Raw genomic sequence first — 56,761 nt, forward strand, 5'->3', positions numbered from 1 at the left:
TTTCACGGGTCTGCTGTTCAATCCCGGCGCTCATGTCGTCACCGACTTGCCCGGCCAGATACACGGTACCGCTGTGAACGACGACCTGGCTCATGCGCTCATTGGTGAGCTGGCGCTGGATTGACATGTTTTGCGGACTCCTGGTGGTTGCCATAACGGGAAATATCGAGACCTTCGGCGCTGATCTGCGGCGTTTTCTTCGCCATCAGGTCGGCCAACAGGCGACCGGAGCCGCACGCCATGGTCCAACCGAGGGTGCCATGGCCGGTGTTGAGGAACAGGTTCTTGAACGGCGTGGCACCGACAATCGGCGTGCCGTCGGGTGTGGTCGGGCGCAGGCCGGTCCAGAACGTGGCTTCGGCCAGATCGCCGCCTTGAGGATAAAGGTCGTTGACGATCATCTCCAGGGTTTCACGCCGACGCGGGTTAAGCGACAGGTCAAAACCGGCTATTTCAGCCATGCCGCCGACGCGGATGCGGTTGTCGAAACGGGTGATGGCGACCTTGTAGGTCTCGTCGAGAATGGTCGACGTCGGCGCCATCGCCGAGTTGGTAATCGGCACCGTCAGCGAGTAGCCCTTGAGCGGGTACACCGGCGCCTTGATCCCCAGCGGCTTGAGCAGCTTCGGCGAGTAGCTGCCGAGGGCCAGCACGTAGCGGTCGGCGGTCTCCAGCTTGCCGTCGATCCATACGCCGTTGATGCGGTCGCCGGCGTAGTCGAGGCGCTGGATGTCCTGTTCGAAGCGAAAATCCACACCCAACTGCTTGCACATGTCGGCCAGGCGGGTAGTGAACATCTGGCAGTCGCCGGTCTGGTCGTTGGGCAGGCGCAGGGCACCGGCGAGGATATCGGTGACGCTGGCCAGGGCCGGCTCAACACGGGCGATACCGGCGCGGTCGAGCAGTTCGAACGGCACGCCGGACTCTTTCAACACGGCGATGTCCTTGGCGGCGCCATCCAACTGGGCCTGGGTACGGAACAACTGGGTAGTCCCGAGGCTGCGGCCTTCGTAGGCGATGCCGGTTTCAGCACGCAGCTCATCAAGGCAGTCACGGCTGTACTCGGACAGGCGCACCATGCGCTCCTTGTTCACCGCATAACGGCTGGCGGTGCAGTTGCGCAGCATCTGCGCCATCCACAGGTATTGGTCAATATCCGCCGTGGCCTTGATCGCCAACGGCGCGTGGCGTTGCAGCAACCACTTGATGGCCTTGAGGGGCACGCCCGGCGCGGCCCATGGCGAAGCGTAGCCTGGGGACACCTGGCCGGCGTTGGCGAAACTGGTTTCCATGGCAGCAGCGGGCTGACGGTCGACCACAACCACTTCAAAGCCGGCCCGCGCCAAATAGTAGGCACTGGTCACCCCAATGACACCGCTACCCAAGACCAGAACGCGCATTTTTATACCCTCATCGCGGGCTTGGCCGCTGACGTGTGTTATTCGAGCAATGATGGGCGCAGTATAAAAAGCAATCGCCAGTGCATTTCACTATATAAATGCCTATATTTGGCGACAATTCTCGGCAAAAACCCTTTTGACAGAGGCGTATCCCCTATGCGTACCAACACCCAGACCAAGCGGGAGCTGGACAAGATCGACCGCAACATCCTGCGCATCCTGCAAACCGACGGGCGAATTTCGTTCACCGAGCTGGGGGAAAAGGTCGGGCTGTCCACCACGCCGTGTACAGAGCGGGTGCGGCGGCTGGAGCGCGAGGGGATCATCATGGGTTACAACGCGCGGCTCAATCCCCAGCATTTGAAGGGAAGTTTGCTGGTATTTGTCGAGATCAGCCTCGATTACAAATCCGGCGACACCTTTGAGGAGTTCCGCCGCGCCGTGCTGAAACTGCCCCATGTGCTGGAATGCCACCTGGTCTCGGGGGACTTCGACTATCTGGTGAAAGCGCGGATTTCCGAGATGGCCTCGTACCGCAAATTGCTCGGCGACATCCTGCTCAAGTTGCCCCATGTGCGGGAATCGAAGAGCTATATCGTGATGGAAGAGGTCAAGGAGAGCCTCAACCTGCCTATTCCCGATTAAACCAGCACCTGCCGAGTGCTCGCCATGTATTCATGGATCTGCTTTTCCACCCGTGGATGAATCAGCTCTACGGGCCCCCGCCCATTGGGGCATGGCAAGGTCTTCGTGGTGCCGAACAGCCGACAGATCAGCGGCCGTTCGTCATACACGGTGCAGCCGTTGGGCCCCAGGTGCACACAGTTCAGCTCGTCCATCGCCGCGTCCTGCTCGGCAGCGGTCTTGCGTGGCAGGCGCGACATTTCCTCGGGCGAAGTGGTGACCGGCCCACAGCAGTCGTGGCAGCCGGGGACGCACTCGAACGAAGGAATCTGACGGCGAAGCGCACTGATTTTCTGACTGTTGCAACTCATCGAAACAGGTACCGAACGGCGAATAGAGGTGGATTCTGAAGCAAAACGCCCCGCGCAGACAGCTTCGTCCGACCGCTGTATCCTGCGTCAAATTTTCCAAACAGGGATGCTCCCCATGACCGCCAGCGCCCGGCACACCGCTTCCTACTACGCCGCCAGCAGCGTGCCGCAACCCGATTACCCGGCGTTGACGGGCGAAGTAGGCGCGGACGTGTGCGTGATCGGCGGCGGTTTCTCCGGCCTCAATACGGCCCTGGAGCTGGCTGAGCGCGGCTTCAGCGTGGTGCTGCTGGAGGCGCGCAAGATCGCCTGGGGCGCCAGCGGGCGCAATGGCGGCCAGTTGATTCGCGGCGTCGGTCATGGCCTGGAGCAGTTCACCAACGTGATCGGCACCGATGGCGTGCGCCAGATGAAGCTGATGGGCCTGGAAGCCGTGGAGATCGTGCGTGAACGTGTCGAACGCTACCAGATCCCCTGCGACCTGACCTGGGGCTACTGCGACCTGGCCAACAAGCCTCGCGACCTGCAAGGCCTTGCCGAAGACGCCGAAGAACTGCGCAGCCTGGGCTATCCCCACGAAGTGCGCCTGCTGCAGGCGAGCGACATGGGCAGCGTCATCGGCTCCGACCGCTATGTGGGCGGCATGATCGACATGGGGTCCGGCCACCTGCATCCATTGAACCTGGCTCTCGGCGAAGCCGCCGCCGCGCAGCAATGGGGTGTGCAGTTGTTCGAACAGTCGCAAGTTACGCGCATCGACTACGGCCCCGAGGTCAAGGTGCACACCGCCCACGGCACTGTGCGCGCCAAGACCCTGGTCCTGGCTTGCAATGCCTACCTCAATGGACTGAATCCGCAGTTGAGCGGCAAGGTGCTGCCCGCCGGCAGCTACATCATCGCCACCGAACCGTTGAGCCAGGCCCAAGCCGCCAACCTGCTACCGCAGAACATGGCCGTGTGTGACCAGCGCGTGACGGTGGATTACTTCCGGCTGTCCGCCGACCGTCGCCTGTTATTCGGCGGCGCCTGCCACTACTCCGGACGCGACCCCAAGGACATCGGCGCCTACATGCGGCCAAAGATGCTGCAGGTGTTCCCACAGCTGGCCGACGTGAAGATCGATTACCAATGGGGCGGCATGATCGGCATCGGCGCCAACCGCCTGCCGCAGATCGGCCGCCTGGCGGACCAGCCCAACGTGTATTACGCCCAGGCCTACGCAGGCCACGGCCTCAACGCCACGCACCTGGCGGGCAAGCTGCTGGCCGAAGCCATCAGTGGCCAGCAGCAGGGACGTTTCGACCTGTTCGCCCAGGTGCCGCACATCACCTTCCCCGGCGGCAAGCACCTGCGCTCGCCGCTACTGGCCTTGGGAATGCTCTGGCACCGCCTCAAAGAGCTGGTCTGATCAATCGCGCCAGAAGGGTTTCAAGCCTTCCTGGCGGGCCTGCTCTGCGCTCAACCCCACGTCGCGCAATTGCTCGCCGGTCAAGTGCAGCAAGGCCTTGCGTGTATGGCGGCGGTGCCAGAACAGGCTCCAGCGGCTGATCTCGCGCGGCGACGTCGCCCGCTCTTGCCCAGCCTGCAATTCCTGACTGTGTAACGTCAGCCGCACATCGCTCATGCCGTTCATTTTGCTGCCCCTCATTTGCCTGTTGCCATGAGTGGCTAGAATGAGCGAGTAGGCAAAACCATTACAGATTCAACTCACCTTTATTAAATCCATACAGATACTGCCCGTGTGCGGCTGAATCCTGTATTTTCCCTCTATCTGTACTGGTCACCTGGAGCGACCGCCATGACGCTTTACGTCAACCTCGCCGAATTGCTGGGCACGCGTATCGAACAGGGGTTCTATCGCCCTGGCGATCGACTGCCGTCCGTACGCGCCTTGAGCGTGGAGCACGGGGTCAGCCTGAGCACCGTGCAGCAGGCGTATCGACTGCTGGAAGACAATGGCCTGGCGATGCCCAAGCCCAAGTCCGGCTACTTTGTACCGGTAGGTCGGGAGTTGCCGGCACTGCCGGAGGTCGGCCGCCCGGCTCAGCGCCCGGTGGAAATATCGCAGTGGGACCAGGTACTGGAATTGATTCGCGCAGTCCCGCGCAAAGACGTCATACAGATGGGTCGCGGCATGCCGGATGTATTGTCGCCCACCCTCAAGCCCCTGCTGCGCAGCCTGGCGCGTGTCAGCCGGCGCCAGGATCTGCCGGGGCTGTATTACGACAATATCCTCGGCTGTATGGAACTGCGCGAGCAAATCGCCCGACTGTCATTGGATTCCGGCTGCCAACTGACGGCCGAGGACATCGTGATTACCACCGGCTGCCATGAGGCGCTGTCCGCCAGCATCCACGCCATCTGCGAGCCGGGCGATATCGTCGCGGTGGACTCGCCCAGCTTCCACGGGGCCATGCAGACCCTCAAGGGCCTGGGCATGAAAGCCCTGGAAATCCCCACCGACCCGATCACCGGCATCAGCCTCGAAGCCCTGGAACTGGCGCTGGAACAGTGGCCGATCAAGGTCATCCAGCTGACCCCCAACTGCAATAACCCCCTGGGCTATATCATGCCGGAGGCACGCAAACGCGCATTGCTGACCCTGGCCCAGCGCTTTGACGTCGCGATCATCGAAGACGATGTGTATGGCGAACTGGCCTACAGCTACCCACGCCCGCGTACCATCAAATCCTTCGACGAAGACGGTCGTGTGCTGCTGTGCAGTTCGTTCTCCAAGACCCTGGCGCCAGGCCTGCGCATTGGCTGGGTGGCTCCGGGCCGGTACCTGGAGCGGGTACTGCACATGAAGTACATCAGCACCGGCTCCACCGCCACGCAGCCGCAGATCGCAATTGCCGAGTTTCTCAAAGGGGGGCATTTCGAACCGCATTTGCGACGAATGCGCACGCAATACCAGCGTAATCGCGACCTGATGCTCGACTGGGTCAGCCGCTACTTCCCGGCCGGCACCCGCGCCAGCCGCCCCCAAGGCAGTTTCATGCTGTGGGTAGAGCTGCCGGAAGGTTTCGACACCCTCAAGCTCAACCGCGCGCTGGTGGAACAAGGCGTACAGGTGGCTGTGGGAAGCATCTTTTCCGCGTCGGGCAAGTACCGTAACTGCCTGCGCATGAACTACGCTGCCAAGCCCACCGCCCAGATTGAAGAGGCCGTGCGCAAAGTCGGCGCTGCCGCGATGAAGATGCTGGCCGAAACGGTGGACTGACCTTTCGCGAGAAATCGCCGTCATATGTCGACAACCGCCCTGACCTGGACACGACTCCCTTGATGATTCGACGGCTTTTACCGTTTTTCCTGCTGGGAGCCCTGGCCCTGAGCGGCTGCGCCACGGTGAGTACCCCGCGCATACCCAGCGACGCCCTGCCGGCCGCCCAGTCGTCGTTCGGCCGCTCGATCCAGGCCCAGGCCGCGCCTTACCAGGGCCGTTCAGGTTTTCGCCTGCTGCCCAACAGCAGCGAAGCCTTCATGGCCCGCGCCGAGCTGATCCGCAATGCCCAGACCAGCCTTGACCTGCAGTACTACATCGTCCACGACGGCATCAGCACGCGCATGCTGGTGGATGAACTGCTCAAGGCCGCCGACCGTGGCGTGCGCGTGCGCATCCTGCTGGATGACACCACCAGCGACGGCCTCGACCAGATCATCGCCACCCTCGCCGCCCACCCCAAGATCGAGATTCGCCTGTTCAACCCCCTGCACCTGGGGCGCAGCACCGGTGTGACGCGCGCCATGGGCCGCCTGTTCAACCTGTCGCTGCAACACCGGCGCATGCACAACAAGCTGTGGCTGGCGGACAACAGCGTGGCCATCGTCGGTGGGCGCAACCTGGGGGATGAGTATTTCGACGCCGAGCCCAACCTGAACTTCACCGACATCGACATGCTCAGCGTCGGGCCGGTGGCCGAGCAACTCGGGCACAGTTTCGATCAGTACTGGAACAGCGCCCTGAGCAAACCCATTGATGATTTTGTCTCCAATACGCCTTCCAAAGGTGACCTGGCCGCCGCGCGCCTGGGCCTGGAGGCGTCGCTGGCCGAATCGCGCCAGCAGAAGCACGCGCTGTACGCGCGCCTGCGCACCTACCAGACCCAGCCGCGCATGGACATCTGGCGCCGCGAACTGATCTGGGCCTGGAACCAGGCGTTGTGGGACGCACCCAGCAAGGTGCTGTCCAAGGCCGACCCGGACCCGCACCTGCTGCTGACCACGCAACTGGCCCCGGAACTGGAAGGCGTCAACCATGAACTGATGATGATCTCGGCGTACTTCGTGCCGGGACAGCCCGGCCTGGTGTACCTGACGGGGCGCGCCGACGCGGGCGTATCGGTGAGCTTGTTGACCAACTCCCTCGAAGCCACCGACGTGCCTGCCGTACATGGCGGCTACGCACCGTACCGCAAGGCGCTGCTGGAGCATGGGGTAAAACTCTACGAGCTGCGCCGCCAACCGGGTGACGGCGGCAGCGGCCCGCACCTGTTTCGTCGAGGCACGTTCCGCGGCTCGGACTCGAGCCTGCACAGCAAGGCGATGATCTTTGATCGGCAAAAATCGTTTGTCGGCTCTTTCAATTTCGACCCGCGCTCCGTGCTGTGGAACACCGAGGTCGGCGTGCTGGTGGACAGCCCCGAGCTGGCGGAACACGTGCGCAATCTCGCCCTGCAAGGCATGGCGCCGGCCCTGAGCTACGAGGCGAAACTGCAGGACGGCAACGTGGTATGGGTGACCGAGGACAACGGCCAACTGCACACCCTGACCCGTGAGCCGGGCAGTTGGTGGCGACGGTTCAATGCCTGGTTCGCCACCTCGGTCGGCCTGGAGCGCATGCTCTAGGAACAGCGAGGATCAAGCGGGCTGAGCAGCACCAAACGCGCCTTGGCGCAGCAACAGCACCACCAAACCCAAGGCCCCGGCCGCCATCAGCCACGGCAGCGCGTGCCCGCTGATCCATTGGCTGCCGGCGCCGGCCACTAGCGGGCCGATCAGGCAACCGATGCCCCACAACTGCGCGATGTGGGCATTGGCACGCACCAGCGCATCGTCACGATAACGCTCGCCGATCAGAATCAGCGACAACGTGAACAACCCGCCGGCACTGGCGCCGAACAGCACCCATATTGGCCAGATCAGCAGCGTGTGCATCAGCAACGGAACCGCCAGGCTCGATGCCAGCAACAGCAGTGCGCAACTCAAAAACAGCGTGCGTCGTGGCAGGTAATCCGCCAGCGCACCGATGGGCAGTTGCAGCATCGCGTCACCGACCACCACCGTGCTGACCATCGCCAGGGCAATTTCGGCAGTGAAGCCCTGTTGCAGGCAATACACCGGCAGCAGCGTCAGGATCATCGCCTCAAACGCGGCGAACAGCGCCACCGCCCAGGCAATCGCCGGCAGGCTCAGGCAGAAGCGCCACAGGTCCGCGAAGGTCACGCTGAACGATTCGGCACTGGGCGCACCAGAGCGACCCAGCAATGCCAACGGAGCCACCACCAGCAGGCCAACGCCGACCCAGAAACCATAGTCATGGTCGGTACCGATCAGGCCCAGCAGCAACGGGCCCGAGAGCTGGCTCAAGGCATAACTGCAGCCATACAGCGCCACCAGCCGGCCACGCCACTGCTCCACCACCAACTGGTTGATCCAGCTTTCACCGAGGATAAACACGATGGTCAGGATCACCCCGATCATCAGGCGCAACGCCAGCCATATCGGGTAGCTGGGCAGAATGGCCAGCAAACCGATGGACACCGCGCCAGCCCACAGGCACAGACGCATGAGATTCGCGGTGCCGAGCCAGGCGGCCAGACGGCTGGAGACCTTGGCGCCGAGCAATACGCCAAAGGCCGGCATGGCGGCCATTACGCCAATCGCGAAACTGCCGTAGCCCCAGCCCTCCAGGCGCAGGGAGACCAGCGGCATGCTGACGCCCAGGGCCAGGCCGACACTGAGTACCGAGGCCAGGACGGCGAAATAGGTCGCCCAACGCATTGCCACGCTCCTGTGGATAATCATGGGTTCACACAAAACAGTGTGGGAGGGGGCTTGCTCCCGATTGCGGTGGATCAGTGAGCACTGTTAGTGCCTGACACACTGCTATCGGGGGCAAGCCCCCTCCCACATTTGCCTGCGGTGTTGCTTAGAGCTTGATCCAGGTCGCCTTCAGCTCGGTGTACTTGTCGAACGCATGCAGCGACTTGTCGCGACCATTACCCGACTGCTTGAAGCCGCCAAACGGTGCGGTCATGTCGCCGCCGTCGTATTGGTTGACCCACACGCTGCCGGCACGCAGGGCCTTGGCGGTGAGGTGCGCCTTGGAAATGTCCGACGTCCACACCGCAGCGGCGAGGCCGTATTGGGTGTCGTTGGCGATCTTGATCGCTTCCTCGGCGCCGTCAAAGGTGATCACCGACAGCACTGGGCCGAAGATTTCTTCCTGGGCGATTCTCATGGCGTTGGTTACACCGTCGAAAATCGTCGGCTCGACGTAGGTGCCGCCCGTCTCTTCCAGGATGCGCTTGCCACCCGCCACCAACTTGGCGCCGTCAGTGTGGCCGGCTTCGATGTACGACAGCACGGTGTTCATCTGCTGGGTGTCCACCAGGGCACCGACGTTGGTCGCGGGGTCCAGCGGGTTGCCGGGTTTCCAGCCCTTGAGGGCCTCTATCACCAGCGGCAGGAAGGTGTCCTTGATCGAACGTTCCACCAGCAGGCGCGAACCGGCAGTGCAGACTTCACCCTGGTTGAAGGCGATGGCGCTGGCAGCGGATTCGGCGGCGGCTTGCAGGTTCGGAGCATCGGCAAAAACGATGTTCGGGCTCTTGCCGCCGGCCTCCAGCCAGACGCGCTTCATGTTCGACTCACCGGAGCGAATCAACAGTTGCTTGGCGATCTTGGTCGAACCGGTGAACACCAGTGTGTCGACGTCCATGTGCAGCGCCAGCGCATTGCCGACGGTGTGGCCGTAGCCCGGCAGCACGTTGAACACGCCTTTCGGAATACCGGCTTCAACGGCCAGGGCCGCGATGCGGATGGCGGTGAGCGGGGATTTTTCGGACGGTTTGAGGATCACCGAGTTACCGGTGGACAGCGCCGGGCCGAGTTTCCAGCAGGCCATCATCAGCGGGAAGTTCCACGGCACGATGGCACCCACCACGCCGACCGGCTCGCGGGTCACCAGACCCAACTGATCGTGCGGGGTGGCTGCGACTTCGTCGTAGATCTTGTCGATTGCCTCGCCGCTCCAGCTCAGGGCATTTGCCGCGCCGGGTACGTCAATGTTCAGGGAGTCACTGATCGGCTTGCCCATGTCCAGGGTTTCGAGCAGCGCCAGTTCTTCGGCATTGGCCTTGAGCAGCGCGGCGAAACGGATCATGGTGGCTTTGCGTTTGGCCGGCGCCAGGCGCGACCAGACACCGGAATTGAAGGTGGCGCGGGCGTTTTCTACGGCGCGCTGGGCATCGGCGGCGTCACAACTGGCAACACTGGTCAGCAGGCGGCCATCGACCGGGCTGATGCATTCGAAGGTGTCACCGGAAACAGCGGCGGTGTATTCGCCATTGATGTAGGCGCGGCCTTCGATCTTCAGATCCTTGGCGCGTTGTTCCCAGTCGGCACGGGTCAGGGTGGTCATGCGAGTGTCCTCCTCTTATTGAATACAAGGGCCAGGCGATGTCCCCCGGCAGCCTCAAAGAATGCTTGCCCGCCAGCCAGCTGTTCGGCTCAAAGGCAGCTGCCACCCTAAACCAGCGGCCAGGGATGTTTCAATATATTTGACATAACCGCGGTAAACGCCCTTGCGATGTTCATTTTAATAAACATAGACTTTGGGCTCTCCAACCGCAGGCCAGACGGGACACGCACATGAGCATCCAGGACATCGTCGATTTCAGCCAGGCCAACACCGCCCCAGACCGCTACCGCCCTGCCGCGGAAAAAATCCTCAAGGGCGATCCCGAACAAACGGTGTACAACCATTACAACAGCCCGTGCGGCCAGATGAACGCCGGGGTCTGGGAAGGAGAGGTCGGGCAGTGGCAGGTCAACTACAGCGAGCATGAGTATTGCGAGATCGTGCAGGGCGTCTCTGTATTGCGCGACGCCGAGGGCAATGCGAAGACCTTGCGTGCCGGCGACCGCTTCGTGATCCCCGCCGGCTTCAGCGGCACCTGGGAAGTGCTGGAGCCGTGCCGCAAGATCTATGTGGTGTTCGAGCAGAAGGCCTGATCAACAAACGCCAGGCAAAAAAAAGCCCGTATCGTGAGATACGGGCTTTTTCACAAGGAGGAAAATCAATTACTTGATTTTGCCTTCTTTGTAGATCACGTGCTTGCGAACGCGCGGGTCGAACATTTTCTTTTCGAGCTTGTCCGGGGTAGTACGCTTGTTCTTGTCGGTAGTGTAGAAGTGACCAGTACCGGCGCTAGAGATCATTCGAATCAATTCACGCATGATAGAGCTCCTTAGATCTTGCCAGCGGCGCGGATTTCGGCCAGCACGACAGTGATGCCACGCTTGTCGATAATACGCATGCCTTTGGCAGATACACGCAGGCGAACAAAACGTTTCTCTTCTTCAACCCAGAAGCGGTGATGCTGCAGGTTCGGCAGGAAACGACGACGGGTTTTGTTATTTGCGTGGGAAATGTTATTCCCAGTCACCGGACCCTTACCGGTAACTTGACAGACTCTCGACATGCCTCAGCCCTCTAAAACCACATGCCCAACCCGGCATGGGTTGGCCGCTTAATCTCTCAGTCATTTGGCGCCAGGCGCCGCGTTTCTTTAGGGTCTTACCGGCTACACCTACAAGCGAAGGAACCGGGCCCCTAGAAAAGAGCGCTGCTTTATACCAGAAAGACCCATGTGCAACAACAGCCCGTGTATTTTTACCGGCGTAAATCTCGGCGACAGACGCCCGAACCGTTGCCAGGAGGGGCCGCTGTAACAGCCGACCGCTCGTCGCACAGAATGATTTACAGCGCTCGCGCGCGCAGCAAAGCGCACAGCGAAACGCGCTGGGGTGCCATCAAAACAGCATTTGAGGCAAAAGCACAGGCAAAAATGGGCTAGTCATTTTTCAACCAGACCACTACGGTAGGGCTTTTCCAGACTGCACTCGCAGATGGGCCTTCGATCTGCAAAGGAAACCGAACATGCGCCTCGCTGCCCTACCGCTATTGCTAGCCCCTCTATTTATCGCGCCGCTGGCCTCTGCCGCCAGCAACTTGAGCGTCTGCACCGAGGCCAGCCCCGAAGGGTTCGATGTGGTGCAATACAACTCGCTGACCACCACCAACGCCTCGGCCGATGTGCTGATGAACCGCCTGGTGGACTACGACGCAGCCAGCGGCAAACTGGTACCCAGCCTGGCGGACAGCTGGGACGTCTCGCCGGATGGCCTGACCTATACCTTCAAGCTGCACCCGGACGTGAAATTCCATCGCACCGAGTATTTCACCCCAAGCCGCACCCTGACCGCCGAAGACGTGCGCTTCAGCTTCGAACGCATGCTCGACCCGGCCAACCCGTGGCACAAGATCGCCCAGAGCGGCTTCCCCCACGCCCAGTCCCTGCAATTGCCAACGCTGGTCAAGAAGATCGATGCCCTCGACCCACTGACCGTACGCTTTACCCTCGATCACGCCGACTCCACCTTCCTCGCGGCCCTGAGCATGGGCTTTGCCTCGATCTACCCGGCGGAATACGCCGACAAACTGCTCAAGGCCGGCACGCCGGAGAAGCTCAACAGCCAGCCGATCGGCACCGGGCCGTTCATCTTCAGCCGTTTCCAGAAAGATGCCGTAGTGCGCTACAAGGCCAACCCGGACTATTTCGCCGGCAAACCGGCTGTGGATAACTTGATCTTCGCCATTACCCCGGACGCCAACGTGCGCCTGCAGAAACTGCACCGCAACGAATGCCAGATCGCCCTGTCGCCCAAGCCCCTGGATGTGGGCGAGGCCGAAAAGGACCCCGCACTCAAGGTAGAAAAAACCGCAGCGTTCATGACCGCGTTCGTGGCCATCAACAGCCAGCACCCGCCCCTGGACAAGCCCGAGGTGCGCCAGGCCATCAACCTGGCCTTCGACAAGGGCAGCTACCTCAAGGCGGTGTTTGAAGGCACCGCCGAAGCCGCCAACGGCCCGTACCCGCCTAATACCTGGAGCTACGCCAAAGACTTGCCGGGTTATCCACAGGACCTCGCCAAGGCCAAGGCCTTGCTGGACCGTGCCGGCCTCAAGGACGGCTTCAAGACCACCCTCTGGACGCGCCCCACCGGCAGCCTGCTGAACCCTAACCCGAACCTCGGCGCGCAACTGCTGCAGGCGGACCTGGCCAAGGTGGGCATCCAGGCCGAGATCCGCGTGATCGAATGGGGCGAGCTGATTCGCCGCGCTAAAGCGGGGGAACACGACCTGCTGTTCATGGGCTGGGCCGGTGACAACGGCGACCCGGATAACTTCCTGACCCCACAGTTTTCCTGCGCGGCGGTTAAATCCGGCACCAACTTCGCCCGCTATTGCGATCCGGCGCTGGACAAGCTGATCAGCGCCGGCAAGACCACCAGCGAACAAGGTGTACGCAGCAAGCTGTACCAGCAGGCCCAGGCGCAGATCCAGCAACAGGCGCTGTGGTTGCCGCTGGCGCACCCGACGGCGTTCGCCCTGGCGCGCAAGAACGTCGAGGGCTACCAGGTGAGCCCCTTCGGGCGCCAGGATTTCTCGAAGGTCAGCGTCAAGCCCTGAGAACCAGGCCCGCCCCCAGGGGGGGGCTTACATCCACCCATATTCCGCCATCGACAACGGATCACCGTCCCCCACGATGACGTGATCCAGTACCCGCACATCCACCACTTCCAAGGCCTTTTGCAGCAGCTTGGTCAATTTTCGATCAGCCGCGCTGGGCTCCACGCTCCCGGAAGGATGGTTGTGACACAGAATCAACGCCGCTGCGTTATAGGCCAGGGCGCGCTTGACCACTTGCCGCGGGTAGACCACGGCAGCGTCGATGGTCCCCTCGGACAACACTTCGAACCCCAGCACCCGATGCTTTGAATCGAGAAACAGACAGCCGAAAACTTCATGGGGCTCATGGCGCAACAGCGACTTGAGGTAATTGCGCACGGCCACCGGGCTTTCCAGCACCGAATCGCTGCGCAGGCGCTCGGCCATATGGCGCCGGGACATTTCCAGTACCGCCTGCAACTGCGCAAACTTCGCAGGCCCCAAGCCCAACTGCTGGCTGAACACCGCCTGGCTGGCTTCCAGCAGCGGGCGCAAACCGCCAAATTGCGCCAGCAGATGGCGCGCCAGGTCCACCGCGCTCCTGCCGGTTACGCCGGTGCGCAGGAAGATCGCCAGCAATTCAGCATCGGACAGACTCGCAGCACCCCACTCCAAAAGCTTCTCTCGCGGCCGCTCTGCCGCCGGCCAATCACGAATACTCATTCCACCTCCCTGTGCATGTGCGCCGCTGTTGCGGGGCGGGCGCTGTGTTATCGTAGGCCCTCTTTTTTGCGTGCGATTTCACCTGGGGAGGGGGCATCGCAGGCGTCACTGAACCGGCTTCACTGAACTGGAAAGGCAAACCAATGCAGCGTCTGTATCGGAAACGCATCGTTCTCGGCGTCGGCGGCGGCATTGCCGCCTACAAGAGCGCAGAGCTGGTCCGCAGGCTTCTCGACCAGGGCGCCGAAGTGCGCGTGGTCATGACCCGCGGCGGCAGTGAGTTCATTACTCCGCTGACCATGCAGGCCCTGTCCGGACACCCGGTTCACCTGGACCTGCTGGACCCGGCAGCCGAAGCCGCCATGGGTCATATCGAACTGGCCAAATGGGCCGACCTGGTACTGATCGCCCCTGCCACCGCCGACCTGATCGCGCGCCTGGCGCAAGGCATCGCCGATGACCTGCTGACCACCCTGGTACTGGCCACCGACGCCACCGTCGCCATCGCCCCGGCCATGAACCAGGCCATGTGGCGTGACCCGGCGACCCAGGCCAACACCCAGCTCCTGCAAAGCCGTGGCCTCAAGGTGTTCGGCCCGGCCTCCGGCAGCCAGGCCTGCGGCGATGTCGGCATGGGCCGCATGCTCGAGGCCACCGACCTGGCATTGTGCGCCGCCGAATGCTTCCAGCACCTGGCCCTGACCGGCCGGCACGTGCTGATTACGGCAGGCCCGACCCAGGAAAACATCGACCCGGTACGCTACATCACCAACCATAGCTCAGGAAAAATGGGCTTTGCCTTGGCGGAAGCCGCGGTCGAGGCAGGCGCACGCGTTACCCTGATCACCGGTCCGGTGCACTTGCCGACTCCCGATCGCGTCACGCGAATCGACGTAGTCAGCGCCCGGGACATGCTGGCCGCCTGTGAGGCCGCCATTCCCTGTGACCTGTTTATCGCTTCGGCAGCGGTTGCAGACTACCGCCCGGAAGTCGTCGCCCCGCAAAAGCTCAAGAAAGACCCTACGAGCGGCGACGGCCTGCTCCTGCAAATGGTGCGCAACCCGGACATCCTGGCCACCATTGCCACGCGTCCGGACCGCCCGTTCAGTGTCGGCTTTGCCGCCGAGACCGAGCACCTGCTCGACTACGCCGCACGCAAACTGAAAGACAAAAACCTCGACCTGATCGTTGCCAATGATGTCGCCAACCCGAGCATCGGCTTCAACAGCGAGGAAAACGCCTGCAGCGTGATCGACCGCGAGCTGCACGCCACTCTTTTCGCCCAGACCAGCAAAGGCAAGATTGCCCGCCAACTGATCTCTTTTATCGCCCAACGGCTGAACCAGGTTTAATTTCCATGCACGCTTTGCAAGCCAAGATCCTCGACCCCCGCATCGGCACCGAATTCCCGCTGCCGGCCTACGCCACCCCAGGTTCCGCCGGCCTGGACCTGCGCGCCATGCTCAAGCAAGACACCGTCCTTGAGCCGGGCCAGACCGTCCTGATTCCCACCGGCCTGTCGATCTACGTCGGCGACCCGGGCCTGGCTGCGCTGATCCTGCCGCGCTCCGGCCTGGGCCACAAACACGGTATCGTGCTGGGTAACCTGGTAGGCCTGATCGACTCGGACTACCAAGGCGAGTTGATGGTGTCGTGCTGGAATCGTGGCCAGACGGCGTTCAACATCGCTGTCGGCGAGCGCATTGCCCAGCTTGTACTGGTGCCGGTGGTGCAGGCGCACTTCGAACTGGTGCAGGATTTTGACGAAACCCAACGCGGCGCAGGTGGCTTTGGGCATTCCGGCAGTCACTGACTACGCTGAACCTGGCCGGGCACCTTTGCCCGGCTCGATGCCCCCGCAAGGCTTTTCAGGATGAAGAATGCGCGGACTTTATCAGCGAGATTTCCCATTTGAAATCAATGCATTACGCAGAAATAAAGACAGGGGCCAAGCTCCGATGGCACTTTTGCACCACGAACTCTCTGCCGAAAACACCGTCATACCCTTCAGTTTGAGCCTGCCGGTCAGCCACATTAAGGCCAGCCTTGCCCCCTTGAGATGGAGTTTCCCCCCGCGATGAGTACCGCAGCCCGAGTAGCCCCGACATTCCCCGACAGCATCTTTCGCGCCTATGACATTCGTGGCGTAGTCCCCAAGACCCTGACCGCCGAAACCGCCTACTGGATTGGCCGCGCCATTGGTTCCCAGAGCCTGGCCCAGGACGAGCCGAACGTCTCGGTCGGTCGTGACGGTCGCCTGTCCGGTCCGGAACTGGTGGAACAACTGATCCAGGGCCTGGCCGACAGCGGCTGCCATGTCAGCGATGTGGGCCTGGTGCCCACTCCCGCGCTGTACTACGCCGCCAATGTACTGGCCGGCAAATCCGGGGTAATGCTGACCGGCAGCCATAACCCGTCGGACTACAACGGCTTCAAGATCGTCATCGCCGGCGACACCCTGGCCAACGAACAGATCCAGGCCCTGCACACCCGCCTGAAGACCAACGACCTGACCAGCGGCAAAGGCAGCATCACCAAAGTTGACATCCTGCAGCGCTACTCTGATGAAATCACCGGCGACGTCAAACTCGCACGCCGCCTCAAAGTGGTGGTGGACTGCGGCAACGGCGCGGCCGGCGTAATCGCCCCGCAGCTGCTCGAAGCCCTGAACTGCGAAGTGATCCCGCTGTTCTGCGAGGTCGATGGCAACTTCCCCAACCACCACCCGGACCCAGGCAAACCGGAAAACCTGGTGGACCTGATCGCCAAGGTCAAGGAAACCGGTGCTGACGTCGGGCTGGCCTTTGACGGCGACGGCGACCGCGTAGGCGTGGTGACCGAAACCGGCGAGATCGTATTCCCGGACCGCCTGCTGATGCTGTTCGCCCGCGATGTGGTGGCGCGCAACCCGGGTGCCGAGATCATTTTCGACGTGAAGTGCACCCGCCGCCTCACCCCGTTGATCAAGGAATATGGCGGCCGTCCGCTAATGTGGAAGACCGGTCACTCGTTGATCAAAAAGAAAATGAAGGAAACCGGCGCACTGTTGGCCGGCGAAATGAGCGGCCACGTGTTCTTCAAGGAGCGCTGGTTCGGGTTTGACGACGGCATTTACAGCGCCGCCCGTCTGCTGGAGATCCTCAGCAAGGAAAAATCCACCGCCGAAGAGCTGTTTCAGACCTTCCCGAATGATATTTCTACGCCAGAGATCAATATCCATGTGACCGAGGAGAGCAAATTCAGCATCATTGACGCACTGCACGATGCGCAATGGGGCGAAGGCGCCCACCTGACCACCATTGATGGTGTGCGAGTCGATTACGCCAAGGGCTGGGGCCTGGTTCGCGCATCCAACACCACACCGGTGCTGGTGCTGCGTTTCGAGGCGGATACCGAGGCTGAGTTGCAGCGCATCAAGGACGTGTTCCACGCCCAGTTGAAACGTGTTGCCCCTGATCTCCAATTACCGTTCTGATTTTTACCGGAGCCCTGAATGACCCTCGAACGCGAAGCCGCTGCCAACACCGCCAAGGTCCTGTCCGAAGCGTTGCCTTACATTCGACGCTACGTCGGCAAGACGCTGGTGATCAAGTACGGCGGCAATGCCATGGAAAGCGACGAGCTGAAAACCGGCTTTGCCCGCGACATCGTGTTGATGAAAGCCGTGGGGATCAACCCCGTGGTGGTCCACGGCGGCGGCCCGCAGATCGGCGACCTGCTCAAGCGCTTGTCGATCGAGAGTCACTTCATCGATGGCATGCGCGTCACTGACGCGCAGACCATGGACGTGGTGGAGATGGTCCTCGGCGGCCAGGTGAACAAAGACATCGTCAACCTGATCAACCGCCACGGCGGCAGCGCCATTGGCCTGACCGGCAAGGACGCCGAGCTGATCCGCGCGAAAAAACTGACCGTTACCCGTCAGACGCCGGAAATGACCCAGCCGGAAATCATCGATATCGGCCAGGTAGGCGAAGTGATCGGCATCAACACCGACCTGCTGAACCTGCTGGTCAAGGGCGACTTCATCCCGGTGATCGCGCCGATCGGCGTGGGTGCCAACGGTGAGTCCTACAACATCAACGCCGACCTGGTGGCGGGTAAGGTGGCCGAAGCATTGAAGGCTGAAAAGCTGATGCTGCTGACCAACATTGCCGGCCTGATGGACAAGGAAGGCAAGGTGCTGACCGGTTTGACCACTCAACAAGTGGACGAACTGATCGCCGACGGCACAATCTACGGCGGCATGCTGCCGAAGATCCGTTGCGCGCTGGAAGCGGTGCAAGGCGGCGTCGGCAGCTCGCTGATCCTGGATGGCCGGGTGCCGAATGCAATCCTGCTGGAAATCTTCACCGATACGGGTGTGGGCACGCTGATCAGTAATCGCAAGCGCCCTTAAAACGCTGAAAACAAAAAGCCCCGCTCAACCTGGTTGAGCGGGGCTTTTTTATGGTTCGGCGATTACTGAACGCCGAACTGCTCGCGATACGCCTTAACTGCCGGCAAGTGCTGCTTGAGCTGCGGATCGTCTTCCAGGAACTGCAACACCTGGTTCAGCGACACGATGCTGAGCACTGGAATACCGAAATCACGCTCCACTTCCTGGATCGCCGACAACTCACCGTTGCCACGCTCCTGGCGGTTCAGCGCGATCAGCACACCGGCGGCCTTGGCGCCGTCCTGGGACGCGATGATCTGCATCACCTCACGGATAGCCGTACCGGCCGTGATCACGTCATCGATGATCAATACATCGCCGGTAAGCGGCGCGCCCACCAGGCTGCCGCCTTCGCCATGGGCCTTGGCTTCCTTGCGGTTGAAGCACCATGGCAGATCGCGCCCATGATGTTCCGCCAGGGCCACGGCCGTTGCAGCCGCCAGGGGGATGCCCTTGTAGGCCGGGCCAAACAGCACGTCGAAGGAAATACCGCTTTCAACGATGGCTGCCGCGTAGAAACGCCCCAGCTGAGCCAGGGCCGAACCCGAGTTGAACAAGCCGGCATTGAAGAAATACGGGCTGGTGCGCCCGGACTTGAGGGTGAACTCACCGAAGCGCAAAACCCCGCGATCGATGGCAAAACGAATGAAATCGCGTTGATACGCCTGCATGAAAAAAGCCTCAGATACCACGGATTTAGCTAATTAGGTAGACGGCGTGTATCATACACGCACGCGATTTTTGGGGCCATTTATGCGGATCATCAGTGTGAACGTTAATGGTATTCAGGCTGCAGTCGAGCGTGGTTTGCTCAGTTGGCTGCAAGCTCAGAATGCCGACGTCATCTGCCTGCAGGACACCCGCGCCTCCGCCTTTGAACTGGACGACCCAGCCTTCCAACTGGATGGCTACTTCCTTTATGCCTGCGATGCCGAAGTGCCCACCCAAGGTGGCGTGGCTTTGTACTCGCGGTTGCAACCCAAGGCGGTCATCAGCGGCCTCGGCTTCGAGACAGCCGACCGCTACGGGCGCTACCTGCAAGCCGATTTCGACAAGGTCAGCATCGCGACCTTGCTGCTTCCTTCGGGGCAGAACGGCGATGAAGACTTGAACCAGAAGTTCAAGCTAATGGACGATTTCGCCCGTTACCTGGATAAACAGCGACGCAAACGTCGCGAGTACATTTACTGTGGCTCGCTGTACGTGGCGCAACAGAAGCTGGATATCAAGAACTGGCGTGACAGCCAGCAATCCCCGGGCTTCCTGGCGCCGGAACGGGCCTGGATGGACGAGATTGTCGGCAACATGGGCTATGTGGATGCGCTGCGCGAAGTCAGCCGCGAAGGCGACCAGTACAGCTGGTGGCCAGACAATGAACAGGCTGAGATGCTCAACCTGGGCTGGCGCTTCGACTACCAGTTGCTGACCCCGGGTCTGCGCCGGTTCGTGCGCAGTGCACGCCTGCCGCGCCAGCCGCGCTTCTCGCAGCACGCGCCGCTGATCGTGGACTACGACTGGACACTGACCATCTAGGGTCTTTATCCAGGCACAAAAAAACCGACATCGCTGTCGGTTTTTTTGTGGGTGTTGATTATTTGACCAGGCGCCAGGTCAAGGGATAGCGATAGGCGATCCCTTTGTTGGCTTTGATTGCGCCGATGATCGTCAGCACCACGCTTGCGATGACCAGGGCCGTCATCAGGAAAAACCCAATGACCGCGAAGGCCAGCACGATGCAAATGATCCAGGCGATGGCTACGGTGATCTGGAAATTCAGTGCCTCCTTGCCCTGGTCGTCAATGAACGGATCCACTTCTTTTTTCATCTGCCACAGGATCAGCGGCCCCACGACGCTGCCGAAGGGGAATACAAACCCCAGGAACGCAGCAAGATGGCACAACATTGCCCCCTGACGCACCTCGTAGGAAGGCGTAGGCACCGGCATTTGGCTGTCATTCATGGCGCTTCTCCTTGAGGCGTACTCAGTCAGCCAGTGCGGCGTTCTGCAGTTCGAAGATCTCAGTCATGCCTTTCTGGGCCAGGGCCAGCATGGCGTTCAGCTCGGCCGGCTGGAATGGCGCACCTTCGGCGGTGCCCTGCACTTCGATGAAACCACCGGTGCTGGTCATCACTACGTTCAGATCGGTCTCGGCAGCCGAGTCTTCCAGGTAATCCAGGTCCAGCACCGGCTCGCCCTGGTACATGCCCACCGATACGGCGGCGATCATCTGCTTCAGTGGGTCGCCGCCTTTCAGGCCGCCGCGCTTCTTGATGACTTTAAGCGCATCGACCAGCGCCACCATGGCGCCGGTGATGGACGCGGTGCGCGTACCGCCATCGGCCTGGATCACGTCGCAGTCGACGTAGAGGGTCACGTCGCCCAGCTTGGTCATATCCAGGGCCGCGCGCAGGGAGCGCCCGATCAGGCGCTGGATTTCCAGGGTACGGCCGCCTTGCTTGCCACGGCTGGCTTCACGCTGGTTACGCTCGCCGGTGGCGCGTGGCAGCATGCCATATTCGGCGGTCAGCCAACCCTGGCCCTGGCCCTTGAGGAAGCGCGGCACGCCATTTTCAACGCTGACGGTGCAGATAACCTTGGTATCGCCAAACTCGACCAGTACGGATCCCTCGGCGTGTTTGGTGTAGTTGCGGGTGATGCGGATCGAGCGGAGCTGATCGGCAACGCGACCACTTGGACGTTTCATAGGGGGTACCTGTACTGAGGACGAAAAACTGCCGAGCATTATAGAGCCGCGAGCCGATTCGGGGCACTGCTAAAAATCTGCTTACGAATGCCCAGGGTTTGGGCGCGCCCGCCCCACTGCGCTACAATCCCGCGCCTTCGCAGCCTGTCGGCTTCAATTTACCCATCAGCCCGCTTTCGCGGGACTGCATCGCGAGGTACCTCCATGGTGCACAGCATGACCGCCTTTGCCCGCGTCGAAAAAGCCGGCGCCCAAGGCACCCTGAGCTGGGAACTGCGCTCGGTCAACAGCCGCTACCTGGAGCCGCACCTGCGCCTGCCGGAATCCTTCCGCGACCTCGAAGGCGCCGTGCGTGAGGCACTGCGCCAGGGCATCTCCCGCGGCAAGCTGGAATGCACCCTGCGTTTTACCGAAGAAACCACCGGCAAGCCGCTGCAGGTAGACCGCGAGCGCGCTGCGCAACTGGTCGCCGCGGCCGAAACCGTCGCCGGCCTGATCAAGCAGCCCGCCGCACTGAACCCTCTGGAAGTGCTGGCCTGGCCCGGCGTGCTGGTGGCCGACGCCTCCGATCCGCAAGCCCTCAATGCCGAAGCCCTCGCCCTGTTCACCCAGGGATTGAAGGAACTCAAGGCTGGCCGCGAGCGTGAAGGCGCCGAACTGGCCCGACTGATCAACGAGCGCCTGACGTCGATCGAAGCAGACGTGGTCACCTTGCGCGAGCTGGTACCGCAGATGCTCGCCACCCAACGCCAGAAGGTCCTCGACCGCTTCACCGACATGAAGGCCGACCTCGACCCCGTGCGCCTGGAGCAGGAAATGGTGCTGCTCGCGCAGAAGAGCGATGTCGCCGAAGAACTGGATCGCCTGAGCACCCACATCCTCGAAGTGCGCCGGGTGCTCAAGTCCGGCGGCGCCGCTGGTCGGCGCCTGGACTTCCTGATGCAGGAACTCAACCGCGAAGCCAATACACTGGGCTCCAAGGCTTTCGATCCGCGCAGCACCACGGCGGCGGTCAACCTCAAGGTGTTGATCGAGCAGATGCGCGAACAAGTACAGAATATTGAGTAAGGCAACCTCCATGACCCATAGCACCGGCACCCTGTACATCATTTCCGCCCCTTCGGGCGCGGGCAAGAGCAGCCTGGTCAAGGCCCTGACCGACGCTGACGAGCAGATTCGCATCTCGATCTCCCACACCACCCGCGCCATGCGTCCGGGCGAGGTGAACGGCGTGCACTATCACTTCGTCGAGCGCACCGAGTTCGTCAAGATGATCGAGCATGGCGACTTCCTCGAGCGCGCCGAGGTGTTCGGCAACCTCTACGGCACCTCGCAGAGCCACCTGCAGCAGACCCTGGACGAAGGCCACGACCTGATCCTGGAAATCGACTGGCAGGGTGCCGAGCAAGTGCGCCAGCTGATGCCCAAGGCACGCTCGATCTTTATCCTGCCGCCGTCGCTCGAAGCCTTGCACCAGCGCCTGACCAACCGTGGCCAGGACAGCGACGAGATCATCGAAGGCCGCATGCGGGAAGCTGTCAGCGAAATGAGCCACTATGTCGACTACGACTACCTGATCATTAACGACGATTTTTCCCACGCGCTGGATGACCTGAAGGCGATTTTCCGCGCCAATCAGCTCCAGCAAAAGCGTCAACAGCAGCGTTTCGGCAAATTACTCGCCGAACTGCTCGGCTGATTGGCCCTTCCCAAAACCGCTGCAAGGGCTTTACATTGGCGCTTGCAGCGGTTTTGCGAGGGTCTGCGAAAAATCAGCGCTTCCCTAAACGCTGGTGATTTTTTAAACTGCTCAGTCCGCTCGCCCAACCGGGCAGCGCGCATCTTGCATTCGCTCCGAGGAATATCATGGCCCGCGTAACCGTTGAAGACTGCCTAGACCACGTGGCAAACCGCTTTGAGCTGGTCATGCTCTCTACCAAGCGTGCCCGTCAACTGGCCACTGGCGGCAAAGAGCCCCTGGTCCAGTGGGAAAACGACAAGCCTACCGTTGTAGCCCTGCGTGAAATCGCTGAAGGCCTGATGAGCTACGAGTTCATCGCCAACGCTGAAATCGTTGAAGACGAACCGTTGTTTGCAGCGTTCGAGGACGAGTCCAACGAGGCCGTCTAAGCCTATGCCTGGTCGACGTAGCACGGCGCGGGGTCACAGCCTTCGGCAGGAGTTCACACTTTGCCGAGCATAGACGCCCTCGCCGATCGCTTATCGGCCTACCTCGGCCCCGACCAGGTCAACCTGGTCCGCCGAGCGTATTTCTACGCCGAACAAGCCCACGACGGCCAACGCCGCCGAAGCGGTGAGGCGTACGTCACCCATCCCCTTGCGGTGGCGAATATCCTGGCCGACATGCACATGGACCATCAGAGCCTGATGGCCGCGATGCTGCATGACGTGATCGAAGACACCGGCATTGCCAAGGAAGCGCTCAGTGCGCAATTTGGCGAAACCGTGGCCGAACTGGTCGACGGGGTCAGCAAACTGACCCAGATGAACTTCGAGACCAAGGCCGAAGCCCAGGCGGAAAACTTCCAGAAAATGGCCATGGCCATGGCCCGGGACATCCGGGTGATCCTGGTCAAGCTGGCCGACCGGCTGCACAACATGCGCACGCTGGAAGTGCTGTCCGGCGAAAAACGCCGGCGCATCGCCAAGGAAACCCTGGAAATCTACGCGCCCATCGCCAACCGGCTGGGCATGCACGCCATTCGTATCGAGTTCGAAGACCTCGGCTTCAAGGCCATGCACCCGATGCGTTCGGCGCGCATCTACCAGGCCGTCAAGCGCGCCCGGGGCAATCGCAAGGAAATCGTCAACAAGATCGAAGAATCCCTGAGCCATTGCCTGGCGATCGACGAGATCGAGGGCGAGGTCAGCGGCCGGCAGAAGCATATCTACGGCATCTACAAGAAGATGCGCGGCAAGCGCCGGGCCTTCAACGAGATCATGGACGTGTACGCGTTCCGCATCATCGTGGACAAGGTCGATACCTGCTATCGCGTCCTCGGTGCGGTACATAATTTGTACAAACCCCTGCCGGGGCGCTTCAAGGACTACATCGCCATTCCCAAGGCCAACGGCTATCAATCGCTGCATACCACGCTGTTCGGTATGCACGGGGTGCCGATCGAGATCCAGATCCGCACCCGGGAAATGGAAGAGATGGCCAACAACGGCATCGCCGCCCATTGGCTGTACAAATCCAGCGGCGACGAGCAGCCCAAAGGCACCCATGCCCGCGCCCGCCAATGGGTCAAGGGCGTGCTGGAAATGCAGCAACGTGCCGGCAACTCCCTGGAATTCATCGAAAGCGTGAAGATCGACCTGTTCCCGGACGAGGTCTACGTGTTCACGCCCAAAGGCCGGATCATGGAGCTGCCCAAAGGCTCCACTGCGGTCGACTTTGCCTACGCGGTACACACCGACGTCGGCAACAGCTGCATTGCCTGCCGGATCAACCGGCGCCTGGCCCCGCTGTCGGAACCGCTGCAAAGCGGCTCCACTGTGGAGATCGTCAGCGCACCGGGTGCGCGCCCGAACCCGGCGTGGCTGAACTTCGTGGTTACCGGCAAGGCGCGCACACACATCCGCCACGCACTGAAACTGCAGCGCCGCTCCGAGTCCATCAGCCTGGGCGAGCGCCTGCTGAACAAAGTGCTCAACGGTTTCGACAGCGCCTTGGACAAGATTGCGCAAGAGCGCGTGCAAGCGATGCTCCATGAGTATCGCCAGGAAACCATCGAGGACCTGCTGGAAGATATCGGCCTGGGCAACCGCATGGCCTACGTGGTCGCCCGCCGCCTGCTGGGTGAAGGCGAACAACTGCCAAGCCCGGAAGGCCCGCTGGCGATTCGCGGCACCGAGGGCCTGGTGCTCAGCTATGCCAAATGCTGCACGCCGATCCCTGGCGACCCGATTGTCGGCCACCTGTCGGCCGGCAAGGGCATGGTCGTTCACCTCGACAACTGCCGCAACATCACCGAGATCCGCCACAACCCGGAAAAATGCATCCAACTCTCGTGGGCCAAGGATGTCACCGGCGAATTCAACGTCGAACTGCGCGTGGAGCTGGAACACCAGCGCGGCCTGATCGCCCTGCTGGCCAGCAGCGTCAACGCGGCCGACGGCAATATCGAGAAAATCAGCATGGACGAGCGCGATGGTCGCATCAGCGTGGTCCAGCTGGTGGTCAGCGTGCATGACCGCGTGCATCTGGCCCGCGTGATCAAGAAACTGCGCGCCTTGACCGGTGTGATCCGCATCACCCGCATGCGTGCGTAGCCCATCCATTACAAGGAGTCATTCATGACCAAGACCGTTATCACCAGCGACAAGGCCCCAGCCGCCATCGGTACTTACTCCCAGGCCATCAAGGCGGGCAACACCGTCTACATGTCCGGCCAGATTCCGCTGGACCCAAAGACCATGGAACTGGTGGAAGGCTTCGAAGCCCAGACCGTACAGGTCTTCGAAAACCTCAAGTCCGTGGCCGAAGCTGCCGGCGGCTCGTTCAAGGACATCGTCAAGCTGAACATCTTCCTCACCGACCTAAGCCACTTCGCCAAGGTCAACGAGATCATGGGCAAGTACTTCGAACAACCGTACCCAGCCCGTGCCGCCATTGGTGTGGCCGCCCTGCCAAAGGGCGCGCAGGTTGAGATGGACGCAATTCTGGTCATCGAGTAAAACACCCGGCGCAGCCTCCACAGGCTGCGCCGACTTCGTTTTAAAAGGATTTCATGATGCGCAAAGCGCTTGTAGCCTCTTCGTTGCTCGCCCTGTTGCTCGGCGGCTGCGCCAGCAACCCTGCCAACCAGGATGTGAGCGGCACCTGGATCAACCAGGTCGCCATCGATGCGGCAGCCAAGGGCGGCCCTTTGCGTGAAGCGCTGCAAAGCTATGGCCCGAACCTCGAGTGGGAGGTCAACCCCAAGGCTTCGCAGGCACGTTACTACAACGGTTTTGAAGTCGCCGAAGGCAAGTTGCTCGGCGAACAGTCCGGTGCCTGGAGCGTCGACTTCTACGGCAGCTCCGCCACTGAACTCAAGCGCAAAGGCAGGCAACTGCTGCAAGTGGCCAACGATAACGAGCCCGAGCAGCTCTTCGCCCGCGCCAAGGAACCTGCACCGGAAGGCGCGCCGCTGGGTGCCAACTTCGAACGTGCCCTGTACGCAGCCTATATGGGCGGCGACTGGAAGATCACCGACGGCTTCGGCAACGGTGCCACTGTCCAGTTCCAGCCTGACGGCAAGGTCGCCGGTCTGCCCAATGTTGATCGGTACTCTCTGTGCCTGGCCGGTGACTGTGCCTCCATGAGCGGCGGCTACGACAGCATGTGGCTGCAGCTCAACGGCGTGGGCAACCCGTGGATCTTCATGCGCAAAGGCAAGCAGCTGGAGATCTTCCAGGCGATCAACACCGCACAGGCGGACGAAGTGCCTCAGTTCACTCCCGGGCCGCGTCAATGGCTGCTTGAAAAGCAATAGCAGTCATCACCCACATTTTTAACCGCATTTCAGCCTTTAAGAATGGCTGCGTACCCTTCGCGGTAGCTCGCATACGTGGGCGTCCACCCCAGCGCCTTTATCCGGGCATTGCTGCATTGCTTGCTGCCCGCACGCCGCACACTCGCGTCCTCGGACCACTCAGTGACGCCCAGGTAGTCACGCAGCCAGGCCACCACCTCGGCCAAGGGCGCCGGTGCGTCATCGACGCCGATATAGACCTTATCCAGCGAACCGCCCTGCTCCACGTGGCGTAGCAAAAATGCCAGCAAGCCCGCCGCATCATCGGCGTGTATACGGTTGCCATATAAAGGTGGATCAAGCGCTACACGGTACCCCTGGCGCACCTGGGTCAGCAGCCATTCGCGACCAGGACCGTAAATGCCGGTCAACCGCACGACGCTCGCAGGAATGCCACTGTTAAGTGCCACCTGCTCGGCCTCCAGCATGACTTGCCCGGAATAACCCTTGGCCTGGGTTTCGGAGGTTTCGTCGACCCACTCGCCATTCTGCTGCCCGTATACGCTGCTGCTGGATACAAACAGCAGATGCTTGGGCTCCTGGCCATAATCCTTCAGCCACTCCAGCACGTGCTGCAGACCTTGCACGTAAGCGGCGCGATAACCGGCCTCATCGTGGTCGGTGGCGGCGGCGCAGTACACCAGGTAATCCACCCCGCCGATCGGCCAGGTGTCAGGGCAATCCTTGTTGAACAGGTCGCCGGCAATGCCGATCACCCCCTCGGGCAGGCGCGAAATATCGCGCCGCAGGCCATGAACCTCCCATTCCGAGGCCAGCAATTGGCTAGCCAGCCGACTACCCACATCGCCACATCCGGCAATCACAACAGAAGGCACAGACATCATAAAACTCCGTTCTTAAAGGTCTAGATTAGCCCTCGCAGCAGACCGGCGGCCAGAAAAAGGGCAAATAAAGTTACTGTATTACTTCTGTTAACAAGAATTACTTGCAATAATAACCGCCCATTTGTCCTCGACCCCTTTTGGGTCTGGAAGGACGATCACTCATTTTCTTCTCTCAGGTCCGGCCAGCATGACACGTAATACAACCCCCGCTTCGCCAACCACGCTTCACAGCCCATCCCGCGCCTGGCGTGCGATTGCTGCGATGCTGTTCAGCGTACTGCTGGCGCCGACCGCCGCATTCGCTGATGCCACCGCCCCGGCTACCCCGGCCGCCGCCGAGCACAATGCTGCGGCTCCAACCGCACCCGCTGCTGCCCCCGCGGCCACCGACCCGGCCCAGGCTGCATCCCCAGCCGCCGCCGACGAAACCGGTGTCGTGCTGGAAGAAGACAACACCCTGGGCATGGCCCACGACCTGTCGCCATGGGGTATGTACCAGAATGCTGACGTGGTGGTGAAAGCCGTGATGATCGGCCTGGCCATCGCGTCGATCATTACCTGGACCATCTGGATCGCCAAAGGCTTCGAGCTGCTGGGTGCCAAGCGCCGTCTGCGCGCTGAAATCGTCCACCTGAAGAAAGCCACCACCCTCAAGGAAGCCAGCGAAAGCGCGACCAAGAAAGGCACCCTGGCAAACACCCTGGTGCACGACGCACTGGAAGAAATGCGCCTGTCGGCCAACACCCGTGAAAAAGAAGGCATCAAGGAGCGCGTGGCGTTCCGCCTGGAACGCCTGGTTGCAGCCTGCGGCCGTAACATGAGCAGCGGCACCGGCGTGCTGGCGACCATCGGCTCCACCGCGCCGTTCGTCGGCCTGTTCGGTACCGTCTGGGGCATCATGAACAGCTTCATCGGCATCGCCAAAACCCAGACCACCAACCTCGCCGTCGTCGCCCCCGGCATCGCCGAAGCCCTGCTGGCAACCGCCCTGGGCCTGGTCGCCGCGATTCCTGCGGTAGTGATCTACAACGTCTTCGCCCGTTCGATTGCCGGCTACAAGGCCCAGGTATCGGATGCGTCGGCAGAAGTCCTGCTGCTGGTCAGCCGCGACCTCGATCACCTGCCTACCGAGCGCAGCTCGCAACCGCACATGGTGAAAGTGGGGTAATCGGCCATGGGCCTGCATTTGAATCAAGGCGACGACGAACTCGTCGAGAACCACGAAATCAACGTCACGCCGTTTATCGACGTGATGCTCGTGCTGCTGATCATCTTCATGGTGGCCGCTCCATTGGCCACCGTGGACATCAAGGTTGACCTGCCCGCCTCCAGCGCCAAGCCTGCGCCGCGGCCGGAGAAACCGATCTTCCTCAGCGTCAAGGCGGACCAACGCCTGTTCCTGGGCGAAGAAGAAGTCAAGGCCGAAACCCTGGGGCCGGTGCTCGATGCCAAGACCCAAGGCAAGAAGGACACGACGATCTTCTTCCAGGCCGACAAAGGCGTGGACTACGGCGACCTGATGAGCGTGATGGATGCCCTGCGGGCAGCCGGCTACCTCAAGGTAGGCCTGGTCGGACTTGAGACGGCAGCCAAGAAATGATCACGACGCGCCACAAACTGACGCGTTATGGCACCAGCCTCGCCGTCGTGCTGGGCGTGCATGCCGTCGCGATTGCCATCGCGCTCCACTGGTCAGCGCCGCGCACGGTGCAGTTGCCGCCGGCGGCCATGGTCATCGACCTGGCCCCGATGCCTGCACCGCCGCCGCCGGCGCCGCCGAAAGTGGTAACGCCGCCGCAACCGCCTGCACCGGTGGAAGAGCTGCCCCTGCCGAAACTGGCCGAGGCGCCCAAGCCAACGATCCAGGTGCCCAAGCCGGTCAAGCCCAAGCCTAAACCGCAGCCGCCCAAGCCGGTGGAGAAAAAGATCGAGCCGCCCAAGGAGAAACCCTCCGAGGACCCGCCGAGCGACGCTCCGCCCACCAAGGCACCGGCTGAAAAATCGGCCCAGCCCGTACCTGGCCCGTCGCCGCAACAGATCGCCGCCAAAGCGTCCTGGGAAGGCACCCTGCTGGCACACTTGCAGAAGTACAAGAAGTACCCGCCAGGTGCCCAGGCCCGTGGCAAGGAAGGCCTGAACCGCCTGAAGTTCGTGGTGGATGGCGACGGTAACGTGCTGTCCTACGAGTTGGTGGGGCGTTCCGGCAACGCCGACCTGGACCGCGCCACCCTGGACATGATCCGTCGCGCCCAGCCGCTGCCCAAGCCGCCGGCCGACATGCTCAAGGGCGGCAGCATCGAGATCGTTGCACCGTTCGTGTACAACATCGAAAAACGTCGTCGCTGAAAATGATGGTGGCGAGGGACACCCCTCGCCACTCTCAGCAAAATCCCGCGCATTCCCCGCTCAATCCCCAGCAAAGTTCTGATAACGTGCGTCTATCGATTGCAGCCGGTATGCTTGGCCCGCAACCTCATGGACGCCCGCTATGACTCTTACAGAATTACGCTACATCGTTACCCTCGCCCAAGAGCAGCACTTTGGCCACGCGGCCGAACGCTGCCACGTCAGCCAGCCGACGCTGTCGGTGGGCGTGAAAAAGCTTGAAGACGAACTCGGTGTGCTGATTTTCGAGCGCAGCAAAAGCGCCGTGCGCCTCACCCCAGTGGGCGAAGGCATCGTTGCCCAGGCCCAGAAGGTGCTGGAACAGGCGCAAAGCATTCGTGAAATGGCCCAGGCCGGTAAGAACCAGCTGACTGCACCGCTGAAAGTCGGCGCCATCTATACCGTCGGCCCGTACCTGTTCCCGCACCTGATCCCGCAACTGCACCGCGTCGCGCCGCAGATGCCGCTGTATATCGAAGAAAACTTCACCCACGTGCTGCGCGACAAACTGCGCAACGGCGAGCTGGACGCGATCATCATCGCCCTGCCGTTCAACGAAGCGGATGTGTTGACCCTGCCGCTCTACGACGAGCCGTTCTACGTGCTGATGCCCGCCTCCCATCCGTGGACGCAAAAAGACACCATCGACGCCGGCCTGCTCAACGACAAGAGCCTGCTGTTGCTCGGCGAAGGCCACTGCTTCCGCGACCAGGTGCTGGAAGCCTGCCCGACCCTGACCAAAGGCAACGACGGCGCCAAGCACACCACCGTGGAATCCAGCTCCCTGGAAACCATCCGGCATATGGTCGCTTCCGGCCTGGGTATCTCGATCCTGCCGCTGTCGGCAGTGGACAGCCATCACTACGCCCCCGGCGTGATCGAAGTGCGTCCACTGACGCCGCCGGTGCCGTTCCGTACCGTGGCGATTGCCTGGCGCGCCAGCTTCCCACGGCCCAAAGCCATTGAGATCCTCGCCGACTCGATCCGCCTGTGTTCGGTGGCCAAGCCGCCTGCTGCGAGCTAAGTAAACGTATGACTGAGCTGTCGCAGGTGTCGGTGACGGCACTCAAGGGTGTCGGCGAGGCCATGGCCGAGAAGCTGGCCAAGGTCGGCCTGGAAAACCTCCAGGACGTGCTGTTCCACCTGCCCCTGCGCTATCAGGACCGCACTCGCGTGGTGCCCATCGGCCAACTGCGTCCCGGGCAGGATGCCGTGGTCGAAGGCACCGTCAGCGGCGCCGATGTGGTGATGGGCAAGCGCCGCAGTCTGGTGGTGCGCCTGCAGGATGGCACCGGCGGCCTGAGCCTGCGTTTCTACCATTTCAGTAACGCACAGAAGGAAGGCCTCAAGCGCGGCACCCGCGTGCGCTGCTACGGCGAAGCGCGCCCCGGCGCCTCGGGCCTGGAGATCTACCACCCGGAATACCGTGCCATTACCGGTGACGAACCGCCGCCGGTGGACACCACCCTCACGCCGATCTACCCGCTCACCGAAGGCCTGACCCAACAGCGCCTGCGCCAATTGTGCATGCAGACCCTGGGCATGCTTGGCCCGCAGAGCCTGCCCGACTGGCTGCCCCTGGAACTGGCCCGCGACTACCAACTGGCGCCACTGGCCGATGCGATCCGCTACCTGCATCACCCCCCTGCGGACGCCGATGTCGACGAACTGGCCCTGGGTCATCACTGGGCCCAGCACCGCCTGGCCTTCGAGGAGCTGCTGACTCACCAACTGTCCCAGCAACGCCTGCGCGAAAGCATGCGCTCCCTGCGTGCGCCGGCCATGCCCAAGGCCACGCGCCTGCCTGCGCAATACCTGGCCAACCTCGGCTTTGCGCCGACCGGTGCCCAGCAGCGCGTGGGCAATGAAATCGCCTACGACCTCAGCCAGCACGAGCCGATGCTGCGCCTGATCCAGGGCGACGTGGGCGCGGGCAAGACCGTGGTCGCCGCCCTCGCCGCCCTGCAAGCCCTGGAAGCCGGTTACCAGGTGGCGCTGATGGCGCCCACCGAGATCCTCGCCGAGCAGCACTTCATCACGTTCAAGCGCTGGCTCGAGCCCCTGGGCCTGGAAGTCGCGTGGCTGGCCGGCAAGCTCAAGGGCAAGACGCGCGCGGCCGCGCTGGAACAGATCGCCGCCGGTGCACCGATGGTGGTGGGCACCCATGCGCTGTTCCAGGACGAAGTGCAGTTCAAGAACCTGGCCCTGGTGATTATCGACGAACAGCACCGCTTCGGCGTGCAACAGCGCCTGGCCCTGCGCCAGAAAGGCGTGGGCGGGCGCATGAACCCGCACCAGTTGATCATGACCGCCACCCCGATCCCGCGCACCCTGGCCATGAGCGCCTACGCCGACCTCGACACTTCGATCCTCGACGAACTGCCCCCCGGCCGCACACCGGTCAACACCGTGCTGGTCACCGACACCCGGCGCGTCGAAGTGATCGAGCGTGTGCGCGGCGCCTGCGCCGAAGGCCGCCAGGCGTACTGGGTGTGCACACTGATCGAAGAGTCCGAGGAGCTGACCTGCCAGGCCGCCGAGACCACCTATGAAGACCTCACCAGCGCCCTGGGGGAACTCAAGGTCGGGCTGATCCACGGGCGCATGAAGCCTGCGGAAAAGGCCGCGGTGATGGCTGAATTCAAGGCCGGTAACCTGCAGCTGCTGGTCGCTACCACCGTGATTGAAGTGGGCGTGGACGTGCCCAACGCCAGCCTGATGATCATCGAAAACCCCGAGCGCCTGGGCCTGGCGCAATTGCACCAATTGCGCGGCCGTGTTGGCCGAGGCAGTGCCGCCAGCCACTGCGTGCTGCTCTACCACCCGCCGTTGTCGCAGATCGGCCGCCAACGCCTGGGCATCATGCGCGAGACCAACGACGGTTTTGTCATCGCCGAAAAAGACCTTGAACTGCGCGGCCCCGGCGAAATGCTCGGCACCCGCCAGACCGGCCTGCTGCAGTTCAAGGTCGCCGACCTGATGCGCGACGCCGACCTGCTGCCCGCCGTGCGCGACGCAGCGCAGGCATTGCTGGAGCGCTGGCCGGATCACGTCAGCCCGCTGCTGGATCGCTGGCTGCGCCATGGGCAGCAATACGGCCAAGTGTGACGCCTGCCTCACTTATCCGACCTACAGGTGTATCAAGCTGGTTATACTTCGGTGACTGTAAGAAATTGGATCAGGCCATGTCAGAAGTTGCCCACGCCACAGCCCCATTGACCGCCCCGCCGGTCATTCGGGCTTTGCTCGCAAAACTCGCCATCAGCTACACGGAAGTCACCGAACATCCGGGCCTGAATCCTGCGCAAAAAGTCCAGGCCGTCTTGCTGGAAGACGCGGTGGGCGCCCTGATGGTGCTGTTCCCGCAGAACCAGTTGCTGGACCTCAACCGCCTCACCGAACTCACGGGTCGCCGCCTTACAGCCGTGTCGCCTGACCGCGTCGCGCGCATGCTGGGCAAGCACGACCTGAGCCTGCTGCCGGGCCTGCCGGCACTCACCAGTTCGCCGTGCCTGTACGAAGGCAGCCTGCTCGACGAACCGAGCCTGCTGGTGCATTCAGGTGAAGCCGGGCTGCTGCTGGAAATCGCCAGCGACGCGTTCAAGACCATGCTCACCAAGGCCAGCGCCGCCCAGTTCGGTGAACCGCTGAGCAACATCCGCCCGAACCTCGACCGCCCCAATGATGACCGTGAGGAAATCACCCAGGCGATGCAGGCGTTTACCGCCCGCCGCATCCAGCAACGCCTGGAAGCGACCATCGAGATTCCACCGCTGGCCGACACCGCCCAGAAGATCATCAAGCTGCGCGTCGACCCCAATGCCACCATCGACGACATCACCGGCGTGGTTGAAACCGACCCGGCCCTGGCCGCCCAAGTGGTGAGCTGGGCTGCGTCGCCGTACTACGCATCGCCGGGCAAGATCCGCTCGGTGGAAGACGCCATCGTGCGCGTGCTGGGTTTTGACCTGGTGATCAACCTCGCCTTGGGCCTGGCCCTGGGCAAGACCTTGAGCCTGCCCAAGGACCACCCGCACCAGGCCACACCGTACTGGCACCAGTCCATCTACACCGCCGCCGTGATCGAAGGCCTGACCCGCGCCATGCCCCGCGCCCAGCGCCCGGAAGCCGGCCTGACCTACCTCGCCGGCCTGCTGCACAACTTCGGCTACCTGTTGCTGGCCCATGTGTTCCCGCCGCACTTCTCGCTGATCTGCCGCCACCTGGAGGTCAACCCGCACCTGTGCCACAGCTATGTGGAGCAACACTTGCTGGGCATCAGCCGCGAGCAGATCGGCGCCTGGCTGATGCGCTACTGGGACATGCCGGACGAGCTGTCCACTGCCCTGCGTTTCCAGCACGACCCGACCTACGATGGGCAATACGCCGAATACCCGAACCTGGTGTGCCTGGCCGTGCGCCTGCTGCGCAGCCGGGGGATTGGGTCCGGGCCGGACGAGACCATCCCGGACGAACTGCTTGAGCGTCTGGGCTTGAGCCGCGACAAGGCTGATGAAGTCGTGGGCAAGGTGCTGGATGCCGAGGTGCTGCTGCGCGAATTGGCCTCGCAGTTCAGCCAGGGCTGAATCTGGCGCCTGTCAGATAGCTATCCAACTCGGTCGACCTGAAAGCCTACTTCTTTTTCTTCGGCTTCAAATACTTGGTCAACCCCTGGAACCAGATCACCAGCGCCGGGTTGCCCTTGATCTGGATCGACTTGTCCTGAATCCCCGTCATGAACGCCAGTTGCTTGTTCTTCGCCTGCATTGTGGCGAAGCCGTAGGCCGCATCCTTGAACGCAATGGCAAACGCCGGCGCCGGGTGGACACCCGAGCGACTGGTGATGCGCTGGTCCTTGACGATGAAGTGACGGGCAACCTTGCCGTCGAGGGTCTGCAACTGGAACGCGAGGTCTTTGTCACCCAGCTGTTGCTGGAAGGCAGGATTGGTGCGGCTGGCTTTGCCCATCATCAGGCCCAGCACCCACAGGAGAAGACGAAATTTCATGCACACGGCCTCGGTGTAATTATTGAGTGGCCGCAGCAGTTTAACCAATTGCAAAAAGAACGCTACCGATCTTGCGCATTAGCGGAAGATCGGCTGGCGTTTGACGCTTATAGCAGCATGTTACTTAAACGTTAGGGCAAGGCACCGGAGCCCAGTCGACCAGGTTAGGATCGCGGCAAGTGCCTTCGATCTGCGCTTTACCAGCGCTGGCGACCTTCTTGCTTTCATCCTGCTTGGTCTGGGCGGTCTGGAAGGTTTTCTCGGTGCTCACGGCTTCTGTTGGTACGGTTGGAAGCGGTGGCTTTTTCGGTGGCTTGGTGCCGGTACCTTTCTTCTTGCCCGGCGTCACAACGGGCGTTACATCGGCCTTGGCCACGGTGACCACGTCGGCACGCTGTACGCCAACCTGCTGCAGGTCTTTCTCGTAGGCCTGGGTGTAGTTGTTCAGGTCTTCGGCGGCTTTGCCGTTGACCGCCACGATCAGGTCATTGGATTCCTTCAGGCCCGAGACGATTTCCGCCAGGCGCTTGCGGCCTTCGGTGTCGTTGACGGTCTTGGCTTTGCGATCCGCCACCAACTTGGTGAATGCGCTCTGGTAGCACTGCTGGGACGCCCTGGCGTACGCGGTGCTGCGGTCGATGTCGGAGGCGCTTTTGTTCACGTCAGCCGCATACGAGGCAATGCGCTGGTTGTCATCGGCGATCTGCTTCTGACGCTCGGTGTAGTAACCCGCTGCGCCGCCGGCCAGGGCCCCGCCCGCTGCACCGATGGCGGCGTTACGGCCACGTTTTTCCTTGTCGCCGGTCAGGGCGCCGAGCAGGGCACCGCCGGCCGCGCCGATGGCCGCACCGGTCACCACCGACTTGGTCATGTTCGAATCGGTGGCGCGCAAGTGCTGCACCGGCTCGTAGCAGTTGGGGTAGTACTCGACCTTGGTGCTCGACGCGACCTTGGAGGCCGGCGACGTGGCGCAGCCGGTCAGCACAGTGCTGAAACCGGCCGCGATCAGCAGCAAGTGACGCTTGGAAACCGCCTTACGGGAAAAAAGCATAGGTTGTGTTCTCTTCTAAGTTTGACTTGCCCAGCACGGCCACTGCCGCCTGAGTCCCTTCCAAGCTCGCCATACAGCCAGCGATCAGCGCTGACCGCTCGCTGCGAGCAATTCCTTCAAGATCGTCGCCGGGTCGGCCCGCTGTTGCTTGCGGTAGTTGCCGACATGGCGAACGAACAGTGTTGCGCGCGTCACCAGGCTCTTGCCGAGCACGGGCTTGCGATCCAACTCTTCCTTGATCCGTTGAAACTGCGCCTGGATCACCGCATCGGTGTAACGCGTGCCGGTGGCCAGGTTGTCGATATAGATCGCCACCGCGCCATCGAGGGCGCTGCGTCCGTTTTCGATGGCCGTGGCAAACAGTGCCGCGCTAGCCTCTTCCTTGTTGTCCAGGGCCTGCTGGCGACTCTTCTGCAGGTTGGCCAGGCGGATGTTGTAGTTGCTGATAGTCTCGGCCACCAGCGCGGCCGACTGAATCAGGTTGCCCGCCGCTTCTTCGCGTTGCTGGGCGATCAGCGAGACATTGCGCTTGAGCTCTTCATTGACCAGCCCGAGTTCGGCCTGCAGCTTGGGGTCGACGCTGGCGGCGATGATGCTGTCCAGGCGCTTGGTCGGGTCCTGGGCGTCATCGATGGCGTCGGTCAGCGAGGCCAGGCGGCCCTCTTTCTGCCACTGCGCAAACAACTCCTTGTAACGCGAGCGCGGCGCCGACAACGCACCGATTGCCACGCGAAAACCCGTGGTCTCGTTGCTCTGCTCGGTGCCGTCGGCGGCGAACAGCGGGTATTCGCGGCGCATGCCGGTAAACAGCGTGCCCTCGCCTTCGAGGTAGTTGCCGCCCTTGACCACAAAGCCGCCGTAGGTGCCCTGGCGACGACCGGCGTGCACCAGCTGGAAGGACTCCTGGACCATTTCCGCGGCGTTGCCGATCACGTCGAACATGCCGATGGGGTTGGGCAGCTTGGTACCGATAGGCATCAAGCGTGCGGCCTGGCCAGTACCGCCGGCGACCTGGTTGAACACCGCGTAATCACCCAGCGGGCCATCGCTTTCACTGCCTTCAACGCGGCGTGGAAACAGGCGCCCTTCCAAGTCCTGGCGACTCACCGCCTGGCCACCGCGTGCGGCGAACTCCCACTCCACTTCAGTGGGCAGGCGCACGAAACCCAGGCCGCCGTCTTCCGCCGACGACCCACGACCGCTCACCGGCAGCAAATCGCGGTGGTATTTCATCAGCCAGGCGCTGTACACCGCCGAAAAGCGCTCGGCCTCAAAGCGCGACAGCTTCACCTTGGGCAAACGCCCGGCCATGCCGGTGGGCGCATCGCACGCCGGTGCCGGTTCGCCACTGGCCAGGGATTGCGCCTGGGCCATCACCTGGGCGTACTGGCGGGCGGTCACTTCGTACTTGCCGATGAAGTACAGCATGGGCTTGAGCGGGGTCTTGGCGTCGGTCTTCGGCATCAACGGCGCAATGACTTTGCTCCAGTCTTTCGGCAAGTCCTTGAGGGTGAACTGGCCGTTGATAAAGTCGCGGCGGTAGCCGGAGATAAATGACTGCTGGTAACCCGCCTCGCCTTCGGCGAAGGGGTAGCCGAGGCTGATCTCGCGGTCATCCAAGGTCCCTTGGGCCAGCACATAGGCGTAGCGGAACACCATAGTGCCTTCGCACGGCAGCGGCAGGCTGACGTCGTCGGGCAACGGCTTGGGGTTGTCGAGCTTGTCGCTCGCTTCATCGGCCATGGCCAGCGAGGCCAGGCTCAGCGCCACAACGGCGCCCAGTAACTTATACATCTCTGATTCCTTCAGAAGCCTGGATACGCGCCACTCGCCAACCACCACAGGCTGCCGCCACGGCGCTGACGCCAAGGACTGCAACCAGGGCCAGGCCATAGTGACGCGCCAGCAGGTGGCTGGCGTGTTCGCCCGGCACCTGCACGAATAACTTGTTCAACGCCGCCTCGGCCAGGCCATACAGCCCAACGCTGAGTAAAGCGGCAAACCCTGCGCTGTACAGCGCCTGCAGCACCACAAACAACAACAGCGCGCCGGTGGAAAACCCCAACAGGCGCAACACCGACAATTCCCGGCGCTTGCGCGCCACAGCGGCCAACGCCCCGGCGAAGATCGCCGCAAACGCGCCCGCCAAGGCCAACCCGGCGATGATCCAGAAGACGATCGACAGGTTGCGGCTCAGCGACTGCACCTGGGCGATCGTCTGTGCCTGGGTCGATACCAACAGATTCTGCCCGGCGAAAAATACCCGCAGCGGCTCCACATCGGCCAGGCTGCGCGCATACAAGCGAAACGCCGGATACACCCGCTGCTCGCTCACACCCACCTCATCACCGGCCCAGCCCAACGCCGGTACCGCACGGCCATCGCGGTAATCTTCCGCCGCTTCCAGCAATCTCAAATCGGCAAACAACCCATCCCGGGCGAAGGCTTCCAGCGGCAGCACCGCCAGTACCTGCAAGCGCGTGCGCTGGGCTTCTACACGCCCCGCCACTTGCCGCGCAAAGCTGGTCTCCAGCCAATCCCCAGGCCGCGCCGCAAGCTTCTCGGCAGCGGTGTGGCTCAGCACGATCCGGTCCAGGCCCCTGGGCATCGGCAGGCCGCTGAGCAGCGGATCACCCGCAGCGGTCGGCAGCATTTCCAGGGTCAGCGTGCCCACCTGCGCCGTCGCCGCAATCTGCCGCGTGCGCGGTAAGGCGAACGCCACATCGCTGCGCTGGCCAAGCTGTTCGACAAATGCGCTGCTGAATCGACCACCGCCCAGCGGAATAATTTCACGGGTGGCCGGATCGGTCTCCAAACGTTCGGTCAAACTGCTAACCAGTCCAAATTTCAGGCCGAACAACACCAGCAACGGCGCGATCACCGCCACCAGCGCCAACACCGAACAGGCCGACAGCCAGGCATCGTTGCGGTAATCCTGCCAGGCCAGGGACGCCACCAGAGGGATGCGCATCAGCACGCCTCCCCAAGGGTCGCGGTGACGCCGCCATCGGTATCGCGACGGCAACTGATGCGCCGCACCTGCAAGCCACTGGCACGGGCCAAGGGTTCGTCATGGGTGGCGATCACACAGGCGGCGCGGTGCTCGCGGGCCTGGGCCAGCAGGGCCTGCATCACGCGCTCGGCGTTCAGCGGATCAAGGGACGCCGTCGGCTCATCGGCCAGCACCAGTTGCGGTGCATGGGCCAGGGCGCGGGCGCAGCTCACACGTTGGCGCTGGCCCACCGACAACGCGGCCGGCTTCTTGGCCAACTGGTCGCTGATCTCCAGCTGTTCCGCCAGGCGCGTCACGCTGCCGTCGTCTTTCAACCCCAGCAGTTGCCGGGACAGCGCGATATTGCTGCGCACATCCAGAAAGCCCAGCAGCCCGCCGGTTTGCAGCACATAGCCCAAGTGCTGGCTGCGCAGCGCGGCCAGGGTGGATTGCTGATCGGCGCGCCACAGTCCACCAATGTCCTGCCGGTTGAATTCGAACCGGCCCACCTGATCCGGCGCCAGTACCAGCGCCAACAGATCCAGCAAGGTGCTCTTGCCGCACCCGCTCGGCCCGACAATCGCCAATTGCTCGCCGGCACGCAGGTGCAGCGCCGGGATCACCAGGCTGTAACGCTGGCTGCCGACACCCCGGCTCTTGTGCACCGCGCTCAGGTTCAGCATTACGGCAGCGTCGACAACGGCACGCGGTACAACGCATCGCCCGGCTCGGCATCGCCGAAACGGACCCAGTTGGCCACGTCATTGTGGAAGGTTTCGTAGAGGCGGATTTTCGAATCCAGCTCGTCGATAAAGTCTTCCTGCTCGGCCACGCTCAACGACAACCACAGGTCCTGGGTCATGTTCAGCGACTTGCTGCGGTACGGCAGGCCTTCAAGGTATTCGCCGAGAATGCCGCCGTCGGCCAGGTTGCCGCCCTTGCGCAGGGCTTGGGGGTCGCGGCTCATATAGGCCGAGGCGCTGGCGATTTCCTGGAAGAAATCCTTGGGCGAGGTCTGGGTCTTGCGCGCCGCATCGACGATCAGTTTCAGCGACTGTTGCAGGTCATTGAGCTGCAGCTTGGTCAGCATCACGCACACCTGGAACGCCGGCAGCGCGGGGTTGGTCAGGTCGCGGTCGGCGGTCCAGGCACTGACCAGCTGCGGCGCCTGGCTGGCGTTCCGGCGCCCGAGGAAGTCCATGTGCATGGCATAGCCGACCGCTGCGGATTTGTCCGCCAGGCTCGGCGCGGCACTCAGCAGCGGCACCGCTTGCGGCGTATTGCTGCGCACCTGGTGCACGAGGTTGGCGAACACACTGCCGATCTCGTCGACACGCTCGCCCAGCTTGCGCACATCGCCACCCGGCACGGGCGTGTACAGGTCGCCGATCTGCGGGTTGGCGTCGGCGGTGAGGATGCGATATTGGCTCTCGGCGCCGGCGTGGGTTTTCTTGCCCGCGTCGGTGCGCAGGTGCAGCGCGTAGATCTTGATCTGCTTGCCCAGTGCGGCCTGGCGCACTTCGGCTTCGTTCATCTGGGTGGCGGCAAACGGGTCGTTCTTGCGCAGCGCGCCCGCATCGGTGACCAGCAGGATGATACGACCGCCGTAGCCGGACCAGTCCATGCCGTCCACGGCCTGCATCACCCCGGCAAACGCGTCCTCGTTGAAGGAGTGGCTGGACACGGTAGACGCCTTGACCTGGCGCGCCATGTCGAGGAAGCGTTGCGGGTCACGACCCTGGTCGAGGCTGATCAGGGTCTTGGCCACGTATTCCAGGCCTGGGGTTTTCTTGATGCTGCTCCGGAAACCGACCATGCCGAAGCTGACACTGTCCAGCTCGCCACGCTCGGCGATACGGGTTTGCAACTCGTGCACCACGTCGCGGATCTGGTCGATGTAGGGCTGCATGGAGACCGTGGTGTCCACCACCAGCACCACGGCAGTGCGGAAGGCGTCGGCATTGGCGTTGATCACCGGGGTCGATGGTTTGGCCGCAGCGTTGCTGCCCGGGTCGATGGAGGCGACGTTAAGCAACTGCACCGGCTGGCCGTTTTCGTCGAAGCTCTCCTTGGCGTCGAAGATCGGCAACAGGTAGAACTGGTTCTGCGGCACCGCGCTGGCGGCCGGCTCCAGGGCCAGGACCTGGCCGTTGTCGTCGCTGTTCTTCTGCGCCTTGGCCAGCACGCCTTTGGCGGCGGCTGGATCGGCGAGCAACTTTTCCACTTCGCCGGATTGGCGCAGGAACATCACCGGCGCCCGGCCGGAGCGTTCGGTGAACTTGAGCACGAGGCTTTGCTTCCAGTCGCTGACCTGGGCGGCCGGCAACCAGCCGTCGCTGCGGCCATCGGTGGCGGCACCGACGCGCACCCACGGGCTGCCGTCGACGTCTTTGCGCTGGTACACATACAGCACGGAGAACGCCGGCAGGGCCTTGCCCGGCGCGCCGCCGGCGTCATCCGACAGCTTGGCGCCGGGCTTGCTGAGGACGCGCTGGAACAAAGTCTTCTTACCGGCCATCAACAACGGCCGTTGGCCGCCGTCCACTTCGGCGGCCGCAGTGGGCGTTGCCGGGGGCACGTCGGCGACCGCCGCCGGGGGCTTGGCCTGAGGCACGACGGCAGCCGGCGGCTTGGCCGGTTCATCACTGCCGCTCAACCACCAGTAACTGCCGCCACCAACGGCCAATGCGACGGCCACCGCCACGGCGGCCAGTGCCAGCACCGGCCCACGGCGTTGCTCGGACACGGCCTTGTGCTGGGTCGGCGTTACCACCGGCTGGCGTACCGGTTGCGCCTGGGGCCTGTCGGTCGGGATGTCGATGGTGACCGGGGTCATGCCCGCCAGATCAAAACTCAGCGGGATCGGCAACGGCCGCACCAGCGTGGCCTCCGGCGACTCCGCAGGCAGGTTATCCAGCGCCTGCAGCAGCGCCGCCGCATCCGGGAAACGCTCCGCCGGGTCCTTGGCCAACAGCTTGCGCAGCACGCCCTGATAGCGGCCGTGGTGCACCGGCAATTCCGGCAAGGGTTCGGTCAGGTGCGCCAGCGCGGTGGACAGCGCATCGTTGCCGTTGTACGGCAGCTTGCCGACGAGGATTTCATACAGCACCACGCCCAGCGCGTAGAGGTCGGCACGGCCATCGATCTCCTGGCCCCGCGCCTGCTCCGGGCTCATGTAGCTCGGCGTGCCCACGGCAAAGCCGGCCTGGGTGAATTGGGTGCGGTCGTCCAGGGACTTGGCGATACCGAAGTCCGACAACACCGCCGTGCCATCGGCGCGGAACAGGATGTTTGCCGGCTTGACGTCGCGGTGCACCAGCCCCTGGGCATGGGCATAGCCCAGCGCCGAGGCGATCTGGCGGATCAGCGTAATGCCCTGCTCCGGCGTCAGGCCGGCGGCGATGCGCTCCTTGAGCGTGCCGTTGGGCAGGTATTCCATGGCCATGTAGTACAGCTCACCGACATTGCCGATGTCATGGATGGTCACCGTGTGCGGGTGGGACAGCCGCGCCAGGGTCTTGCCCTCGCGCAGGAAACGTTCGCAGAAGCTCGGGTCGGCCGCCAGCGCCGCCGCCATCACCTTCAACGCCACCTTGCGCTCCAGGGAGCGCTGGGTCGCCAGGTACACGCTGGCCATGGCGCCTTCGCCGATCTCGCCGTCGATGTCATAGCCCGGAATCACAATGTTCATGCCGATACCTTCACGACGATGGCGGTGATGTTGTCCGGCGCGCCACGGTTGAGGCCCAGGTGCACCAGGCTGCGCACGATTTCATCCGGCGCGTCGTGGCTGAGCACTTCGCGGATCTCATGGTCTTCGACGGTCTTGTTCAGGCCATCGCTGCACAGCAGGTAGCTGTCGCCGGGGGCGATCAGCAGGTCGACCACCGCCAGTTCCAGCTGGGCTTCCACGCCAATGGCGCGGGTGACGATGTTGGCGCGCGGGTGCACGCGGGCATCGGCTTCGCTGAGCAGGCCGCTGTCCTGCAGGTCCTGGACGTAGCTGTGATCGCGAGAGATGCCTTCGAGCACGCCGTCGCGCAGGCGGTACAGGCGACTGTCGCCGGCCCACAGGCACACACCGCGCAGACCGCGCGCGGCGAGCACCACCACCGTGCTGCCCATCATGGTCACGCCACGGTTGGCGGTTTCTTCACGCACGGCGGCGTTGATGCGGGTCAGGTCATTGCGCAGGGCTGCCGAGTACTCGTCGAGGGAACGGCCCATCGGCACGCTGCGCAGGCTGTCGACGATCAGGCTGCTGACATAATCCCCCGCCGCGTGCCCGCCCATGCCGTCGGCCACCACCCACAGGCGGTTTTCCGGCAGGTCCAGGCATGCGTCTTCGTTGACCTGGCGAACCATGCCCACATGGCTTTTGCTCGCGGATTTGTACGTCGACCCCATCTACACCACACCTTCTTGTCCGAGCAGAAACTGCGCAAAATCGCCGGCGGCAGGCAGGCCCTGACACCGCAATAAACCAGGGGAAATCGTCTGCGAACCACGCCCCCACCACAGGCTCGCACCGTCGCAGGCCTGTTCGGCGAGCGCGGTCATGCGCTGGTGCGGCACGCTGGCCGCCACGCGCTGCAGGCCGGCGAAACGGCTGTCCACCGCACGCGGCTCGGTCGCCGGTAAGCCCAGGTCGTCGAGGCCAGCGTTGAAGCGTTCAAACGTCGCGCCGGCATCCAGGGTGCTGAGCAACAGCTCTTCGGCCTGCTCGAACCAGCTGTCCGGCCCGCCCACCAGGGACGCCGGGTTGATGTCGTGATCGAGCAAGGCGACCACCGCCAGCGGGAAATAGCGCCCGACCCGGTCAATGCTCGGCATCACCACGCCCGCCGCCGCGTCCGGCCCGCACACGCCGGGCGCCAGCACAAAGCGCCACAGAGGGCTGACCAGGTACGCATTGAGCCAGTCGGCGCCGAGGCTGTTCTGGCTGGCGAGCAACCCCGCCGCCAGCCAGCTGTCCCACGGGCCGATAAAGCTCTGGGGCAAGGCACGGCTGACGAAATCTCCGCGGCTGGCCAGCTTGCCGTAGAAACCCAGCGTCGTCATAACCGCTCCGGCAGGCTGAAGCCACTGAGCACGCGGCTCTTGAACGGGTTGAAGGCGCTGTTGGCGCGCAACTCGTAGGCGATGCTCGCACCGTCGACGCGCAGGCGCAGGTTGAAGCGGTCCGGCGAGTTGCCGGCGGTGAGGTCCGACTGTTCCAGCAGGCGGAACCAGGCCCACGGCCCGTCCAGGGTCACGCCCGAGCGGCCACTGGCCGACGGCGGCATGATCGAGATACGCACCACGCCAATGCTGCCGGGGTTCGGCCATTGCATCGCCACCGGGCGGCTCGGGCCGTGGTCGTAGCTCAATTGCTGGCCGTCGAGGTCAAGCAGGAACTGGGTGATGGTCGGGTCCATCGACACCGGCTTGAGTTCGAAACGTACGATCGGTTGGGTGCCACCGGAGCGGAAAAATGCATCGCGGATCGTCGCCGCGCGCTGGAAGGTTTGCAGCACGCCCGGCGCAATCCCGAGTTTCTGTGCCGCGCCCGGCTGCCAGCGCCAGGTCTGTGCCGAGGTGTCCACGTACGGCTGCAGGTATTTGCGGAAGTAGTTGTCCATCACCCCGCCCACACCGAAGAACTGGCCGAAGTCATCCAGGGTCGCATCCCGCGCACTGCCCGGCGACATCGGATAGCGGCCGGCCAGGGACTGACGGTACACATTGACCACTTCGCTGACCCACGCCGCGTTCAGTTGGTTACGCACCCCGCCCATCATGCTGTTGGTGGTGGAGTTGACCACCGACTTGACCATGCCCTGCACCAGCGGCGGTTGGCGCTCGGCGTTCAGGCTGACCCGTGTGGCCGCAGCCGCCGCCTGGTTCTTCGCCTCGCCAAGCAAGGCATCGCCGCTGGCCCCGACCATGGCGCTGACCTGCACATACAGGGCGTTCATGTCCGACAACAGACCGTCGATGGCCGCCGGTTCACCTTCGTTCTTGCTGACGATGCTGTTGAGTTCGGCAAAGTGCGCGGTCACCGGATCATCCGCTGCAGCCGGCGCATTGGCCGTCGGTTGCTCCTGGCCGAGCAGGCTGCCGAGGCGCTCCTTGAGCTTGTCGACGCCACCTTCCACCGGCACGCCTTTGGCGGCCAATTGGCGCTCTTCGGCTTGCAGATCGGTTTCCTTGGCCACGGCCACCAGCAGTTTTTTCAGCGGCGAACTCGGCCCGGAAATCACCCGCAGCACATCGGCCGCCTGGGCCACGCTGGTGATCGGCACAAAGTCGATATCGGCGAGCAGCGCATCCCACTGGCGCTGATAGTCCTGGAAATACAGGCGACGTACATCGGCGGCCAGGCTGACCACGTTCTGCTGATCGGCCTGCTCATGGCCCAGCACCCATTGCTCTTCGGCCAGGGTGCCGGTCTGGTTCAGGCTGCTGAGCAAAAACGCCTGGCGATAACCCTTGGCGGTGAAAAAGCCACTCAACGGCTCGCCCAGCGGCTTGCCGCTTTTACGGCTGAACACCAGCGCAGCGTCACGGCCAGCGGCTTCGTTGATACGGAAGTCCGGGATGCCTTCGGGCAGTTTCTGGCGCTTGACCCGGTCGTAGACACGCTGGGCCACCGGCAGTTGTTGCAACTGGCGACGCAGATCGTCGATCAAGCGCGGGTCAAGGCGCGCATTCGGCGGATGGCGCTCGAACAGCGCCTGCAAGTGCCCGCTCAACGCCTGGCGCTGATCGGCCGGCAGGTCGCGCGGCAGGTTGCGGTCCCAGTCGAGGGCGATCCAGGCCTTGATGAAGTCCGGGTCGTAATGCTCGCTGTCGGCGAGCATCAGGTAGGCCTTGAGGCCTTCGTAGAGGAAGTCGGAGTTGCCGCCGCCGTGCAGTTGCTCCTCGATGCGCGTCACCAGGCGCGGCGCAAACACGGCGATCAACAGCTTGCGATAGACGCTGGCGGACTCGGCTTCAAGCATATCGCCCTGATACAGCCCCAGGCCTTCGGACCAGCTCGGCGAATCCCCCGCGAGGTTCTTCACCGCATTGAGCAGCGGCAGCACCGCGAGCACTTCACGCTGTGCCGGGCTGAGGTTCTGGACGGTCTGGCCCAGTGGCGCGACCTTCTGGTCGACCTGGGCGATATACGCCTGGTTGGCGCGATAACTCACCCACCACAGGCTGCTGACCACGATCACCAAGGCCACGGTGGCCGCGAGTACACCGCGTGCGATCCACGTGCGCCGACGCTCGACTTTCGGATTAACGCCTACCAGGCCACGTTCGGCAAAGGCTACGGCGGTGAAGAGTTTTTCGATGAAGTAACTGCGCCCGGTGCCGCTCTGGCGCGCCAGGTGCTGGCGGTCCAGGTTCATGCTCTGGGCCATGGCGCCGATCAGGCGATCGATCGGGCTGCCTTCCTGGGTGCCGCTGGTGAAGTACACGCCGCGCAGCAATACGCGTTCTTCAAAGGCATTGGGCTTGAACACGCCTTCGAGGAAGCTTTGCAGGCAGTCCTTCAATGCGCCGAACTGCTGCGGGAAACCGTAGATCAGGTCGCGCCGCGCCGGGTCGCGCTCCTGTTGCAGGCGCTCCACCAGGCGTTCGTTGAGGCGCTGCTCGAGGCCGGCGAATTCGCTTTGCAGGTGCGCCAGGGGGCTGTCGCTGTTCTTGCCGTCGTCCAGGGCAAAGGTCATGCCCCAGACCTGGGCGCGTTCTTCCTTGCTCAGGTTGTCGAAGAACTCCATGAAGCCCGGCACCAGGTCGAGCTTGGTCAGCATCAGGTAGATCGGGAAACGCACGCCCAATTGGGTGTACAGCTCCTGGATACGCAGGCGGATCGCCGCCGCATGGGCCGCGCGCTCGGCATCGGTGCCCAGCAGCAGGTCCGACAGGCTGATGGCGATAAAGGCGCCATCGATGGGCCGGCGCGAGCGCTGCTTTTTCAGCAGGTCGAGAAAGCCCAGCCAGGCGGCTTTGTCCACCGTCGAATTGCTGTCCTGGGTGGTGTAGCGGCCGGCGGTGTCGAGCAATACCGCCTGGTCGGTAAACCACCAGTCGCAGTTGCGCGTACCGCCGACACCGCGCACCGCCCCGGCACCCAACTGGGCCGCCAGCGGAAAGTGCAGCCCGGAGTTGACCAGCGCCGTGGTCTTGCCCGAACCCGGCGGGCCGATGATCACGTACCACGGCAGCTCATAAAGGTTGCGACGTTCGTCGCCACCGAGCTTGGCCTTTTTCAGCAGCGCCAGGGCTTCGTCCATGCGCTGGCGCAGGGTGGTGAGCTCTTCGGCGGTGGCCACGCTGTTGGGGTCGGCCGGGGTTTCGGCCGCCAGGCTGCGCATCACTTCGGCCGCCTGGCGCCGCGCCTGGATGATGCGGAACACGCGGTAGGCGATCCACACCGCAAACACCAGGATGATCAGCGCCCAACGGCGCCCTTCCGGCACCAGCACGTCGAGCAACGGCCCCACAAACCAGATGATCAGGCTCAGGGCGATCAGGCCCAGCACGGGGATCACCCAGCGAATCATGAAACTGAAAAACGCCTTCACTCGACGCCCTCCGCCAATACGGTGATTTCAACCCGACGATTGCGGGCACGGCCTTCGGCAGTTGCGTTGGTCGCCAACGGCTCGGTGTCGCTGCGGCCCTCGGCACTGAAGCGATCAGCCTGGCCGGTCTTGGCCGCGAGGATTTCCAATACCGACTTGGCCCGCGCTTCGGACAATGCCCAGTTGGACGGGAAACGCAGCGTAGCAATCGGGCGGTTGTCGCTGTGCCCGGTGACGCGCACCTGGCCCTTGACCTTGCGGATGGCGTCGGCGATGCGCAGCATCAGCGGCTGGTAGTCATCGACGATGCTGGAACTGGCGGACGCAAACAGCTCATCGCCACGAATGGTGACCACGGAGCGGTCGACCTTGTCTTCCACCGCGACGCGACCGGCCTTGATGTCTTCCGCCAGGAAGCCGGCCAGACGCGGACGCTCGATCACTTTGGGCTGTGCCACCGGACGGTCGATGGCCTGCACCGGGATCTCGCCCAGGGCATGGATGTTCTTGAACACCGGCTCGGCCTGCGCCGCCAGCAGCAGGCGCAAGGTGAACAGCAAGGCCAGCAACAACGCCAGGCCGATCGCCACGGCGATCCAGGGCGGCATGAACTGCGCCAGCCGATCACGCGCGACGGTGACGCCACGCCAATGGGGCGACAGTTCGCGCTCGTGGTCACCGCGAGCACTGCGAATCGCCGCCGCCGTGCGCTCACGCAAGGCTTCCAACTGGCTGCGACCGTCGTTCATCACGCGGTAACGGCCTTCGAACCCCAGGCACATGCACAGGTACAACAGCTCCAGCAGGTACAGGCGCTCCCGTGGACTTTGCAGGCAGTGGTCGAGTAACTGGAAGACTTTTTCGCCCCCCCAGGCCTCGTTGTGCACGGTGATCAACAGGCTCTGCTTGCCCCAATCGCTGGTGCTGCCCCACGGCGTGCTCAACACCGCCTCATCGAGGGCGGTGCACAGCGCGTAGCGCGCCAGCAGCACCTCGTTGCGGGCCACGCCAGCGGCTTCGGCGCGTTCTTCGAACTGGCGCAGGTACGCCAGCAACTGCGCGCGCAGGCTGGCCGGCGCCGGGTGCGCGATGGTGTTGCGCAGGCGCGTCAACAGCGCCAACAGCGGGCCGGCGGCGCTTTCCAGCGGGTTCAGGCCCTGGCTTTTGCCGGTGAGAATCGGCGCGGCCGGCATCGACAGCGGGGCCGGCTCGGCACGCGCGGGTTCCGGCGCGCGGCCACCCGGGCGCGGCATGAACTGGGTGCGGTCGTCATCATTGGGATGCATCGCGGATTATCCTCGGATCGCCCAGAAGGCCAGGTTCAAGCCCGGGAACTGCCCGGCGATATGGAAGGCAAAACCACCGGAATTGCCCAGTTGCTGCCAATGCTCGCTGCCACGGTCCAGCTCGTAGTAGGTCGAGCCTGCGTGGTACGGCAGTTGGCGCGGCGCCACTGGCAACGGCAGCAAGGTGATACCCGGCAGTTGCAGGTTGACCAGGTCGCGGATGTGCTCCACCGAACCGACCTTGCTCTGCTGGCCGAAGCGCGCACGCAGGGTTTCTCCGGGCACATCGGCACGGACCACGAGGATGAAGCTGGCGCTGTCGAGCAGGGTCTTGTCGGCCAGCATGGCCACGTGGACGCCGTAGGCTTTCTCGACAATCGGGATCGGCGTGGCCTTGCTGTCGATCAGCATCGACAGGGCTTCGCGCAGGACCGCCATGACCGGGGCGAAGCTCAGGGCCAGGTCGTCGTGCTGGTATTGCGGGTATTCCTGGGGACGACGGCCTGAAGTGGAAAAGGTCGAGAACTCACCGGCCAGGCTGACCAGTGCGCTGAAAAAGCGCTCCGGGTGCAGCGGGCTCAACTGGCTGAAATGCTGGATCAGCGGCTGGGCGCGGTTGACCAGTTGCAGCAGCATGAAGTCGGCGATCTCCGACGCACCGCCGGCCCCAGAGGCAACCACGCGGCCCGCCAGGGCTTCGCCGCGCTGGTGCAGCAGGCCCAGCAGTTCGCTGCGAAACGCGCTCAACGGCTTGCTCGCGGCCACGTCCAGCACGGGCGGGATGTAGCTGTCGTCGAGGACCAGCGCACGGTCGGCGCGTTTTTCCTTGATGCGCACCAGGCCCACGGCGGCGTAGTCACTGATGCCATCCTGGGCGGTCAGCAAGCGCAGGGCCCGGGAACCCACGGCCACCGGCGCGCGGTTTTCGAACGGTGCGTTGTCATCGCGCACTTCGCGCACCTGGCTCACGTAGCGCGCGGCTTCCAGGGGTTCGCCTTCATCCACGGTGTCGCGGGCCCCCGCACGCTTGAGTGGCAAGGCCAGGTAGACCAGGCCATCGCGCAGGTTGTCGTCGATGTTCAGCGGGCTGGGCGCCAGGTCATCCTGGGGAATGTTGAACGGCGTGCCGTCGGGCAACAGGCCGCGCGCCGAGACGATGGCCAGCTTGCCCTGGGCCAGCAGGCCCTGGTCGATCAGCAATTCGGAAAACCCCCAGGCGCCGGCGGACAACGGGCGGCTACGGGCGTCGATCAGGTTTTCCAGGTAACGGTCATGCTGCTGGAAGTGCTGCGTTCCGATGAACATGCCTTCCGACCAGACCACGCGATTGTTCCAGGACATGGGGAGCTCCGATTGCTTCTTATTGGGCAGGGCTGGATGGGGTGACCACGACGTCGGCGCGCACGGCACGCACATCGAGGCTGATCTGGTATTCGGTGTATTGGCGCGCCGGCACGTTGATCACCGTGCGCCATTGCGCGCGGTCCAACTCGCGATAACCCACCAGCAAGCCGATCTGGCGCGTGGAGGGGTCGAGGTCGCGCTGGATGCTCAGTTGCTGGCCGGGTTGCACCATGACTTCGTCCTGGTCCAGCAGGTCCAGGCCGAGGGTCGATTGCGCACGGTCGGCCAGGGCGAAGTAATCGGAGCGGGCGAAGGTGGCGGCGTTCTTCAGTTCGAAAATGCGCACCCGCACCGGCGCGGCCTGGCCGTTGGCGCCGGGGTTAAGCCCGGCAATGGCGTGGAAGTGCAGCTCGACGGCGGCGGTGTCCACTTCAGCCTCAGCAGCCGTTTCGGGTTTGACCGCATCCTTGCTACACGCGGTCAGCAGCAGCACGGTGGCGACTGCGAGTAAAAACCTGGGAATCATCCTGCGTCCTCAATGACGTACTTAGCTATCCGTTAATCCATAGGTTGCGGCGCGGTTTTACCGACGCTGTCGCGCGCTGTGTTCTTCGTAGGCCCGGCTGAATTCACGGCCGAACAGGTCCTGGAAATCTTCCTGGGCCTCGCGGGAAATATTGCTGTAGAGCTCGGTGAACTGCTGCCAGTACTGGGCCTGGCGCGAGCCGGCGAACAGGTTCGACAGCCCGCCGGGCTTGCCCATGCGCTCTTCCAGTTGCGCCGGTTCAAAGCGCGTGAGCAGGTGCTTGATCGCTGCTTCCACCCCGGCCATCACCGCCAGTTGGTGGGCGCGCAGGTCATCAAAACTGTCGCGCACGGCAATGTCCGGCGCCATAAACGCCTGGTTGCCGTGGCGAAGCAAAAGCAGTAACGCTTCGTCGGCATTCGGTGCGAATTTCAACGGATTGTTTTCGGCAGGCTGGATCATGGTCTGCTGCATGCGGAACTCACCCTTGAGGCTGGCGCGGGCACGCAATACGTCGATCAGGCCTTCGACCATCAGGCGGTAGCTGCGGCCGATGTTTTCCATCTGCGCCTCCGCCTGGGCCTTGTCCAGGCGCAACTGGTCCAGGCCGGCACCGCGCAGGAAGGCTTGCAAGAGATCGGGCTGCCGGGTGTCGGCTACAGGGGGCGCTGGCTCGACCACGGGTGGCGGCTGGATGATCGGTGCGGGTGGCGGTGGCGGAGGCGCACTGGCCAACGGTGCCGGCGTGTCGCCAAACAGGTCCCAGTCTTCGGGAATCACCGAGCCCGAGACCACAGGCGTCTCGACCACGGGTACCGCCACCGGGGTCGGCGGGCGGAAGTCGTGTTGTTCGCTGGGAACATGGTCGGCCACGGTGGGCGGTGGCACGGTGGTGGGGCTGAGGAAGTCGAACAGGTCCGGCAGCGTGTCCATCGACGAAGCGCCCTGGAATTGCGGGGCAATCACCGGCGTCGGCGCGGGCTTGTTCGCCACGGCGCCCATCAGGGCCTCAAAGCTGTTCGGCGAATCACCGGCGAACGGCTGGCTGTCGATGGCCTGCATGTTGAAGTCGATCCGCGCCTGGATCTCGTAATCGCCGATGCGGATCAGCTCGCCATCCTGCAACAGCTCGCTGTTACCCCTGCGCAAACGGATGCCGGCGTTAACCAACTCCACACCGTTTGTACTGTTATCGGTTAAATAATAACGACCATCTTTGTATTGAATAACGCAGTGCTGCGAAGACACCAGGCGCTCGGGATCAGGCAATACCCAGTCATTATCCGAGCTGCGGCCGATAGCCATCGAGCCCTGGTTCATGGACTTTTCCGAGCATTGCCCGGGGGTAATCTTGTGATAACTAGTGATAGTCAAACACAGCGACATCTTGCCTCCTTGCTGATACTTCGCGCGCAGTCGACCCCAGGGACAGCGACGCCCGGGAGATCCCCATCAGGTCGTGCAATCGACCGTTCAAAACCTGCTGATGCCAGCATGATCGCTGATCTTAACTGGGCTCCATGACAAAAATCCTATGCCGGTGCGTCGTTCGACCCACCAGTCGCACAGGTTGTTAAGCACCGCACATCTGTCACAGAGGGCGAATAGCTTACCTTGACAAGGCATAAGTACTACACCAAAAATGCACAACTTCTTGAATACCAGTGATGGCACATTAGTGGCATCTTGCTTATATGACCAAGAAAACATGCAAAGTTCCTTGTGCAACTAATGCATGCATTGCCCGCCATCTAACAACGGGCCGATAGGGAGATCAATTTCAGTGGATGTGCCGTTGCTGCTCACCGCCGTTTCCGCCAGTTCGCCCTGTGGCGAAGACATGGAATATGACGCGGATTTTCTCCAGCTGGAGCGTGATGCCAAGGGCCAACCCGAGCGCAGCATGGGCGATTCGATCCTGCCCGCCGAGCCGCCGGAATGGCGCAGCATCCAGCAGCAGAGCCTCGACTTGCTGCAGCGCAGCAAAGACCTGCGCATCACCCATTTCCTGTTGCAAAGCTCCCTCGCCCTCCAGGGTGCGGCCGGGCTGGCTGAAGTCCTCACGTTGATCAATGCGCTGCTGCGCGAATACTGGGCCGACCTGCACCCGCGCCTGGATGCCGACGACGATAACGACCCCACCGTACGCATCAACGCCCTCTCCGGCCTGACCAGCGATGCGACCATTCGTCTGCTGCGCGAAAGCATCCTCACGCGCTCGCGCACCTTCGGCCCTGTGAGCCTGCGCGCCGCGCTGAATGCCAGCGGCCTGATGAGTTTCCCCGACGAACAGCTCGGCGCCCAGCAGCTCAACGCCGCGTTCCTCGACAGCGACCCCGAACACCTGCAAGCCACCCGCGACGCCTTGAGCACCGCACGCGCCGCCTGCGAAGCCATCGAGCAGCAGGTCAGCGACCAGGTGGGTTCCGCCCAAGGCGTGGACCTCAGCCTGTTGAAGCAACCGCTCAAGCAGGCGCTGCAGGTGCTTAACCAGTTTGTTCCGAACAGCGCTGCCAGCAGCGAACCCGAGGCCGTCAGTGACGACAATGCCCCCTCGGTGGACTTCGCCGCTGCCCCCGCCGCACCTCGCCCCAGCGGCGACATCAGCAACCGTGATGACGTGCTGCGCAGCCTCGACAAGATCCTTGCGTATTACACCCGGCACGAGCCTTCGAGCCCGTTGCCGGTGTTGCTGAACCGGGCCAAGCATCTTGTGCACGCCGACTTCGCGGCCATCGTGCGCAATCTGATTCCCGATGGGATGTCCCAATTTGAAAACCTGCGCGGCCCGGACGGCGAGTAAGCCGCTCGACTGCGCAGTAACAACACCGTCGCTCAAGCGACCAGGAGCAGCAACGTGGCGAAGCAAAGTTCTCAGAAATTCATCGCGCGCAACCGCGCGCCTCGAGTGCAGATCGAGTACGACGTCGAGCTCTACGGCGCCGAGAAAAAGGTCCAGCTGCCCTTCGTGATGGGTGTGATGGCCGACCTCGCCGGCAAGCCTGCCGAGCCTCTGGCGCCGGTGGCCGACCGCAAGTTCCTTGAAGTGGACGTCGACAACTTCGACTCGCGCCTCAAGGCCATGCAGCCGCGCGTGGCATTCCACGTACCCAACGAGCTGACCGGCGAAGGCAACCTGAGCCTGGACATCACCTTCGAAAGCATGGACGACTTCAGCCCGGCCGCCGTGGCCCGCAAGGTCGACTCGCTCAAGCAACTGCTCGAAGCCCGCACCCAGCTGGCCAACCTGCTGACCTACATGGACGGCAAGACTGGCGCTGAAGAAATCATCATGAAGGCGATCAAGGACCCGGCACTGCTCCAGGCACTTGCCAGTGCGCCTAAGCCTGCAGGGGACCAGTAATCATGACTGACAATACCGCCCGCGAAGGCACCCAGAGCCTGGGTGCAACCGAGGAAACCAGCGAGTTCGCATCCTTGTTGATGCAGGAATTCAAGCCCAAGACCGAGCGTGCCCGCGAAGCCGTGGAAACCGCCGTGCGCACCCTGGCCGAACAGGCCCTGGCGCAAACCGACCTGGTGTCCAACGACGCGATCAAATCGATCGAATCGATCATCGCCGCCATCGACGCCAAGCTCACCGCCCAGGTCAACCAGATCATCCACCACCAGGATTTCCAGCAGCTGGAAAGCGCCTGGCGTGGCCTGCACTACCTGGTCAATAACACCGAGAGCGATGAGCAGCTGAAGATTCGCGTGCTCAACATCTCCAAGCCGGACCTGCACAAGACCCTGAAGAAATTCAAGGGCACCGCGTGGGACCAGAGCCCGCTCTTCAAGAAGATGTACGAAGAAGAATACGGCCAGTTCGGCGGCGAACCCTATGGTTGCCTGGTGGGCGACTACTACTTCGACCAGTCGCCACCGGACGTGGAACTGCTGGGCGAGCTGTCGAAAGTCTGCGCCGCCATGCACGCCCCGTTCATTGCTGCGGCATCGCCGACCGTGATGGGCATGGGCTCGTGGCAGGAACTGTCGAACCCGCGCGACCTGACCAAGATCTTCACCACCCCGGAATACGCCGGCTGGCGCTCGCTGCGTGAATCGGAAGACTCGCGCTACATCGGCCTGACCATGCCGCGCTTCCTGGCGCGCCTGCCCTATGGTGCCAAAACCGACCCGGTGGAAGCCTTCGCCTTCGAAGAAAACACCGACGGCGCCGACAGCTCCAAGTACACCTGGGCCAACGCCGCCTACGCGATGGCGGTGAACATCAACCGTTCGTTCAAGCACTACGGCTGGTGCTCGCGCATCCGTGGCGTGGAGTCCGGCGGTGAAGTGGAAAACCTGCCGGCCCACACGTTCCCGACCGATGACGGTGGCGTGGACATGAAGTGCCCGACCGAAATCGCCATCAGCGACCGCCGTGAAGCGGAACTGGCGAAGAACGGTTTCATGCCGCTGCTGCACAAGAAAAACACCGACTTCGCCGCGTTCATCGGCGCCCAGTCGTTGCAGAAGCCGGCCGAATACGACGACCCCGACGCCACCGCCAACGCCAACCTGGCCGCGCGTCTGCCGTACCTGTTCGCCACTTGCCGTTTCGCGCACTACTTGAAGTGCATCGTGCGCGACAAGATCGGTTCCTTCAAAGAGAAGGACGAGATGCAGCGCTGGTTGCAGGACTGGATCCTCAACTACGTCGACGGTGACCCGGCGCACTCCACCGAGACCACCAAGGCCCAGCACCCGTTGGCCGCCGCCGAGGTGATCGTGGAAGACGTCGAGGGCAACCCGGGGTACTACAACTCCAAGTTCTACCTGCGCCCGCACTACCAGCTCGAAGGGCTGACCGTGTCGTTGCGCCTGGTATCGAAGCTGCCTTCGGCGAAAAGCGCCTAACCCACGGATGAGCTGGCTCTTCTGTGGGAGGGGGCTTGCCCCCGATAGCATCACTGGGGTGTGACTGACACACCGAGGTGCCTGCATCGGGGGCAAGCCCCCTACCACACAAAAGCACTGCCCATTTGGAGTCACTCAAATTCAGTGGCAAGAGCCACACAGGGAGAAAACATGGCTGTTGATATTTTCATCAAGATCGGCGACATCAAGGGCGAGTCCATGGACAAGGCCCACAAGGACGAAATCGACGTGCTGAACTGGAGCTGGGGCATGGCCCAGTCCGGCAACATGCATGTTGGCGGTGGCGGCGGCGCGGGCAAGGTGAACATCCAGGACCTGTCGCTGACCAAGTACGTCGACAAGGCCTCGCCGAACCTGATGATGCACTGCGCCAGCGGCAAACACATCGACAAGGTCAAGCTGACCGTGCGTAAGGCCGGTGGCGAAAGCCAGGTCGAGTACATGGTGATCAACCTGGAAGAAGTGCTGGTAACGTCCCTGAGCACCGGCGGTTCGGGCGGCGATGACCGCCTGACTGAAAACGTCACCCTGAACTTCGCCCAAGTGATGGTCGACTACCAGCCGCAGAAAGCCGACGGCACCAAAGACGGCGGCGCGATCAAGTTTGGCTGGAACATCCGTTCCAACACCAAGCGCTGATAGCACTGATAGCGCTTGTGGCTGTGGCTTTACGCCACGGCCACAAGCCTTTTGTCCCTCTCGCAACCCGTCCGTGGAGCTGCTTTGGTGGTAACTGAAATCGCTTCCCGCGACCGTCTGCAACCGTCCCTGCTGGACCGGTTGACCGACGACGACCCAACCAATCCCAAGGAAAGCGCCGATAAACGCGTGCTGTCCCTGACCCAATTGAAAGCCTCGGTGCTGCGCGACCTGGCGTGGCTGCTCAATACCACGTCGTTGCTCGATGCCGATGCCACGCTGCACACACAGGCCGGTACCTCGGTGGTCAATTACGGCCTGCCGGCGCTGGCCGGCAACAGCGTTTCCAGCGTCGACATCAAGGCCCTGGAAGCCCTGATCTACCAGGCGATTGCCACCTTTGAACCGCGCATCCTGCGCCATACCCTGCGGGTGAAGGCCCGCGTCGGCCATGGCGAGATGAATCACAACGCCCTGAGTTTCGAGATCGAAGGCGACCTGTGGGCGCAGCCGGTGCCCTTGCGCCTGTTGCTGCAAACCGACCTCGACCTGGAATCCGGCCATGTGCGCGTGGTGAATGCCGACCAGCGGAGGCGCCCATGAACCCGCGCCTGCTGGAGCTGTACAACCAGGAACTGCACCACGTGCGCGAAAGCGCGGCGGAGTTCGCCAAGGAATACCCGAAGATCGCCAGTCGGCTGACCC

54 protein-coding genes and 1 pseudogene (2 of these 55 running past the window's edge) are annotated in these 56,761 nt (G+C 62.9%); 29 read left to right on the plus strand and 26 right to left on the minus strand.

Annotation, left to right across the window (positions count from 1 at the left end; all coding sequences use genetic code 11):
* Positions 1-127 carry the start of a RidA family protein gene (locus J1N02_RS12440; protein ID WP_027608302.1) on the minus strand. It extends 227 nt beyond the left edge of the window, so only the first 127 of its 354 coding nucleotides appear in the window; the start codon lies at positions 125-127; the stop codon falls past the left edge of the window.
* Positions 99-1,400 (minus strand): D-amino acid dehydrogenase, encoded by a 1,302-nt coding sequence (dadA, locus tag J1N02_RS12445; RefSeq protein WP_027608301.1) that lies wholly within the window; start codon positions 1,398-1,400, stop codon positions 99-101. The genes J1N02_RS12440 and dadA overlap by 29 nt, the downstream gene beginning before the upstream one ends.
* Positions 1,401-1,556: 156 nt before the next feature.
* On the opposite strand from dadA, the gene J1N02_RS12450 reads away from it, so the two are divergent.
* Entirely contained in the window at positions 1,557-2,045 is a 489-nt protein-coding gene (locus tag J1N02_RS12450) for an Lrp/AsnC ligand binding domain-containing protein (protein WP_003176896.1), read from the plus strand.
* Here the strand turns inward: J1N02_RS12450 and J1N02_RS12455 are convergent.
* A complete protein-coding gene (locus J1N02_RS12455) occupies positions 2,042-2,395 on the minus strand; it encodes a YkgJ family cysteine cluster protein (RefSeq protein ID WP_003176897.1) in 354 nt (117 codons plus the stop codon). The two genes, J1N02_RS12450 and J1N02_RS12455, sit on opposite strands and share 4 nt — an antisense overlap.
* A gap of 115 nt (positions 2,396-2,510) precedes the next feature.
* On the opposite strand from J1N02_RS12455, the gene J1N02_RS12460 reads away from it, so the two are divergent.
* The gene (locus tag J1N02_RS12460) at positions 2,511-3,803 is read left to right on the plus strand and encodes an NAD(P)/FAD-dependent oxidoreductase (RefSeq protein ID WP_421147385.1); all 1,293 of its coding nucleotides are present in this window, start codon (positions 2,511-2,513) and stop codon (positions 3,801-3,803) included.
* Here J1N02_RS12460 and J1N02_RS12465 read toward each other — a convergent pair whose 3' ends face one another.
* Positions 3,804-4,028, minus strand: coding sequence for a DUF1127 domain-containing protein (locus J1N02_RS12465; RefSeq protein WP_092488214.1), 225 nt, complete (start codon positions 4,026-4,028; stop codon positions 3,804-3,806). It lies immediately after the preceding gene.
* A gap of 165 nt (positions 4,029-4,193) precedes the next feature.
* Here J1N02_RS12465 and J1N02_RS12470 point away from each other — a divergent pair, with 165 nt between their 5' ends.
* Both J1N02_RS12470 and J1N02_RS12475 read left to right on the plus strand, forming a co-directional pair.
* Positions 4,194-5,618, plus strand: coding sequence for a PLP-dependent aminotransferase family protein (locus tag J1N02_RS12470; protein WP_092355848.1), 1,425 nt, complete (start codon positions 4,194-4,196; stop codon positions 5,616-5,618).
* A gap of 62 nt (positions 5,619-5,680) precedes the next feature.
* On the plus strand, positions 5,681-7,243 hold the full coding sequence (locus tag J1N02_RS12475; RefSeq protein ID WP_027608297.1) for a phospholipase D family protein: 1,563 nt from the start codon (positions 5,681-5,683) through the stop codon (positions 7,241-7,243).
* 12 nt (positions 7,244-7,255) lie between these two features.
* Here the strand turns inward: J1N02_RS12475 and J1N02_RS12480 are convergent, their stop codons facing one another.
* Positions 7,256-8,398, minus strand: a complete 1,143-nt coding sequence (locus J1N02_RS12480; protein WP_092355851.1) for an MFS transporter — start codon at positions 8,396-8,398, stop codon at positions 7,256-7,258.
* 148 nt (positions 8,399-8,546) lie between these two features.
* Positions 8,547-10,040 carry an aldehyde dehydrogenase gene (locus tag J1N02_RS12485; RefSeq protein ID WP_027608295.1) on the minus strand — a complete coding sequence of 498 codons (1,494 nt, stop codon included), beginning with the start codon at positions 10,038-10,040 and terminating at the stop codon, positions 8,547-8,549.
* Positions 10,041-10,270: 230 nt separating this feature from the next.
* Between J1N02_RS12485 and J1N02_RS12490 the strand changes: the two genes are divergently transcribed.
* Positions 10,271-10,633, plus strand: coding sequence for a cupin domain-containing protein (locus tag J1N02_RS12490; protein WP_027608294.1), 363 nt, complete (start codon positions 10,271-10,273; stop codon positions 10,631-10,633).
* A 69-nt stretch (positions 10,634-10,702) separates the two neighbouring features.
* On the opposite strand, the gene rpmG is transcribed toward J1N02_RS12490, so the two are convergent.
* The gene (rpmG, locus tag J1N02_RS12495) at positions 10,703-10,858 is read right to left on the minus strand and encodes a 50S ribosomal protein L33 (protein WP_003176906.1); all 156 of its coding nucleotides are present in this window, start codon (positions 10,856-10,858) and stop codon (positions 10,703-10,705) included.
* An 11-nt stretch (positions 10,859-10,869) separates the two neighbouring features.
* Complete coding sequence (rpmB, locus tag J1N02_RS12500; RefSeq protein ID WP_003176907.1) at positions 10,870-11,103, minus strand: 50S ribosomal protein L28; 234 nt, start codon at positions 11,101-11,103, stop codon at positions 10,870-10,872.
* A 458-nt stretch (positions 11,104-11,561) separates the two neighbouring features.
* Here rpmB and J1N02_RS12505 point away from each other — a divergent pair, with 458 nt between their 5' ends.
* On the plus strand, positions 11,562-13,154 hold the full coding sequence (locus tag J1N02_RS12505; protein WP_098480718.1) for an ABC transporter substrate-binding protein: 1,593 nt from the start codon (positions 11,562-11,564) through the stop codon (positions 13,152-13,154).
* A 27-nt stretch (positions 13,155-13,181) separates the two neighbouring features.
* Here J1N02_RS12505 and radC read toward each other — a convergent pair whose 3' ends face one another.
* Positions 13,182-13,856: a RadC family protein gene (gene radC, locus J1N02_RS12510; RefSeq protein ID WP_027608292.1), complete on the minus strand. Its 675-nt coding sequence runs from the start codon at positions 13,854-13,856 to the stop codon at positions 13,182-13,184.
* Positions 13,857-13,999: 143 nt separating this feature from the next.
* Here radC and coaBC point away from each other — a divergent pair, with 143 nt between their 5' ends.
* From coaBC to argB, 4 genes and pseudogenes are all read left to right on the plus strand, one after another.
* Complete coding sequence (gene coaBC, locus J1N02_RS12515) at positions 14,000-15,208, plus strand: bifunctional phosphopantothenoylcysteine decarboxylase/phosphopantothenate--cysteine ligase CoaBC (RefSeq protein ID WP_027608291.1); 1,209 nt, start codon at positions 14,000-14,002, stop codon at positions 15,206-15,208.
* Between the two features lie 5 nt (positions 15,209-15,213).
* Entirely contained in the window at positions 15,214-15,669 is a 456-nt protein-coding gene (gene dut / locus J1N02_RS12520) for a dUTP diphosphatase (RefSeq protein ID WP_027608290.1), read from the plus strand.
* 240 nt (positions 15,670-15,909) lie between these two features.
* A pseudogene (locus J1N02_RS12525) lies at positions 15,910-17,331 on the plus strand (phosphomannomutase/phosphoglucomutase); the annotation flags it as partial.
* Positions 17,332-17,349: 18 nt separating this feature from the next.
* Positions 17,350-18,255: an acetylglutamate kinase gene (gene argB, locus J1N02_RS12530; RefSeq protein WP_015886532.1), complete on the plus strand. Its 906-nt coding sequence runs from the start codon at positions 17,350-17,352 to the stop codon at positions 18,253-18,255.
* A 62-nt stretch (positions 18,256-18,317) separates the two neighbouring features.
* Here the strand turns inward: argB and pyrE are convergent, their stop codons facing one another.
* Complete coding sequence (gene pyrE / locus J1N02_RS12535; RefSeq protein WP_421147386.1) at positions 18,318-18,965, minus strand: orotate phosphoribosyltransferase; 648 nt, start codon at positions 18,963-18,965, stop codon at positions 18,318-18,320.
* Positions 18,966-19,047: 82 nt separating this feature from the next.
* Here pyrE and J1N02_RS12540 point away from each other — a divergent pair, with 82 nt between their 5' ends.
* Complete coding sequence (locus J1N02_RS12540; protein WP_003195493.1) at positions 19,048-19,827, plus strand: exodeoxyribonuclease III; 780 nt, start codon at positions 19,048-19,050, stop codon at positions 19,825-19,827.
* 58 nt (positions 19,828-19,885) lie between these two features.
* Here the strand turns inward: J1N02_RS12540 and J1N02_RS12545 are convergent, their stop codons facing one another.
* Positions 19,886-20,254, minus strand: coding sequence for a DUF4870 domain-containing protein (locus J1N02_RS12545; protein ID WP_027608287.1), 369 nt, complete (start codon positions 20,252-20,254; stop codon positions 19,886-19,888).
* 22 nt (positions 20,255-20,276) lie between these two features.
* On the minus strand, positions 20,277-20,999 hold the full coding sequence (rph, locus tag J1N02_RS12550; protein ID WP_027608286.1) for a ribonuclease PH: 723 nt from the start codon (positions 20,997-20,999) through the stop codon (positions 20,277-20,279).
* Between the two features lie 204 nt (positions 21,000-21,203).
* Between rph and J1N02_RS12555 the strand changes: the two genes are divergently transcribed.
* The 6 genes from J1N02_RS12555 to J1N02_RS12580 all read left to right on the plus strand — a co-directional run bounded on the left by J1N02_RS12555 (position 21,204) and on the right by J1N02_RS12580 (position 26,500).
* Positions 21,204-22,067, plus strand: a complete 864-nt coding sequence (locus tag J1N02_RS12555; protein WP_065926714.1) for a YicC/YloC family endoribonuclease — start codon at positions 21,204-21,206, stop codon at positions 22,065-22,067.
* Between the two features lie 10 nt (positions 22,068-22,077).
* A complete protein-coding gene (gene gmk / locus J1N02_RS12560; protein ID WP_027608284.1) occupies positions 22,078-22,698 on the plus strand; it encodes a guanylate kinase in 621 nt (206 codons plus the stop codon).
* Positions 22,699-22,865: 167 nt separating this feature from the next.
* A complete protein-coding gene (gene rpoZ / locus J1N02_RS12565; RefSeq protein ID WP_017735757.1) occupies positions 22,866-23,129 on the plus strand; it encodes a DNA-directed RNA polymerase subunit omega in 264 nt (87 codons plus the stop codon).
* A 60-nt stretch (positions 23,130-23,189) separates the two neighbouring features.
* Complete coding sequence (gene spoT / locus J1N02_RS12570; RefSeq protein WP_005792489.1) at positions 23,190-25,295, plus strand: bifunctional GTP diphosphokinase/guanosine-3',5'-bis pyrophosphate 3'-pyrophosphohydrolase; 2,106 nt, start codon at positions 23,190-23,192, stop codon at positions 25,293-25,295.
* 24 nt (positions 25,296-25,319) lie between these two features.
* Positions 25,320-25,700, plus strand: coding sequence for a RidA family protein (locus tag J1N02_RS12575; protein ID WP_003176922.1), 381 nt, complete (start codon positions 25,320-25,322; stop codon positions 25,698-25,700).
* Between the two features lie 56 nt (positions 25,701-25,756).
* Complete coding sequence (locus J1N02_RS12580) at positions 25,757-26,500, plus strand: hypothetical protein (protein ID WP_027608283.1); 744 nt, start codon at positions 25,757-25,759, stop codon at positions 26,498-26,500.
* 29 nt (positions 26,501-26,529) lie between these two features.
* On the opposite strand, the gene J1N02_RS12585 is transcribed toward J1N02_RS12580, so the two are convergent.
* On the minus strand, positions 26,530-27,381 hold the full coding sequence (locus J1N02_RS12585; protein ID WP_098480716.1) for an SDR family oxidoreductase: 852 nt from the start codon (positions 27,379-27,381) through the stop codon (positions 26,530-26,532).
* Between the two features lie 190 nt (positions 27,382-27,571).
* On the opposite strand from J1N02_RS12585, the gene exbB reads away from it, so the two are divergent.
* The 6 genes from exbB to J1N02_RS12615 all read left to right on the plus strand — a co-directional run bounded on the left by exbB (position 27,572) and on the right by J1N02_RS12615 (position 34,355).
* The gene (gene exbB / locus J1N02_RS12590) at positions 27,572-28,552 is read left to right on the plus strand and encodes a tonB-system energizer ExbB (RefSeq protein ID WP_027608281.1); all 981 of its coding nucleotides are present in this window, start codon (positions 27,572-27,574) and stop codon (positions 28,550-28,552) included.
* A 6-nt stretch (positions 28,553-28,558) separates the two neighbouring features.
* Positions 28,559-28,984 carry a TonB system transport protein ExbD gene (exbD, locus tag J1N02_RS12595; RefSeq protein ID WP_003195519.1) on the plus strand — a complete coding sequence of 142 codons (426 nt, stop codon included), beginning with the start codon at positions 28,559-28,561 and terminating at the stop codon, positions 28,982-28,984.
* Entirely contained in the window at positions 28,981-29,730 is a 750-nt protein-coding gene (locus J1N02_RS12600; protein WP_027608280.1) for a TonB family protein, read from the plus strand. The genes exbD and J1N02_RS12600 overlap by 4 nt, the downstream gene beginning before the upstream one ends.
* Before the next feature lie 142 nt (positions 29,731-29,872).
* A complete protein-coding gene (locus tag J1N02_RS12605; protein ID WP_421147387.1) occupies positions 29,873-30,793 on the plus strand; it encodes a LysR substrate-binding domain-containing protein in 921 nt (306 codons plus the stop codon).
* Between the two features lie 8 nt (positions 30,794-30,801).
* Positions 30,802-32,877, plus strand: a complete 2,076-nt coding sequence (gene recG / locus J1N02_RS12610) for an ATP-dependent DNA helicase RecG (protein WP_027608279.1) — start codon at positions 30,802-30,804, stop codon at positions 32,875-32,877.
* 77 nt (positions 32,878-32,954) lie between these two features.
* Positions 32,955-34,355 (plus strand): aminoacyl-tRNA deacylase and HDOD domain-containing protein, encoded by a 1,401-nt coding sequence (locus J1N02_RS12615; RefSeq protein ID WP_092488203.1) that lies wholly within the window; start codon positions 32,955-32,957, stop codon positions 34,353-34,355.
* A gap of 46 nt (positions 34,356-34,401) precedes the next feature.
* Here J1N02_RS12615 and J1N02_RS12620 read toward each other — a convergent pair whose 3' ends face one another.
* From J1N02_RS12620 to tagH, 13 genes are all read right to left on the minus strand, one after another.
* Positions 34,402-34,776, minus strand: a complete 375-nt coding sequence (locus J1N02_RS12620) for a hypothetical protein (RefSeq protein WP_003195530.1) — start codon at positions 34,774-34,776, stop codon at positions 34,402-34,404.
* Between the two features lie 124 nt (positions 34,777-34,900).
* Complete coding sequence (gene tagQ / locus J1N02_RS12625) at positions 34,901-35,827, minus strand: type VI secretion system-associated lipoprotein TagQ (protein ID WP_027608277.1); 927 nt, start codon at positions 35,825-35,827, stop codon at positions 34,901-34,903.
* An 84-nt stretch (positions 35,828-35,911) separates the two neighbouring features.
* Positions 35,912-37,570: a formylglycine-generating enzyme family protein gene (locus J1N02_RS12630; RefSeq protein WP_223841654.1), complete on the minus strand. Its 1,659-nt coding sequence runs from the start codon at positions 37,568-37,570 to the stop codon at positions 35,912-35,914.
* 43 nt (positions 37,571-37,613) lie between these two features.
* Positions 37,614-38,798, minus strand: a complete 1,185-nt coding sequence (locus tag J1N02_RS12635; protein ID WP_098480714.1) for an FtsX-like permease family protein — start codon at positions 38,796-38,798, stop codon at positions 37,614-37,616.
* A complete protein-coding gene (locus tag J1N02_RS12640; protein ID WP_027608274.1) occupies positions 38,798-39,502 on the minus strand; it encodes an ABC transporter ATP-binding protein in 705 nt (234 codons plus the stop codon). Before J1N02_RS12640 ends, J1N02_RS12635 begins: the two co-directional genes overlap by 1 nt.
* A complete protein-coding gene (locus J1N02_RS12645) occupies positions 39,502-42,510 on the minus strand; it encodes a serine/threonine-protein kinase (RefSeq protein WP_092355887.1) in 3,009 nt (1,002 codons plus the stop codon). Before J1N02_RS12645 ends, J1N02_RS12640 begins: the two co-directional genes overlap by 1 nt.
* A complete protein-coding gene (locus J1N02_RS12650) occupies positions 42,507-43,226 on the minus strand; it encodes a PP2C family protein-serine/threonine phosphatase (RefSeq protein ID WP_027608272.1) in 720 nt (239 codons plus the stop codon). The genes J1N02_RS12645 and J1N02_RS12650 overlap by 4 nt, the downstream gene beginning before the upstream one ends.
* Complete coding sequence (tagF, locus tag J1N02_RS12655) at positions 43,227-43,880, minus strand: type VI secretion system-associated protein TagF (protein WP_027608271.1); 654 nt, start codon at positions 43,878-43,880, stop codon at positions 43,227-43,229.
* On the minus strand, positions 43,877-47,377 hold the full coding sequence (gene tssM, locus J1N02_RS12660; protein WP_092355890.1) for a type VI secretion system membrane subunit TssM: 3,501 nt from the start codon (positions 47,375-47,377) through the stop codon (positions 43,877-43,879). The genes tagF and tssM overlap by 4 nt, the downstream gene beginning before the upstream one ends.
* A complete protein-coding gene (locus tag J1N02_RS12665) occupies positions 47,374-48,663 on the minus strand; it encodes a DotU family type VI secretion system protein (RefSeq protein WP_027608269.1) in 1,290 nt (429 codons plus the stop codon). Before J1N02_RS12665 ends, tssM begins: the two co-directional genes overlap by 4 nt.
* A gap of 6 nt (positions 48,664-48,669) precedes the next feature.
* Complete coding sequence (gene tssK / locus J1N02_RS12670; RefSeq protein ID WP_421147388.1) at positions 48,670-50,004, minus strand: type VI secretion system baseplate subunit TssK; 1,335 nt, start codon at positions 50,002-50,004, stop codon at positions 48,670-48,672.
* Between the two features lie 19 nt (positions 50,005-50,023).
* Positions 50,024-50,533 carry a type VI secretion system lipoprotein TssJ gene (tssJ, locus tag J1N02_RS12675; RefSeq protein ID WP_414887645.1) on the minus strand — a complete coding sequence of 170 codons (510 nt, stop codon included), beginning with the start codon at positions 50,531-50,533 and terminating at the stop codon, positions 50,024-50,026.
* Positions 50,534-50,590: 57 nt separating this feature from the next.
* Positions 50,591-51,919: a type VI secretion system-associated FHA domain protein TagH gene (gene tagH, locus J1N02_RS12680; RefSeq protein ID WP_027608266.1), complete on the minus strand. Its 1,329-nt coding sequence runs from the start codon at positions 51,917-51,919 to the stop codon at positions 50,591-50,593.
* 397 nt (positions 51,920-52,316) lie between these two features.
* Here tagH and tssA point away from each other — a divergent pair, with 397 nt between their 5' ends.
* The 6 genes from tssA to tssF all read left to right on the plus strand — a co-directional run.
* Positions 52,317-53,336 (plus strand): type VI secretion system protein TssA, encoded by a 1,020-nt coding sequence (tssA, locus tag J1N02_RS12685; protein ID WP_092355893.1) that lies wholly within the window; start codon positions 52,317-52,319, stop codon positions 53,334-53,336.
* A 54-nt stretch (positions 53,337-53,390) separates the two neighbouring features.
* On the plus strand, positions 53,391-53,897 hold the full coding sequence (tssB, locus tag J1N02_RS12690; RefSeq protein WP_017135823.1) for a type VI secretion system contractile sheath small subunit: 507 nt from the start codon (positions 53,391-53,393) through the stop codon (positions 53,895-53,897).
* 2 nt (positions 53,898-53,899) lie between these two features.
* Entirely contained in the window at positions 53,900-55,396 is a 1,497-nt protein-coding gene (gene tssC / locus J1N02_RS12695; protein ID WP_027608264.1) for a type VI secretion system contractile sheath large subunit, read from the plus strand.
* 171 nt (positions 55,397-55,567) lie between these two features.
* On the plus strand, positions 55,568-56,056 hold the full coding sequence (locus J1N02_RS12700; protein WP_015886558.1) for an Hcp family type VI secretion system effector: 489 nt from the start codon (positions 55,568-55,570) through the stop codon (positions 56,054-56,056).
* Between the two features lie 87 nt (positions 56,057-56,143).
* The gene (gene tssE, locus J1N02_RS12705; protein ID WP_027608263.1) at positions 56,144-56,659 is read left to right on the plus strand and encodes a type VI secretion system baseplate subunit TssE; all 516 of its coding nucleotides are present in this window, start codon (positions 56,144-56,146) and stop codon (positions 56,657-56,659) included.
* Positions 56,656-56,761 carry the 5' portion of a type VI secretion system baseplate subunit TssF gene (tssF, locus tag J1N02_RS12710; RefSeq protein ID WP_027608262.1) on the plus strand. Its footprint extends 1,754 nt past the window's final position, so only the first 106 of its 1,860 coding nucleotides appear in the window; the start codon lies at positions 56,656-56,658; its stop codon lies beyond the right edge, outside the window. Before tssE ends, tssF begins: the two co-directional genes overlap by 4 nt.

The organism is Pseudomonas sp. NFX5 (assembly GCF_049132125.1).
Classification (GTDB): Bacteria; Pseudomonadota; Gammaproteobacteria; order Pseudomonadales; family Pseudomonadaceae; genus Aquipseudomonas; species Aquipseudomonas marginalis.

What these genes read in the sequence shown, in the direction of transcription:
- dadA (WP_027608301.1), bottom strand. Translation starts at nt 1,400, where the DNA reads ATGCGCGTTCTGGTCTTGGGTAGCGGTGTCATTGGGGTGACCAGTGCC.
- J1N02_RS12450 (WP_003176896.1), top strand. Translation starts at nt 1,557, where the DNA reads ATGCGTACCAACACCCAGACCAAGCGGGAGCTGGACAAGATCGACCGC.
- J1N02_RS12455 (WP_003176897.1), bottom strand. Translation starts at nt 2,395, where the DNA reads ATGAGTTGCAACAGTCAGAAAATCAGTGCGCTTCGCCGTCAGATTCCT.
- J1N02_RS12460 (WP_421147385.1), top strand. Translation starts at nt 2,511, where the DNA reads ATGACCGCCAGCGCCCGGCACACCGCTTCCTACTACGCCGCCAGCAGC.
- J1N02_RS12465 (WP_092488214.1), bottom strand. Translation starts at nt 4,028, where the DNA reads ATGAACGGCATGAGCGATGTGCGGCTGACGTTACACAGTCAGGAATTG.
- J1N02_RS12470 (WP_092355848.1), top strand. Translation starts at nt 4,194, where the DNA reads ATGACGCTTTACGTCAACCTCGCCGAATTGCTGGGCACGCGTATCGAA.
- J1N02_RS12475 (WP_027608297.1), top strand. Translation starts at nt 5,681, where the DNA reads ATGATTCGACGGCTTTTACCGTTTTTCCTGCTGGGAGCCCTGGCCCTG.
- J1N02_RS12480 (WP_092355851.1), bottom strand. Translation starts at nt 8,398, where the DNA reads ATGCGTTGGGCGACCTATTTCGCCGTCCTGGCCTCGGTACTCAGTGTC.
- J1N02_RS12485 (WP_027608295.1), bottom strand. Translation starts at nt 10,040, where the DNA reads ATGACCACCCTGACCCGTGCCGACTGGGAACAACGCGCCAAGGATCTG.
- J1N02_RS12490 (WP_027608294.1), top strand. Translation starts at nt 10,271, where the DNA reads ATGAGCATCCAGGACATCGTCGATTTCAGCCAGGCCAACACCGCCCCA.
- rpmG (WP_003176906.1), bottom strand. Translation starts at nt 10,858, where the DNA reads ATGCGTGAATTGATTCGAATGATCTCTAGCGCCGGTACTGGTCACTTC.
- rpmB (WP_003176907.1), bottom strand. Translation starts at nt 11,103, where the DNA reads ATGTCGAGAGTCTGTCAAGTTACCGGTAAGGGTCCGGTGACTGGGAAT.
- J1N02_RS12505 (WP_098480718.1), top strand. Translation starts at nt 11,562, where the DNA reads ATGCGCCTCGCTGCCCTACCGCTATTGCTAGCCCCTCTATTTATCGCG.
- radC (WP_027608292.1), bottom strand. Translation starts at nt 13,856, where the DNA reads ATGAGTATTCGTGATTGGCCGGCGGCAGAGCGGCCGCGAGAGAAGCTT.
- coaBC (WP_027608291.1), top strand. Translation starts at nt 14,000, where the DNA reads ATGCAGCGTCTGTATCGGAAACGCATCGTTCTCGGCGTCGGCGGCGGC.
- dut (WP_027608290.1), top strand. Translation starts at nt 15,214, where the DNA reads ATGCACGCTTTGCAAGCCAAGATCCTCGACCCCCGCATCGGCACCGAA.
- argB (WP_015886532.1), top strand. Translation starts at nt 17,350, where the DNA reads ATGACCCTCGAACGCGAAGCCGCTGCCAACACCGCCAAGGTCCTGTCC.
- pyrE (WP_421147386.1), bottom strand. Translation starts at nt 18,965, where the DNA reads ATGCAGGCGTATCAACGCGATTTCATTCGTTTTGCCATCGATCGCGGG.
- J1N02_RS12540 (WP_003195493.1), top strand. Translation starts at nt 19,048, where the DNA reads ATGCGGATCATCAGTGTGAACGTTAATGGTATTCAGGCTGCAGTCGAG.
- J1N02_RS12545 (WP_027608287.1), bottom strand. Translation starts at nt 20,254, where the DNA reads ATGAATGACAGCCAAATGCCGGTGCCTACGCCTTCCTACGAGGTGCGT.
- rph (WP_027608286.1), bottom strand. Translation starts at nt 20,999, where the DNA reads ATGAAACGTCCAAGTGGTCGCGTTGCCGATCAGCTCCGCTCGATCCGC.
- J1N02_RS12555 (WP_065926714.1), top strand. Translation starts at nt 21,204, where the DNA reads ATGGTGCACAGCATGACCGCCTTTGCCCGCGTCGAAAAAGCCGGCGCC.
- gmk (WP_027608284.1), top strand. Translation starts at nt 22,078, where the DNA reads ATGACCCATAGCACCGGCACCCTGTACATCATTTCCGCCCCTTCGGGC.
- rpoZ (WP_017735757.1), top strand. Translation starts at nt 22,866, where the DNA reads ATGGCCCGCGTAACCGTTGAAGACTGCCTAGACCACGTGGCAAACCGC.
- J1N02_RS12575 (WP_003176922.1), top strand. Translation starts at nt 25,320, where the DNA reads ATGACCAAGACCGTTATCACCAGCGACAAGGCCCCAGCCGCCATCGGT.
- J1N02_RS12580 (WP_027608283.1), top strand. Translation starts at nt 25,757, where the DNA reads ATGCGCAAAGCGCTTGTAGCCTCTTCGTTGCTCGCCCTGTTGCTCGGC.
- J1N02_RS12585 (WP_098480716.1), bottom strand. Translation starts at nt 27,381, where the DNA reads ATGTCTGTGCCTTCTGTTGTGATTGCCGGATGTGGCGATGTGGGTAGT.
- exbB (WP_027608281.1), top strand. Translation starts at nt 27,572, where the DNA reads ATGACACGTAATACAACCCCCGCTTCGCCAACCACGCTTCACAGCCCA.
- exbD (WP_003195519.1), top strand. Translation starts at nt 28,559, where the DNA reads ATGGGCCTGCATTTGAATCAAGGCGACGACGAACTCGTCGAGAACCAC.
- J1N02_RS12600 (WP_027608280.1), top strand. Translation starts at nt 28,981, where the DNA reads ATGATCACGACGCGCCACAAACTGACGCGTTATGGCACCAGCCTCGCC.
- J1N02_RS12605 (WP_421147387.1), top strand. Translation starts at nt 29,873, where the DNA reads ATGACTCTTACAGAATTACGCTACATCGTTACCCTCGCCCAAGAGCAG.
- recG (WP_027608279.1), top strand. Translation starts at nt 30,802, where the DNA reads ATGACTGAGCTGTCGCAGGTGTCGGTGACGGCACTCAAGGGTGTCGGC.
- J1N02_RS12615 (WP_092488203.1), top strand. Translation starts at nt 32,955, where the DNA reads ATGTCAGAAGTTGCCCACGCCACAGCCCCATTGACCGCCCCGCCGGTC.
- J1N02_RS12620 (WP_003195530.1), bottom strand. Translation starts at nt 34,776, where the DNA reads ATGAAATTTCGTCTTCTCCTGTGGGTGCTGGGCCTGATGATGGGCAAA.
- tagQ (WP_027608277.1), bottom strand. Translation starts at nt 35,827, where the DNA reads ATGCTTTTTTCCCGTAAGGCGGTTTCCAAGCGTCACTTGCTGCTGATC.
- J1N02_RS12630 (WP_223841654.1), bottom strand. Translation starts at nt 37,570, where the DNA reads ATGGCCGATGAAGCGAGCGACAAGCTCGACAACCCCAAGCCGTTGCCC.
- J1N02_RS12635 (WP_098480714.1), bottom strand. Translation starts at nt 38,798, where the DNA reads ATGCGCATCCCTCTGGTGGCGTCCCTGGCCTGGCAGGATTACCGCAAC.
- J1N02_RS12640 (WP_027608274.1), bottom strand. Translation starts at nt 39,502, where the DNA reads ATGCTGAACCTGAGCGCGGTGCACAAGAGCCGGGGTGTCGGCAGCCAG.
- J1N02_RS12645 (WP_092355887.1), bottom strand. Translation starts at nt 42,510, where the DNA reads ATGAACATTGTGATTCCGGGCTATGACATCGACGGCGAGATCGGCGAA.
- J1N02_RS12650 (WP_027608272.1), bottom strand. Translation starts at nt 43,226, where the DNA reads ATGGGGTCGACGTACAAATCCGCGAGCAAAAGCCATGTGGGCATGGTT.
- tagF (WP_027608271.1), bottom strand. Translation starts at nt 43,880, where the DNA reads ATGACGACGCTGGGTTTCTACGGCAAGCTGGCCAGCCGCGGAGATTTC.
- J1N02_RS12665 (WP_027608269.1), bottom strand. Translation starts at nt 48,663, where the DNA reads ATGCATCCCAATGATGACGACCGCACCCAGTTCATGCCGCGCCCGGGT.
- tssK (WP_421147388.1), bottom strand. Translation starts at nt 50,004, where the DNA reads ATGTCCTGGAACAATCGCGTGGTCTGGTCGGAAGGCATGTTCATCGGA.
- tssJ (WP_414887645.1), bottom strand. Translation starts at nt 50,533, where the DNA reads ATGATTCCCAGGTTTTTACTCGCAGTCGCCACCGTGCTGCTGCTGACC.
- tagH (WP_027608266.1), bottom strand. Translation starts at nt 51,919, where the DNA reads ATGTCGCTGTGTTTGACTATCACTAGTTATCACAAGATTACCCCCGGG.
- tssC (WP_027608264.1), top strand. Translation starts at nt 53,900, where the DNA reads ATGACTGACAATACCGCCCGCGAAGGCACCCAGAGCCTGGGTGCAACC.
- J1N02_RS12700 (WP_015886558.1), top strand. Translation starts at nt 55,568, where the DNA reads ATGGCTGTTGATATTTTCATCAAGATCGGCGACATCAAGGGCGAGTCC.